Annotated in this window: 43 protein-coding genes and 3 pseudogenes (1 of these 46 only partly in view); 20 read left to right on the forward strand and 26 right to left on the reverse strand. The window is 71.5% G+C overall.

The window, feature by feature from the left end; all coding sequences use genetic code 11:
- A pseudogene (gene hemG, locus IEZ17_RS41990) lies at positions 1-673 on the reverse strand (protoporphyrinogen oxidase); the annotation flags it as partial.
- Between the two features lie 761 nt (positions 674-1,434).
- Between hemG and IEZ17_RS04210 the strand changes: the two are divergent.
- The 4 genes and pseudogenes from IEZ17_RS04210 to IEZ17_RS43765 form a co-directional block, all read left to right on the forward strand.
- Positions 1,435-2,631 (forward strand): thiolase family protein, encoded by a 1,197-nt coding sequence (locus IEZ17_RS04210; protein ID WP_189296495.1) that lies wholly within the window; start codon positions 1,435-1,437, stop codon positions 2,629-2,631.
- A 187-nt stretch (positions 2,632-2,818) separates the two neighbouring features.
- The gene (locus IEZ17_RS04215) at positions 2,819-4,279 is read left to right on the forward strand and encodes an aldehyde dehydrogenase family protein (RefSeq protein WP_189296497.1); all 1,461 of its coding nucleotides are present in this window, start codon (positions 2,819-2,821) and stop codon (positions 4,277-4,279) included.
- Between the two features lie 121 nt (positions 4,280-4,400).
- A pseudogene (locus IEZ17_RS04220) lies at positions 4,401-4,583 on the forward strand (FAD-dependent oxidoreductase); the annotation flags it as partial.
- A gap of 23 nt (positions 4,584-4,606) precedes the next feature.
- Positions 4,607-4,765: pseudogene (locus tag IEZ17_RS43765) on the forward strand (FAD-dependent oxidoreductase); the annotation flags it as partial.
- A gap of 25 nt (positions 4,766-4,790) precedes the next feature.
- On the opposite strand, the gene hemE reads toward IEZ17_RS43765, so the two are convergent.
- On the reverse strand, positions 4,791-5,837 hold the full coding sequence (gene hemE / locus IEZ17_RS04230) for a uroporphyrinogen decarboxylase (protein WP_189296983.1): 1,047 nt from the start codon (positions 5,835-5,837) through the stop codon (positions 4,791-4,793).
- A gap of 162 nt (positions 5,838-5,999) precedes the next feature.
- Between hemE and IEZ17_RS04235 the strand changes: the two genes are divergently transcribed.
- From IEZ17_RS04235 to IEZ17_RS04260, 6 genes are all read left to right on the forward strand, one after another.
- Positions 6,000-6,656 carry a DUF3000 domain-containing protein gene (locus IEZ17_RS04235; RefSeq protein WP_189296499.1) on the forward strand — a complete coding sequence of 219 codons (657 nt, stop codon included), beginning with the start codon at positions 6,000-6,002 and terminating at the stop codon, positions 6,654-6,656.
- Positions 6,657-7,019: 363 nt separating this feature from the next.
- Entirely contained in the window at positions 7,020-7,682 is a 663-nt protein-coding gene (locus IEZ17_RS04240; protein ID WP_016573641.1) for a response regulator transcription factor, read from the forward strand.
- Positions 7,683-7,761: 79 nt separating this feature from the next.
- Positions 7,762-9,036: a ribonuclease D gene (locus tag IEZ17_RS04245; protein ID WP_189296501.1), complete on the forward strand. Its 1,275-nt coding sequence runs from the start codon at positions 7,762-7,764 to the stop codon at positions 9,034-9,036.
- A 241-nt stretch (positions 9,037-9,277) separates the two neighbouring features.
- Complete coding sequence (locus tag IEZ17_RS04250; protein ID WP_189296504.1) at positions 9,278-10,498, forward strand: thiolase family protein; 1,221 nt, start codon at positions 9,278-9,280, stop codon at positions 10,496-10,498.
- On the forward strand, positions 10,495-12,624 hold the full coding sequence (locus IEZ17_RS04255) for a 3-hydroxyacyl-CoA dehydrogenase NAD-binding domain-containing protein (RefSeq protein ID WP_189296506.1): 2,130 nt from the start codon (positions 10,495-10,497) through the stop codon (positions 12,622-12,624). Before IEZ17_RS04250 ends, IEZ17_RS04255 begins: the two co-directional genes overlap by 4 nt.
- A gap of 130 nt (positions 12,625-12,754) precedes the next feature.
- Positions 12,755-13,153 carry a PIN domain-containing protein gene (locus tag IEZ17_RS04260; protein WP_189296508.1) on the forward strand — a complete coding sequence of 133 codons (399 nt, stop codon included), beginning with the start codon at positions 12,755-12,757 and terminating at the stop codon, positions 13,151-13,153.
- A gap of 150 nt (positions 13,154-13,303) precedes the next feature.
- Here the strand turns inward: IEZ17_RS04260 and IEZ17_RS04265 are convergent, their stop codons facing one another.
- The 9 genes from IEZ17_RS04265 to ngcE form a co-directional block, all read right to left on the reverse strand.
- Positions 13,304-14,866 carry an amino acid permease gene (locus IEZ17_RS04265; RefSeq protein WP_373299721.1) on the reverse strand — a complete coding sequence of 521 codons (1,563 nt, stop codon included), beginning with the start codon at positions 14,864-14,866 and terminating at the stop codon, positions 13,304-13,306.
- A gap of 207 nt (positions 14,867-15,073) precedes the next feature.
- A complete protein-coding gene (gene dxs / locus IEZ17_RS04270) occupies positions 15,074-17,038 on the reverse strand; it encodes a 1-deoxy-D-xylulose-5-phosphate synthase (protein ID WP_189296512.1) in 1,965 nt (654 codons plus the stop codon).
- Between the two features lie 221 nt (positions 17,039-17,259).
- The gene (locus IEZ17_RS04275; protein ID WP_189296514.1) at positions 17,260-18,531 is read right to left on the reverse strand and encodes a sugar ABC transporter permease; all 1,272 of its coding nucleotides are present in this window, start codon (positions 18,529-18,531) and stop codon (positions 17,260-17,262) included.
- On the reverse strand, positions 18,528-19,328 hold the full coding sequence (locus IEZ17_RS04280; protein WP_189296516.1) for an ATP-binding cassette domain-containing protein: 801 nt from the start codon (positions 19,326-19,328) through the stop codon (positions 18,528-18,530). The genes IEZ17_RS04275 and IEZ17_RS04280 overlap by 4 nt, the downstream gene beginning before the upstream one ends.
- A gap of 100 nt (positions 19,329-19,428) precedes the next feature.
- Complete coding sequence (locus IEZ17_RS04285; RefSeq protein WP_229851833.1) at positions 19,429-20,523, reverse strand: substrate-binding domain-containing protein; 1,095 nt, start codon at positions 20,521-20,523, stop codon at positions 19,429-19,431.
- A gap of 140 nt (positions 20,524-20,663) precedes the next feature.
- The gene (locus tag IEZ17_RS04290; RefSeq protein WP_189296518.1) at positions 20,664-21,863 is read right to left on the reverse strand and encodes an ROK family transcriptional regulator; all 1,200 of its coding nucleotides are present in this window, start codon (positions 21,861-21,863) and stop codon (positions 20,664-20,666) included.
- Between the two features lie 313 nt (positions 21,864-22,176).
- Positions 22,177-23,106, reverse strand: a complete 930-nt coding sequence (locus IEZ17_RS04295; protein WP_189296520.1) for a carbohydrate ABC transporter permease — start codon at positions 23,104-23,106, stop codon at positions 22,177-22,179.
- Positions 23,107-23,117: 11 nt separating this feature from the next.
- Positions 23,118-24,041, reverse strand: coding sequence for a carbohydrate ABC transporter permease (locus IEZ17_RS04300; RefSeq protein ID WP_189296522.1), 924 nt, complete (start codon positions 24,039-24,041; stop codon positions 23,118-23,120).
- A 51-nt stretch (positions 24,042-24,092) separates the two neighbouring features.
- Positions 24,093-25,526: an N-acetylglucosamine/diacetylchitobiose ABC transporter substrate-binding protein gene (gene ngcE, locus IEZ17_RS04305; protein ID WP_189296524.1), complete on the reverse strand. Its 1,434-nt coding sequence runs from the start codon at positions 25,524-25,526 to the stop codon at positions 24,093-24,095.
- 421 nt (positions 25,527-25,947) lie between these two features.
- On the opposite strand from ngcE, the gene IEZ17_RS04310 reads away from it, so the two are divergent.
- Positions 25,948-29,364, forward strand: coding sequence for a GH92 family glycosyl hydrolase (locus tag IEZ17_RS04310; RefSeq protein WP_189296526.1), 3,417 nt, complete (start codon positions 25,948-25,950; stop codon positions 29,362-29,364).
- Between the two features lie 106 nt (positions 29,365-29,470).
- On the opposite strand, the gene acnA is transcribed toward IEZ17_RS04310, so the two are convergent.
- The 3 genes from acnA to IEZ17_RS04325 form a co-directional block, all read right to left on the reverse strand.
- Positions 29,471-32,185 (reverse strand): aconitate hydratase AcnA, encoded by a 2,715-nt coding sequence (gene acnA, locus IEZ17_RS04315; RefSeq protein WP_308427583.1) that lies wholly within the window; start codon positions 32,183-32,185, stop codon positions 29,471-29,473.
- Between the two features lie 248 nt (positions 32,186-32,433).
- Positions 32,434-33,126, reverse strand: coding sequence for a response regulator transcription factor (locus IEZ17_RS04320; RefSeq protein ID WP_189296530.1), 693 nt, complete (start codon positions 33,124-33,126; stop codon positions 32,434-32,436).
- Positions 33,119-34,273 carry a sensor histidine kinase gene (locus IEZ17_RS04325; RefSeq protein ID WP_189296532.1) on the reverse strand — a complete coding sequence of 385 codons (1,155 nt, stop codon included), beginning with the start codon at positions 34,271-34,273 and terminating at the stop codon, positions 33,119-33,121. Before IEZ17_RS04325 ends, IEZ17_RS04320 begins: the two co-directional genes overlap by 8 nt.
- Before the next feature lie 165 nt (positions 34,274-34,438).
- On the opposite strand from IEZ17_RS04325, the gene IEZ17_RS04330 reads away from it, so the two are divergent.
- Together IEZ17_RS04330 and IEZ17_RS04335 are read left to right on the forward strand one after the other, a co-directional pair.
- Positions 34,439-34,897 (forward strand): hypothetical protein, encoded by a 459-nt coding sequence (locus tag IEZ17_RS04330; RefSeq protein ID WP_189296534.1) that lies wholly within the window; start codon positions 34,439-34,441, stop codon positions 34,895-34,897.
- A 145-nt stretch (positions 34,898-35,042) separates the two neighbouring features.
- Complete coding sequence (locus IEZ17_RS04335) at positions 35,043-35,399, forward strand: YciI family protein (protein WP_189296536.1); 357 nt, start codon at positions 35,043-35,045, stop codon at positions 35,397-35,399.
- Between the two features lie 50 nt (positions 35,400-35,449).
- Here the strand turns inward: IEZ17_RS04335 and IEZ17_RS04340 are convergent, their stop codons facing one another.
- On the reverse strand, positions 35,450-36,403 hold the full coding sequence (locus IEZ17_RS04340) for a sigma-70 family RNA polymerase sigma factor (RefSeq protein ID WP_189296538.1): 954 nt from the start codon (positions 36,401-36,403) through the stop codon (positions 35,450-35,452).
- A gap of 469 nt (positions 36,404-36,872) precedes the next feature.
- On the opposite strand from IEZ17_RS04340, the gene sigJ reads away from it, so the two are divergent.
- Positions 36,873-37,790, forward strand: a complete 918-nt coding sequence (sigJ, locus tag IEZ17_RS04345) for an RNA polymerase sigma factor SigJ (RefSeq protein ID WP_189296540.1) — start codon at positions 36,873-36,875, stop codon at positions 37,788-37,790.
- Between the two features lie 534 nt (positions 37,791-38,324).
- Here the strand turns inward: sigJ and IEZ17_RS04350 are convergent.
- Positions 38,325-38,672: a hypothetical protein gene (locus IEZ17_RS04350; protein ID WP_189296542.1), complete on the reverse strand. Its 348-nt coding sequence runs from the start codon at positions 38,670-38,672 to the stop codon at positions 38,325-38,327.
- A 19-nt stretch (positions 38,673-38,691) separates the two neighbouring features.
- On the opposite strand from IEZ17_RS04350, the gene IEZ17_RS04355 reads away from it, so the two are divergent.
- On the forward strand, positions 38,692-39,972 hold the full coding sequence (locus IEZ17_RS04355; RefSeq protein ID WP_229851835.1) for an MFS transporter: 1,281 nt from the start codon (positions 38,692-38,694) through the stop codon (positions 39,970-39,972).
- Positions 39,973-40,006: 34 nt separating this feature from the next.
- On the opposite strand, the gene IEZ17_RS04360 is transcribed toward IEZ17_RS04355, so the two are convergent.
- The gene (locus IEZ17_RS04360) at positions 40,007-40,366 is read right to left on the reverse strand and encodes a GntR family transcriptional regulator (RefSeq protein WP_189296543.1); all 360 of its coding nucleotides are present in this window, start codon (positions 40,364-40,366) and stop codon (positions 40,007-40,009) included.
- Between the two features lies 1 nt (position 40,367).
- Entirely contained in the window at positions 40,368-41,354 is a 987-nt protein-coding gene (locus IEZ17_RS04365; RefSeq protein WP_189296545.1) for a DUF1648 domain-containing protein, read from the reverse strand.
- Between the two features lie 89 nt (positions 41,355-41,443).
- Here IEZ17_RS04365 and IEZ17_RS04370 point away from each other — a divergent pair, with 89 nt between their 5' ends.
- Positions 41,444-42,973 (forward strand): helix-turn-helix domain-containing protein, encoded by a 1,530-nt coding sequence (locus IEZ17_RS04370; protein ID WP_189296547.1) that lies wholly within the window; start codon positions 41,444-41,446, stop codon positions 42,971-42,973.
- 188 nt (positions 42,974-43,161) lie between these two features.
- Here IEZ17_RS04370 and IEZ17_RS04375 read toward each other — a convergent pair whose 3' ends face one another.
- Positions 43,162-44,163, reverse strand: coding sequence for an ABC transporter substrate-binding protein (locus tag IEZ17_RS04375; RefSeq protein ID WP_189296548.1), 1,002 nt, complete (start codon positions 44,161-44,163; stop codon positions 43,162-43,164).
- 130 nt (positions 44,164-44,293) lie between these two features.
- On the opposite strand from IEZ17_RS04375, the gene IEZ17_RS04380 reads away from it, so the two are divergent.
- Genes IEZ17_RS04380 through IEZ17_RS04390 form a run of 3 tightly spaced genes read left to right on the forward strand, consistent with a single transcriptional unit; the run spans position 44,294 to position 47,300 of the window.
- Positions 44,294-45,301: a FecCD family ABC transporter permease gene (locus IEZ17_RS04380; RefSeq protein WP_229851837.1), complete on the forward strand. Its 1,008-nt coding sequence runs from the start codon at positions 44,294-44,296 to the stop codon at positions 45,299-45,301.
- The gene (locus IEZ17_RS04385; protein WP_229851839.1) at positions 45,298-46,404 is read left to right on the forward strand and encodes a FecCD family ABC transporter permease; all 1,107 of its coding nucleotides are present in this window, start codon (positions 45,298-45,300) and stop codon (positions 46,402-46,404) included. Before IEZ17_RS04380 ends, IEZ17_RS04385 begins: the two co-directional genes overlap by 4 nt.
- A gap of 35 nt (positions 46,405-46,439) precedes the next feature.
- The gene (locus IEZ17_RS04390) at positions 46,440-47,300 is read left to right on the forward strand and encodes an ABC transporter ATP-binding protein (RefSeq protein WP_189296551.1); all 861 of its coding nucleotides are present in this window, start codon (positions 46,440-46,442) and stop codon (positions 47,298-47,300) included.
- Here IEZ17_RS04390 and IEZ17_RS04395 read toward each other — a convergent pair.
- From IEZ17_RS04395 to IEZ17_RS04420, 6 genes are all read right to left on the reverse strand, one after another.
- The gene (locus IEZ17_RS04395; protein WP_189296553.1) at positions 47,269-48,303 is read right to left on the reverse strand and encodes a UDP-N-acetylmuramate dehydrogenase; all 1,035 of its coding nucleotides are present in this window, start codon (positions 48,301-48,303) and stop codon (positions 47,269-47,271) included. The genes IEZ17_RS04390 and IEZ17_RS04395 overlap by 32 nt on opposite strands.
- Positions 48,304-48,532: 229 nt before the next feature.
- Complete coding sequence (locus IEZ17_RS45660; protein ID WP_506005242.1) at positions 48,533-50,071, reverse strand: NsdA family TPR-like regulatory protein; 1,539 nt, start codon at positions 50,069-50,071, stop codon at positions 48,533-48,535.
- Positions 50,072-50,124: 53 nt separating this feature from the next.
- Positions 50,125-51,420 (reverse strand): MFS transporter, encoded by a 1,296-nt coding sequence (locus IEZ17_RS04405; protein WP_229851842.1) that lies wholly within the window; start codon positions 51,418-51,420, stop codon positions 50,125-50,127.
- Between the two features lie 122 nt (positions 51,421-51,542).
- Complete coding sequence (epsC, locus tag IEZ17_RS04410) at positions 51,543-52,091, reverse strand: serine O-acetyltransferase EpsC (protein WP_189296558.1); 549 nt, start codon at positions 52,089-52,091, stop codon at positions 51,543-51,545.
- A 90-nt stretch (positions 52,092-52,181) separates the two neighbouring features.
- The gene (locus IEZ17_RS04415; RefSeq protein ID WP_189296560.1) at positions 52,182-53,207 is read right to left on the reverse strand and encodes a PLP-dependent cysteine synthase family protein; all 1,026 of its coding nucleotides are present in this window, start codon (positions 53,205-53,207) and stop codon (positions 52,182-52,184) included.
- 278 nt (positions 53,208-53,485) lie between these two features.
- Entirely contained in the window at positions 53,486-54,868 is a 1,383-nt protein-coding gene (locus IEZ17_RS04420) for an MFS transporter (RefSeq protein ID WP_189296562.1), read from the reverse strand.
- 58 nt (positions 54,869-54,926) lie between these two features.
- Between IEZ17_RS04420 and IEZ17_RS04425 the strand changes: the two genes are divergently transcribed.
- Positions 54,927-55,457: a CGNR zinc finger domain-containing protein gene (locus tag IEZ17_RS04425; protein ID WP_189296564.1), complete on the forward strand. Its 531-nt coding sequence runs from the start codon at positions 54,927-54,929 to the stop codon at positions 55,455-55,457.
- 51 nt (positions 55,458-55,508) lie between these two features.
- Here IEZ17_RS04425 and IEZ17_RS04430 read toward each other — a convergent pair whose 3' ends face one another.
- Positions 55,509-57,671: the 3' portion of a type I polyketide synthase gene (locus tag IEZ17_RS04430; protein WP_189296566.1), read on the reverse strand. 897 nt of this gene lie beyond the right edge of the window; 2,163 of the gene's 3,060 nt are visible here — the last part of the coding sequence; the start codon falls outside the window, past its right edge; it ends in the stop codon at positions 55,509-55,511.

The raw sequence follows: 57,671 nt of genomic DNA on the forward strand, positions 1-57,671 counted from the left end.
CCGGGCCGCCGGGGGGCACGAGGGCCGCGGCGCGCGCCTGGACGGCCCGTACGCCCTCGATCAGCGAGCGCTCGGTGCGGGCGGCCTCGAAGAGCTGCGGGACGGCCGCGCGCATCGAGATACGGTACGCGTCGCCCGCGTACACGCCGCCGAGCAGCGGCTCGACGAGGCGGTCGACGACCTCCCGGCCGAGCCGGGCCGCGACGTACTCGCCGACCGCGACATCCGCCCCGGCCTCGGTCCGCGGCAGTGTCTCGTCCTCGGCGATCCGCGCCATGCCCTCCGGGGAGATCACACCGGAGGCGGCGAGCGGCGCCAGGTCCCCGGGGACACCCATGACATGCCCCTTGGGCATCGGGCGCAGCGCCCCGCGGGTCCACAGCGACGCGGTGGCGGTGCCGGGCGGCTGGAGGCGCTCGCCGAGCCCGACGGCCCGCGCCAGTTCGACCGCCTCCGGCCGCCTGGCCAGCATCGACTCGGCGCCGAGGTCGACCGGTACGCCCGCGATCTCGCCGGCGAGCAGCTTGCCGCCGAGCCGGCCCGACGCCTCCAGGAGGGTCACCCTGGCGCCGCCTTCCAGCAGGCGCTGGGCGGCGGCCAGCCCCGAGATGCCCCCGCCGACGACCACGACATGACCGGGCGCCCGGCCCGTACCGGTGTGCGCCGCACTCATGCCGAAACCCCGCTCCGCCCGGCCCCGCATGCGCGCGGCGCGCACCTTTCGACGACGCTCTCCCAGCCTCCGGCCGGGGGGACCCCCATGCTGTGCTCGCTCATGCCTCCACTCTCTCAGAGTCCCTTCCGGGCCCGGACGTGACCTCATAGAGATACGCAGACGGCAACCCGCTTCCGGCGTCCGCCGTCGAACCGGCGCCCAGATCAAGCCAGTTGAAACAGCCGGTGCGGCCGGCACAGCCAGTGCAGCCAGTGCAGCCAGTGGGGAAGGGAACGCGTCATGCGGGGATCACGGAGACATGCCGGGCGGCGACGGGCCGTACGGCCGGGGGCGCGACGGTGCTGCTCGCGGCGGTGCAAGGGGGCGGGCACCGCCGCCCGTGGCCCGCGCGCGACTGCCGGAGGTCTCCGGTAGGCGGTGGCTGACGGGGCTCGCGGTCGGCGCCGGGGACGCGGGCGCCGCGGAAGCGGCAGAAACGGCAGAAACGGCGAACGGAGCGGACGGGGCAGCCGGGGCGGGCGGGGCGGGCGATGCTTCGGACACCGGCGGACCGGACGGCCGGGCCCCGGAGGCGCCCGGCGACGGTGCGACCGGCGGACCGGGCGCGGGTGGTGCGCCCGGCGCCTCCGGTGAAGGTGGCCGAGCCTCCCGTTGACACCGGGCGGTGCCGGGCAAAGACTCAGGTCGGCGAGCGGCGATCTTCGTACCGCCCGCCGGCCGCCGAGCCGGGACCGCGAGTGCAGCGAGGACAGAGCCTGATGACCGAACCACGCCTACGGGATGTCTACATCGTCGATGCGGTCCGCACCCCCATCGGCAAGTACGGCGGCGCACTGGCCCCGGTCCGGCCCGACGACCTCGCGGCCCACGTGGTGCGCGCCCTGGTGGACCGCGCCCCGCAGCTCGATCCGGCGCGGATCGACGATGTGTACTTCGGTGACGCGAACGGCGCGGGCGAGGACAACCGCAACGTGGCGCGGATGGCCGTCCTGCTGGCGGGGCTGCCGGTGACGGTGCCCGGGGTGACCGTCAACCGGCTGTGCGGTTCCGGCCTGGAGGCGGTCATCCAGGCCGCCCGCGCCATCGCGCACGGCGATGCGCAGATCGCGGTGGCGGGCGGGGTGGAGTCGATGAGCCGGGCGCCCTACGTGCTGCGCAAACCGGAACAGGCCTTCCCCGCGGGGCATCAGGAGCTGTTCTCCTCGACGCTGGGCTGGCGGATGGTCAATCCGCGGATGGCGCCGGAGTGGACGGTGGCGCTGGGCGAGGGCGCCGAGCTGATCGCCGAGAAGCAGGGCATCACCCGCGAGCAGCAGGACGTGTTCGCACTGGCCAGCCACCAGAAGGCGGTACGGGCCTGGCAGGCGGGCGCGTACGCCGCGGAGGTGGTGCAGCTGCCGGACGGGGAGCCGGCCCGGGACGAGTCGATCCGGGAGAACTCCTCGCTGGAGTCGCTGTCGAAGCTGAAGCCGGTGTTCCGTACCGCCGGGGGCACCGTGACCGCCGGGAACTCCTCACCGCTGAACGACGGCGCGGCGGCGCTGCTGCTGGTCGGCGAGGAGGGGTTGCGGGCCACCGGTCGGGAGCCGCTGGCCCGTATCCGGGCGAGCGCGGTGACCGGTGTCGAGCCGCAGTTGTTCGGGCTCGGCCCCGTCGAGGCGGTGCGGCGGGCGCTTGCGCGGGCCGGGCGCGGCTTCGGCGATCTGACGACGTTCGAGCTCAACGAGGCGTTCGCAGCCCAGGCGCTGGGCTGCCTCGGCGAGTGGCCGGAACTGGACCCCTCGGTGGTGAATCCGCGCGGCGGCGCGATCGCGATGGGCCACCCGCTGGGCGCGTCCGGCGCCCGGCTCGCGGGCGCGGTGGCCCATCAGCTGGCCGCCGCGGGCTCGGGCACCGGGCTGGCCGCGCTGTGCATCGGCGTGGGGCAGGGGCTCGCGCTGGTGCTGGAGCGCTAGGTCCTGTCGTCACACTCCCGTCGTCCGCCCGAAGGGCGGAGTGCGACGACAGGGCCTATCGCCTGTCCGGTGGGGCGGGGGCCGGGCCGTCCGCGGGTCGGTACGCCCGTCCCGGGGGCGCACGCGGCCTCCGTGGGGCAGACTCGCTCAGCAATCAACTGACTCCCGTTTCCCGGAGGTTGACGCGATGCCCCTGCTCGATCCCAAGGACTGGCTCTCCCTGCACGGCGGCGCGGCCGAGGCGGTGGAGCCCGCGACGGGCGAGGTGCTGGGCGCGCTGACGCTCGCCGCCGGCCGGGACGTCGAGGAGGCCACCACCGCAGCCGCCGGGGCGCAGCGCGGCTGGGCCCGCAGACCGTACACGGAACGGGCCGCGGTGCTGCGCCGCGCCGGCGACCTGATCCACCGGCACGCGGCGGAGATCGGCGAGTGGATCGTCCGGGAGGCCGGCAGCATCCAGGGCAAGGCCGACTTCGAGATCCGCACCGCGGCCGAGGAGTGCTACGAGGCCGCCGCCCTGGCCCACCGCCCGCTCGGCCGGGTGCTGCCCTCCGGCGCGCCCCGGCTGTCGTACACCACGCGGGTGCCGGCCGGGGTCGTCGGCGTGATCGCGCCGTTCAACGCCCCGCTGATCCTCGCCGTCCGCTCCGTGGCGCCGGCCCTGGCCCTCGGCAACGCCGTGGTCCTCAAGCCCGATCCGCGCACCGCGGTGTGCGGCGGGCTGGTGCTCGCGGCGGTGTTCGCCGAGGCCGGGCTCCCCGAGGGGCTGCTGCACATCCTCCCTGGCGGTGCGGACACCGGTCGGGCGCTGGTCGAGGACCCGCGGGTGAGGGTCGTCTCGTTCACCGGCTCGACCGCGGCGGGCCGCAGCGTCGGCGCCCTGGCCGCGCAGCACCTCAAGCGCGCCCATCTGGAACTGGGCGGCAACAGCGCCTTCCTGGTCCTTGAGGACGCCGATCTGGACGCCGCGATGTCCACCGCCGCCTGGGCGTCGTTCTTCCACCAGGGCCAGGTGTGCATGACGGCCGGGCGGCATCTCGTCCACGCCTCGCTCCACGACGCGTACGTCGAGCGGCTGGTGGCGAAGGCGGACGCGCTGGCCGTCGGCGACCCGTTCCGCGAGCGGGTGCACCTCGGGCCGGTGATCGACCGCGGCCAGCTCGACAAGATCGACGCGCTGGTCCGCGAGAGCGCGGCGGCCGGGGTGCGGATCGCGGCCGGCGGCACCCACCGCGGCCTCTTCTACCGCCCGACGGTCCTCGCCGACGCGGATCCCGGTGCGGGCGGCGGGCCGGGCTCGGTGGGCGCCTGCCCCGCCTACGGCCAGGAGGTCTTCGGGCCGGTGGCCCCGGTCCGCGCCTTCCGCACGCTCGACGAGGCGGTGGCGCTGGCCAACGAGTCCTCCTATGGGCTCGCGCTGGGCATCGTCACCCGCGACGCGGCCCGCGCCCTGGACCTCGCCGACCGCATCCCGACCGGCCTGCTCCACATCAACGACCAGACCGTCAACGACGAGCCGGTCGCGGCCTTCGGCGGGCTGGCCGACTCCGGTACCGGCTCCCGCTTCGGCGGCGAGGCCAATCTCGACGCGTTCACCGAGACCCGCTGGACCACGGTGCGCGCCACGCCCGCCGCGTACCCGTTCTGAGTCCGCGCGGCCCCTCCGGACACACCGGAACCGCCGGTACCGGCCGGCGGGGCGACGTAACGCGGCGGAATCGATCACCGTCGATCGCCGGCGGTCGGACCCGAGCGAAAGGACGCACGTCATGGCGGCGGAGCGGCTGGTGGTCGTCGGTGGCGACGCGGCGGGGATGGCCGCCGCATCCCAGGCCCGCCGGCTCGAAGGGCCGGACGAGCTGGCCATCACCGCGTTCGAGCGCGGCCACTTCACCTCGTACTCGGCCTGCGGCATCCCGTACTGGGTGGGCGGCGAGGTGGCCGGCCCGGACGCTCCCCCAGCCAACGCCGGGGGAGGGTGGACATCCCGGCGGTGGCGCTCACCGCCGGGATGACGGTGGAGCAGACGACCGCTCTGGACCTGGGTTACGCCTCGCCCTTCTCGCCGGTCTGGGACCCGGTGCTGGTGGCGGCCCGCACGGCGACGGCGGCGGTGCGGGCGGCCGGGTCCTGACCCCGCCGCCCGCGGTGCGGTCCGCTCAGCGAGCGGTCTGCGCGTGGACGTACTCGACGAGCCGGGTCAGCGCCTCCGGGTCGGTGTCCGGCAGCACGCCGTGGCCGAGGTTGAAGACATGGCCCTCCAGGCCCGCCGCGGCGTCCAGGACCTCGCGGGCCTTGGCCTCGACGGCCTCGCGCGGGGCGAAGAGGACGGCCGGGTCGAGGTTGCCCTGGAGCGCCTTGCCGGGGCCGACCCGGCGCGCCGCCTCGTCCAGCGGGATCCGCCAGTCGGCGCCGACCACATCGGCGCCCGCCTCGCCGAACAGGCCGAGGAGTTCGCCGGTGCCGACGCCGAAGTGGATCCGGGGGACGCCGTAGGAGGCGACCGCGTCGAAGACCTTGCGGGACGCGGGCATGACGGAGCGCCGGTAGTCGGCGGGGGCGAGCGCGCCGACCCAGGAGTCGAAGAGCTGCACGGCGCTCGCGCCGGCCTCGATCTGGACCTTGAGGAACGCCGCGGTGATGTCCGCGAGCCGGTCGAGCAGGTCGGCCCACAGCTGCGGGTCGCCGTACATCAGGGCCTTGGTGTGCTCGTGGTTGCGGGACGGGCCGCCCTCGATGAGGTAGCTGGCCAGGGTGAACGGCGCGCCCGCGAAGCCGATCAGGGGGGTGCCGCCCAGTTCGCGGGTGAGCATGCCGATGGCCTCGGTGACGTACGGGACGTCGCCGGGCTCCAGGGCGCGCAGCCCCTCCAGGTCGGCGCGGGTGCGGATCGGGTTCTCGACGACCGGGCCGATGCCGGGCTTGATGTCGAGGTCGATGCCGATGGCCTTGAGGGGGACGACGATGTCGCTGTAGTAGATGGCGGCGTCGACGCCGTGCCGGCGCACGGGCTGGAGCGTGATCTCGGTGGCGAGCTCGGGCTGCATGCAGGAGTCGAGCATCGCGATGCCCTCGCGTACCTTGCGGTACTCGGGCAGCGAGCGCCCGGCCTGGCGCATGAACCACACCGGCGTGTGCGGCACCGGCTCACGCCGGCACGCCTTGAGGAATGCCGAGTCGTACGTAGCGGTCTGCTGCTGGCCCACAGTTGGGGTCTCCCCTGCTCGATCGGAGTTGAGAGCTCGGGGAATGTCGTTGGCGCTCACGACCAGAATCTTCGCATGCGCCCGACGACACCTCCGAACGGGCGACGCGCGCACCGGGTGTCCTCCCCGTATGAGCGCCGTCTTCCGCCTAATCTTCCGGGCATGGCTGCGGCTCACGAACACCTCGCGGACAGCGCGGACGAGACCCCGATCCCCTTCCGTCAGGCGGTCGAGGCGCTCCGAGCGGCACGGCTGCGGCCGGAGATCGAGATCGACCCGACCCCCGCGCCGAAACGGCTCGCCCCTTTTGCGTACGCGCTGGAGGCTGCGGTGGTCGAGCGCGGGGCGGGGCCGGACGGGGAGGACAAGGACCTGGCGGACGGGCGGCTGGTGCTGCTGCACCAGCCGGCCGGCGACGACACCTGGCAGGGCACCTTCCGCGTGGTGACGCTGGCGCGCGCGGAGCTGGAGCCGGAGATGGGCGCCGATCCGCTGCTGCCCGAGGTGTCGTGGTCCTGGCTCACCGGCGCGCTGGAAGCGCGCGGCGTGCGTTACGGGGCGCCCAGCGGCACGGTCACGCGGGCCGGGTCGTACTACTTCGGCGGGCTGGCGGAGCGGGAGCCGGCGACCCAGATCGAGATCCGGGCGTCCTGGACTCCGGCCGAGGGACCCGGCGGGGTGCCGGATCTGGCCGCGCATCTGTCGGCGTGGTGCGATCTGCTGTGCCAGGTGGGCGGGCTGCCGCCGGCCCCGCTCGAACCGGCGCCGCGCGGCGGTGTCGTACCGCTGCCCCAGCGGCGCGGTCCGCAGCCCCGCTGAGCTGCGGCGCTTCCGGTTCCGTACGGCCCGCGGGCGGCGGGCCGCCGGATGCCGCCCCGCCGCCCCGCCGTCCCGCCGCGGCGCCGCTGCTCCTCCCGGCCCCGGCGGTCGCGTGATCACCTGGGCGCCGACTCGTGAAGGGTCCGGGCGGCATCGCGTACACCTGTGATCACCTCGGTGTGCACTCCATGCTCACCTTGATCGCTCACGCATCCGATTTGCCCGAATTGCCCCTAACTAAATCGTGATCAAAGTCTAAAGTCCCGCCGGTTTGCTGCCGAAGAGGTCAGTGACCCTTCAAACACGGATCATTCCGGCTCTCCCCAGCCGGCTTCCGTCCCCGCCACTCCCCCAGGAGGCCCGGTGTCAGTTCTCCTTGAGCAACCTTCGAGCCTGGTCGCCTACCGCCCGAACAAGCCGACCGCCATGGTCGTCGTGGCCGACCCTCGTGTCCGCTCCACCGTCACCCGCCACCTGTGGGCCCTCGGAGTACGTGACGTGATCGAGGCGTCGTCCATCGCGGAGGCCCGTCCCCGCGTCGGCAACCCGCGCGACATCTGCGTTGCCGACGTCCACCTTCCCGACGGCTCCGGCCTCACGCTGCTGTCCGAGACGCGGGCGGCCGGCTGGCCCAACGGTCTCGCGCTGTCCGCCGCGGACGACATCGGCGCCGTACGCAACGCCCTCGCCGGCGGCGTCAAGGGCTATGTCGTCACCGGTACCCGCACCAACCTCGGCCTGCCGGGACGGCCGGGCGCCGCGCCCATCGGCGCCAACGCCGCCCGGATGCAGCGCCGCCCTCCGGGCGCGCCCGGGCACCCCGGCGGCTACCGCGAGCTGTCGGGGCGTGAGGTCGAGGTGTTGCGGCTGGTGGCGGAGGGCCAGTCCAACAAGGCCATCGGCGTCTCGATGGGGCTGTCGGCGCTCACCGTCAAGAGCCACCTCGCCCGCATCGCGCGCAAGCTCGGAACCGGCGACCGGGCCGGAATGGTGGCGGTGGCCCTGCGCACCGGCATCATCCACTGACCCCCGCTTCCGACCCGTCTCGCCCGTCGAGGGAACATTCCCCCGACGGGCGACGTGCATACACAGATACCCTTGACTGGTGACCGACGCCCAAAAGACCGCAGCAGACACGACACTGCGAGCACCCGGAGACTCGCCTCCGGATTCCCGACCGGCGCCGGTACCCCTACTGGAACCCCGCGAAGGCATCCCCCCGGTGACCGCCACCCCCGAGGCGCTCGCCGAGGTCGTGGCCGCCTTCGCCGCCGGCCGCGGCCCCGTCGCCGTCGATGCCGAGCGCGCCTCGGGATACCGCTACGGCCAGCGCGCCTACCTCGTCCAGCTGCGCCGCGAGGGCGCCGGCAGCGTCCTGATCGACCCGGTCGGCTGCACCGACCTCTCCGCCCTCGGCGAAGCGGTCCGCGACGCCGAGTGGGTGCTGCACGCCGCCACCCAGGATCTGCCCTGCCTGCGTGACATAGGGATGGTCCCCACCCGGCTGTTCGACACCGAGCTGGCCGGGCGGCTGGCCGGCTTCTCCCGGGTGGGCCTCGGCGCCATGGTCGAGAACGTCCTCGGCTACGCGCTGGAGAAGGGCCACTCCGCCGTCGACTGGTCCACCCGCCCGCTGCCCGATCCCTGGCTGCGCTACGCCGCGCTCGACGTCGAGCTGCTGGTGGATCTGCGCGACGCGCTGGAGGAGGAGCTGGAACGGCAGGGGAAGCTGGAGTGGGCGCGGCAGGAGTTCGCGGCCATCGCCGCCGCTCCCCCGCCGCCGCCCCGGAAGGACCCCTGGCGCCGTACGTCCGGGATGCACAAGGTGCGCCGGCGCCGGCAGATGGCGGTGGTACGGGAGCTGTGGACCACCCGCGACCTGGTCGCCCAGCGGCGCGACGTGTCGCCCGGCAAGGTGCTCGGCGACGGTGCGATCGTGGAGGCGGCGCTGAATCTGCCGCCGAACAGCCATGCGCTGGCCGCGCTGCCCGGCTTCGGACACCGGATGGGCCGGCGCCAGCTGGAGCAGTGGCAGGCCGCCGTCGACCGCGCCCGGGCGCTGCCGGACAGCGAGCTGCCGCAGCCCGGCCAGCCGCTCAACGGCCCGCCGCCGCCCCGCTCGTGGGCCGACAAGGACCCCGCGGCGGCGGCCCGGCTGTCGGCCGCGCGGGCCGCGGTGACGGCGCTCGCCGAGCGCCTGAGCCTCCCGCAGGAGAACCTGATCACCCCGGACACGGTGCGCCGGCTGTGCTGGGAGCCGCCGGCCCGCCCCACCGAGGAGTCGGTCGCCGAGATCCTGGCCGGGCACGGCGCCCGCCTCTGGCAGATCGAGCAGGTCGCACCGATCCTCACCGAGGCACTGCTGACGAACGGCGAGTGAGCCGGCTCCTCCCCTTTCCGGTGGCATACGGCTTTCCCGGTGGCATACGGCCCCGGCCGCGCGAGACAGCGCGGCCGGGGCCGTATGCGTGCGGCCGTCGCGGCCGGGGTTCGATGTGACGTTCGCCGCTCCGGGCGTGAGGGGTGTGCAGCTTGGTTACCCGTAAGTAGCATGTGGGTGAGACGCGTCCTCCGGGGCGCGCCCCGCAGCAGTGCCACCCCGCACCTGGAGGAGAGCCAACGTGCCTCGTACCGCTAGGGACGTCGTCTTCGTCGACGGCGTCCGCACCCCGTTCGGCAAGGCGGGCCCGAAGGGCATTTACCACGAGACCCGCGCCGACGACCTGGTCGTCAAGTGCATCCGGGAGCTGCTGCGCCGCAACCCGGACCTGGACCCGGCCCGGATCGACGAGGTCGCCCTCGCCGCCACCACCCAGATCGGTGACCAGGGCCTGACCCTGGGCCGTACCGCCGCCATCCTGGCGGGCCTGCCGCAGTCCGTGCCCGGCTTCTCCGTCGACCGCATGTGCGCCGGCGCGATGACCGCCGTGACCAGCGTCGCCGGCGGGGTGTCCTTCGGCGCGTACGACATCGCCGTCGCCGGCGGTGTCGAGCACATGGGCCGCCACCCCATGGGCGAGGGCGTGGACCCCAACCCGCGCTTCGTGTCGGAGAAGCTGGTCGACCAGTCCGCGCTCTTCATGGGCATGACGGCGGAGAACCTCCACGACCGGCTGCCGCACATCACCAAGCAGCGCGCCGACGAGTACGCGGTGCGCAGCCAGGAGAAGGCCGCGAAGGCGTACGCCGACGGCAAGATCCAGGCCGACCTGGTGCCGATCTCGGTGCGCCGCACCAACGCCGAGGCCGGCGAGACCGGTTGGGGCCTGGCCACCACCGACGAGCCGATGCGTCCGGGCACGACGCTGGACAACCTCGCCGGCCTGAAGACCCCGTTCCGGCCGCACGGCCGGGTGACCGCGGGCAACGCCGCCGGCCTCAACGACGGCGCCACCGCCTCGCTGATCGCCGCCGAGGACGTGGCCCGCGAGCTGGGCCTGCCGGTCAAGATGCGCCTCGTCGACTACGCCTTCGCGGGTGTCGAGCCCGAGGTCATGGGCATCGGCCCGGTCCCCGCGACCGAGAAGGCGCTGGCCAAGGCCGGTCTGACGATCGATGACATCGGCCTGTTCGAGATCAACGAGGCGTTCGCCGTCCAGGTGCTCTCGCTGCTCGACCACTACGGCATCGCCGACGACGACCCGCGGGTCAACCAGTACGGCGGCGCCATCGCCTTCGGCCACCCGCTGGCGTCGTCCGGTGTGCGTCTGATGACGCAGCTGGCGCGGCAGTTCGAGGAGCAGCCGGAGGTCCGCTACGGCATCACCACCATGTGCGTCGGCTTCGGTATGGGCGGCACGGTCATCTGGGAGAACCCGCACTTCGAGGGGGCAGGCAAGTGAGTACCACCGCTGAGCTGTTGAAGGGTGCGGCCGAGCTGTTCCCGGACGAGGTCGTCACGCAGGCGCACGTGCGCCACCTCGACCTCCCGCAGGGCGCCGGCCGGTTCGCCCTGATCACGCTGGACAACGGCCTGGACCACACCAAGCCGACCACCTTCGGCCCGCAGTCGCTGGCGAACCTCAACACCGCCATCGACCAGGTCGAGAAGGAGGCCGCGGACGGCGCGATCGTCGCCGCGGGCATCACCGGCAAGCCGTTCATCTTCGCCGTGGGCGCCGACCTCAAGGGCGTCGAGCTGCTCAAGCGCCACGAGGACGCGCTGGCCATCGGCAAGGGCGGCCACGACGTCTTCAAGCGGCTTTCGTCGCTGGCCGTGCCCACCTTCGCGTACTACAACGGCGCGGCGATGGGCGGCGGTGTCGAGGTCGGTCTGCACTGCACCTACCGCACCGTCTCCAAGGCGCTGCCCGCCTTCTCGCTCCCCGAGGTCTTCCTCGGCCTGGTGCCCGGCTGGGGCGGCTGCGCGCTGCTGCCGAACCTGATCGGCGCGGACCGCGCGGTGAGCGTGATCATCGAGAACTCGCTCAACCAGAACAAGCAGCTCAAGGGCCAGCAGGTCTTCGACCTCGGCATCGCGGACGCGCTCTTCGAGGGCGCGGACTTCCTGGAGCAGTCGCTGCACTGGACCGCCGCGGTGCTCAAGGGCGACACCGAGGTCGTACGGCCCGAGGTCGACCGCGGTGAGGCGTGGGACGCCGCCGTGGCGCGCGGCAAGGCGATCGCGGACGGCAAGGTGCACGGTGCGGCCCCGGCCGCCTACCGGGCGCTGGACATCATCGCGGCGGCCAAGAACGGCGACCTGCGGCAGGGCTTCGACGCCGAGGACCAGGCGCTCGCCGACCTGATCATGGGCGGCGAACTGCGGTCCGGCATCTACTCGTTCAACCTGGTGCAGAAGCGCGCCAAGCGGCCCGCCGGTGCTCCGGACAAGTCGCTGGCCCGCCCCGTCACCAAGGTCGGCGTGGTCGGCGCGGGCCTGATGGCCTCCCAGCTGGCGCTGCTGTTCGCCCGCCGCCTGGAGGTCCCGGTCGTCCTCACGGACATCGACCAGGCCCGGATCGACAAGGGCGTGGCGTACGTCCACGGCGAGATCGACAAGCTGCTGCTCAAGGGCCGCGTCAACCAGGACAAGGCGAACCGCCTCAAGGGCCTGGTCAGCGGTCACCTCGACAAGGCCGCCGCCTTCGGCGACGCGGACTTCGTCATCGAGGCCGTCTTCGAGGAGATGGGCGTCAAGCAGAAGGTGTTCGCGGAGGTCGAGGCCGTGGTGCCGGAGCACGCCGTGCTCGCCACCAACACCTCCTCCCTCTCGGTCACCGAGATGGCGTCGAAGCTCAAGCACCCCGAGCGGGTCGTGGGCTTCCACTTCTTCAACCCGGTCGCGATCCTGCCGCTGCTGGAGATCGTCCGGGCCGAGAAGACCGACGACGCGTCGCTGGCCACCGCCTTCTCCGTCGCCAAGTCGCTGAAGAAGACGGCCGTGCTGGTGAAGGACGCCCCGGCGTTCGTCGTCAACCGCATCCTGACCCGCTTCATGGGCGAGATCCAGAACGTCATCGACGAGGGCACCCCGGTCGCCGTCGCCGAGAAGGCGGTCGAGCCGCTCGGCCTGCCGATGTCGCCGCTCGTCCTCCTGGAGCTGGTCGGCCCGGCGATCGGCCTGCACGTCTCCGAGACGCTGCACGGCGCCTTCCCGGAGCGCTTCACGGTCTCCCCCAACCTGAAGGCGGTCGTCGAGGCCGGCAAGCGCGGCTTCTACGTCTACGACAGCGGGAAGCCGGAGCTGGACCCGGAGGTCGCCGCGCTGCTGAAGCAGGGCGACTCGGTGCTGACCGAGGAGCAGGTCCGCGACCGCGTGCTGGACGCCGTGGCGCAGGAGATCGGCCTGATGCTGGACGAGGGCGTGGTCGCCGAGGCGCAGGACATCGACCTGTGCCTGATCACCGGCGCCGGCTGGCCCTTCCACCTGGGCGGCATCACGCCGTACCTGGACCGCGAGGGCGTCTCCGAGCGGGTGACCGGCAAGAAGTTCCTGGCCCCGGGCATCGCGAGCGTTCCCGTCTAAGGGGACCGCGCGCAGGGGTGGTTGGCGCGCGGACCGGCTCGGTGGAGCCGGTCCGCGCGCCGTCGCGTTCCCGGGCTCCGCCTCCCGGGCGCGGCCCGTGCCGAGCCGTCGGCCGTGGCAGGGTGGCCGTATGGATTCCTTGGTCATTGTCGACGCCGCGAACGTGGTGGGCTCGGTGCCCGACGGCTGGTGGCGGGACCGGCGCGGGGCGGCGCAGCGGCTGCGGGACGCGCTGGCGCAGTACGCCGGCACGGGGCTGCCGGAACTGGTCGCGCCGCCGCTGGAGATGGTCCTCGTGGTGGAGGGCGCGGCGCGCGGTGTGGCGTCCGCCGGCGGCGTGCGGGTGGTGTCCGCGGAGGGCAGCGGCGACGACCGCATCGTGCAGCTGGTGGCCGAGGAGGGCCGGGGGCGGGACTGCCTGGTGGTCACCGCGGACCGTGGGCTGCGGGAGCGCGTACAGGCGCTGGGCGCCCGCGTGACGGGTCCGCGGACGGTGCGGGGTGGCCGGGGCCGCGGCGGGGCGTCGTAACGCCGCAGGGCAGCGCACAGGGCGGTGTGCGGATCCCGTGGAACCGTTCCGCACGGCGGCCCGGAGGCGACGCCCCCGCCCCGTACGGCCACGAAGGGGCCCGTACGACCGCAAGAGCCGTACGGGCCGGGGTGGTTGGCGGGCGGGCCGTTACGCCCGGGCGCCGGCCGGGCCGCTGTCCTCGGTGCGGGCGCCGAGGCGGCTGTGGCCGCGGCCGTACGCGAAGTAGACGGCGAAGCCGACCGCCATCCAGATTGCGAAGCGGATCCAGGTCTCGGCGGGCAGGTTGAGCATCAGCCAGAGCGAGGCGAGGACGGAGAGGATCGGGACGAGGGGGACCAGGGGGGTCCGGAAGGCGCGCGGCAGATCGGGGCGGGAGCGGCGGAGCAGGATCACGCCGATGGCGACGACCACGAAGGCGAAGAGCGTGCCGATGTTGACGAGTTCGGCCAGGACGTCGATGGAGGTGAAGCCGGAGACGACCGCGACGACGATGCCGAGCAGGATGGTGGAGCGGTGCGGGGTGCCGAACGTCGGGTGGACGCGGGAGAAGACCTGGGGCAGCAGCCCGTCGCGGCTCATCGCGAAGAACACCCGGCTCTGGCCGAGCAGCAGGATCATGCAGACCGAGGTGAGGCCGACGGCGGCGCCGAAGCTGATCAGGCCCGCGTAGAAGGGGTGCCCGACGTGCTTGAAGGCGTCGGCGAGCGGGGCGTCCACGGAGAGCCGGTCGTACTTCTCCATGCCGGTGACGACGACGGACACCGCGACGTAGAGCAGCGTGCAGATGGCCAGCGAGCCGAGGATGCCGCGCGGCACGTCGCGCTGCGGGTTCCGGGTCTCCTCGGCGGCGGTGGCCACGATGTCGAAGCCGATGAAGGCGAAGAAGACCACCGCGGCTGCGGCGAAGATGCCCATCGTGCCGAAGTCGGACGGGGTGAAGCCGAACATCAGCTGGGAGAGCGGCGCGGCCAGTCCGCCGCCGCCCACGGCGGGCCGGCTCGGCGGGACGAACGGCTGGTAGTTGGCGCCGGAGATGAAGAACGCGCCGGCGATGACGACCAGCAGGACGACGGTGACCTTGATGCCGACGACCACCGCCGTCACCCGGGAGGACAGCTTCATGCCGAGCACCAGGATGGCGGTCAGCACCAGGACGAGGACGCAGGCGAGCAGGTCGAAGCCGAACCGCCCGTCATGGGTGCCGGACAGCACGGCCGGCAGGTGCAGCCCCGCGCTGTCCAGCAGCGAGCGCACATAGCCGGACCAGCCGACGGCGACCACCGCGCAGCCCAGGGCGAGTTCGAGGATCAGGTCCCAGCCGATGATCCAGGCGGGCAGTTCGCCCAGTGACGCGTAGGAGAAGGTGTAGGCCGAGCCGGCGACCGGCACGGTGGAGGCGAACTCCGCGTAGCACAGCGCCGCCAGCGCGCAGACCACGCCGGCGACGACGAAGGACACCGCGACCGCGGGTCCGGCCTGCTCCTTGGCGATCTTTCCGGTGAGGACGAAGATGCCGGTGCCGATGACGACACCGACGCCGAAAACGGTGAGATCGAGCGCCGAGAGGGACTTCTTGAGCGCGTGCTCCGGCTCCTCGGTGTCCCGGATCGACTGCTCGACGGTCTTCGTCCGGAACATGCCGCGATCGCGGGGGGAGTCCTGGTGCGGTCCTTGTGGTCCGAGTCCTTGTGGTCCGTGCTGTGTGCTCATGGGCGAACCTCCGCCTGGATGGCCCTGACGCAACTGTCCTGAACTGACCGAGTCTCCGCAATGTCAGGAAACAGTGTGCTTCGGCGGGCCTTCCTGGCGCGGGGATTCACCCGATGGAGTGCGACCGCGGACATGCCGATGGGCCGACCGGAACACCCGTACGGATGTCCGGCCGGCCCATCGGGGGTGACGGCTGCGGGCGCCGCCTCAGTCGCGGGCCACCTCGGCGGGCTCGGCCGCCTCACCGGCGGCGCCGGTCTCCGAGGCCGCCTCGGCGTCCGCGGCGGCGTCGCCGCGGTTGTCGATCTTGGCGACCAGGCCGGTCACCTGGCGCGCGATGTCCGGCGCGGTGAGCCCGATCTCCGCCAGCACCTCCTTGCGGGAGGCGTGGTCCAGGAACCGCTCGGGGATGCCGAAGTCGCGCAGCGGGATGTCCACCCCGGCGTCCCGGAGGGCCTGGGCGACGGCCGAACCGACGCCGCCGGAGCGGATGTTGTCCTCGACGGTGACCACGACGCGGTGGCGCGCGGCCAGGCCCGGCAGCGCCGCGTCGACCGGCTTGACCCAGCGCGGGTCGACGACGGTGGTGGAGATGCCCTGCTTGTCGAGGAGGTCGGCGACCTCCAGGCACATGGGGGCGAGCGCGCCGACCGAGACCAGCAGCACGTCGGGGCGGTCCGCGGCGGGCTCGCGGAGCACGTCCATGCCGCCGACCCGTCCGACCGCCTCGACGGCCGGGCCGACCGCGCCCTTGGAGTAGCGCACCACGGTCGGCGCGTCATCGACCTCGACGGCCTCGCGCAGCTGGGCGCGCACCTGGTCGGCGTCGCGCGGGGCGGCGATCCGCAGGCCGGGGACGACCTGGAGGATCGACATGTCCCACATGCCGTTGTGCGACGCGCCGTCGGTGCCGGTGACGCCGGCGCGGTCCAGGACGAAGGTGACGCCGCACTTGTGCAGCGCGACGTCCATCAGGACCTGGTCGAAGGCGCGGTTGAGGAACGTGGCGTACACCGCGAAGACGGGGTGCAGGCCGCCGGTGGCCATACCGGCGGCGGAGACCGCGGCGTGCTGCTCGGCGATGCCGACGTCGTAGACCCGGTCCGGGAACCGCTTGGCGAACTTCTCCAGGCCGACCGGCTGGAGCATCGCCGCCGTGATGGCGACGATGTCCTCGCGCTCCTTGCCGAGCGCGACCATCTCGTCACCGAAGACGGAGGTCCAGTCCTTGCCGCCGGAGGAGACGGGCAGGCCGGTGTCGGGGTGGATCGGGCCGATGCCGTGGAAGCGGTCGGCCTCGTCCTGCTCGGCGGGCCGGTAGCCGCGGCCCTTCTCGGTGAGGCAGTGGACGATCACCGGGCCGCCGAAGCGCTTGGCGCGGGCCAGCGCGGATTCCAGCGCCTCGATGTCGTGGCCGTCGATCGGGCCGACGTACTTCAGGCCCAGGTCCTCGAACATGCCCTGCGGCGCGATGAAGTCCTTCAGGCCCTTCTTGGCGCCGTGCAGGGTCTCGTAGAGCGGCTTGCCGACGACCGGGGTGCGCTCCAGGAGGTCCTTGCCGCGGGCCAGGAAGCGCTCGTAGCCGTCGGTGGTGCGCAGGGTGGCCAGGTGGTTGGCCAGGCCGCCGATGGTCGGGGCGTAGGAGCGCTCGTTGTCGTTGACGACGATGACGAGGGGGCGGTCCTTGGCGGCGGCGATGTTGTTCAGCGCCTCCCAGGCCATACCGCCGGTGAGCGCGCCGTCGCCGATGACGGCCACCACCCGGTCGTCCGTGCCGCGTACCTCGTTGGCTTTGGCAAGGCCCTCGGCCCAGCCCAGGACCGTGGAGGCGTGGCTGTTCTCGATGATGTCGTGCGGGGACTCGGCGCGGGAGGGGTAGCCGGAGAGCCCGCCCTTGGCCTTGAGCCGGGAGAAGTCCTGGCGGCCGGTCAGCATCTTGTGGACGTAGGACTGGTGTCCCGTGTCGAAGAGGACCTTGTCCTTCGGGGAGTGGAAGACGCGGTGCAGGGCGATGGTCAGCTCGACCACGCCGAGGTTCGGGCCGAGGTGTCCGCCGGTCTTGGAGACCGCGTCGACGAGGAAGCTACGGATCTCCCCCGCCAGCTGCGTCAGCTGGTCCGGACTCAGGCGGTCCAGGTCGCGCGGCCCCTTGATACGGGTCAGCAATGCCACCCCATGCCTCCTTGCTGCCGTGGTCGTGCTTGCCGATCAGATGAGTCTAATGTTGCGTCCGCCGTGGGCGCGGCCGGGTGCGGCGATGTATGTCACTCGGGTGACAGCGGCCTGAAACGGCGCTTTTCGGCCGCCGTGGCGCGGGGCACCGCACAGAAACCGGCCCCCACCGGGACGCGCCCGGTAGAGGCCGGTTTCTGCCGTTGTGCGACAGATGCGGATCAGGTCCGGCCGGCGGTCTTCTGCGTCCGCCGCGACACCGAGTCGATCACGACGGCGGCCAGCAGCACCGCGCCGGTGATCATGTACTGGATCTCGCTGGCCATGCCGAGCAGGTTCAGGCCCTGCTGGATGGACTGGATGACCAGCATGCCCAGCAGCGCGGACCAGATCTTGCCGCGACCGCCGAAGAGGCTGGTGCCGCCGATGACCGCCGCCGCGATGACGTTCATCAGGGTGTTGCCGGAGCCCAGGTTCTTGGTGGCGCCGCCGGAGAGGCTGGCGATGAACAGTCCGCCGAAGGCGGCCAGCATGCCGGAGATGGCGAAGACGCTGATCCTGACCCGGTTGACGTTGATACCGGCCCGGCGGGCCGCCTCCGCGTTGCCGCCGACCGCGAAGATCTGCCGGCCGTAGGAGGTGCGGCGCACCACGAAGTCGGCGAGGACCAGGACGGCGAGGAACAGCACCAGGGCCAGCGGCAGGCCGCGGGCGCCGCTCGGCTCGTTGAGTTCGTAGGCGACGGCGAAGGCGATCACCGTGACGACGCCGGTGCGCAGCAGGATCTCGCTCATCGGCCGGGACGGCAGGGCGGCGGTCCGGCGGCGCTTGCTGTCCAGGAGGAGCGAGCCGGCGTAGGCGAGGACCGCGATCGCGGCGAGGCTGTAGGCGGCGGCCTTGTTCTCGAAGTAGTAGCCGGTGAGGTTCTCCACCAGGCTGCCACTGGGGGTGTTGATGGAGCCTTCCTTGCCCATCATCCAGATCTGGAGGCCGCTCCAGCCGAGGAACCCGGCCAGGGTGACGACGAAGGCGGGCACCCCGACCTTGGCGAAAAAGAACCCGTGCAGGGCGCCGATGGCGGTGCCCGCGACGATGGCCAGCAGGACCGCGAGCCAGTCGTTGAGGCCGTGTGTGACGCTCAGCACGGCCCAGACCGCAGCGCCGACACCGGCCACCGAGCCGACCGACAGGTCGATCTCGCCGAGCAGCAGCACGAACACGATGCCGACGGCCATGATGCCCATGCCGGAGGTGTAGACACCGATGTTGGCGATGCTGTCCGCGGACAGGAAGCTGCTGTTCTTCAGCTGGAAGACGACCGCGATGACGAGCAGGCCGATGATGACCGGCAGCGAGCCCAGCTCACCGCCGCGCACCCGGCGCGCGAACTCGTCGAGGTAGCCGGAAAAGCCCTTCTCCCGGACCAGCAGGCGGGGGTCGACGGCGGCGGGCTGCGGCGTCTCGGGCGCCGCTTCGGTGGTCTGCTCGCTCATGCCCCGGCCTCCTTCTTCACCTGGTCCGTACGCGCCTTGCGGCGGGTGACGGCGTTGTCCGAGGCGCCGGTGATGGCGGCGATGATCTCTTCGTGGGAGGTGTCCGCGACGTCGAAGACACCGTTGTTGCGGCCCAGCCGCAGCACCGCGACGCGGTCCGCGACGGCCTGGACGTCGGCCATGTTGTGGCTGATGAGGATGACGCCGAGGTCGCGTTCGCGCAGCCGCTCGACGAGGTCGAGGACCTGCGCGGTCTGCTCGACGCCGAGGGCGGCGGTCGGCTCGTCGAGGATGACGACCTTCGGCTCGCCGATCAGCGCACGGGCGATGGCGACGACCTGCCGCTGGCCGCCGGAGAGCGCGGCGACCGGGATGCGGACGCTGGGGATGCGGATGGACAGGGTGTCCAGGAGCTCCTTGGCGCGCTTCTCCATGGCGATCTCGTTGAGGACGCCCGCGGAGCGGAGTTCGCTGCCGAGGTAGAGGTTGGCGACGACATCGAGGTTGTCGCAGAGCGCGAGGTCCTGGTAGACGGTCGCGACACCGAGTTCCTGGGCGTCGTGCGGCTTGCCGATACGGACCGCCTTGCCCTCCCACTCGATGACGCCGTCGTCGACCGGGTGGACGCCCGAAATGGTCTTGACGAGCGTGGACTTGCCGGCGCCGTTGTCGCCTACGAGGGCGACCACCTCACCGGGGCGGATCTCCAGGGTGACGTCCGTGAGGGCTTGGACGGCGCCGAAACGCTTGGAGACTCCGCGCAACGCCAGCACAGGCGTAGCGGACACGTGAATCATCTCCTTCACCGCCGTCGCAGCGGCGGGAATGGTGGTGCGAAGAGCGGGGGGTGTACGGGCCCCCGGCCGGTGCGGGGCCGGGGGCCGGGGGCGTGGCGCGTTACTTGATGCCCGCTGCCTCGCAGGCCGCCTTGACGTCGCCGGTGCAGATCTGGCTCGCCTGGTAGACCTTGTCCTTGATGATCGTGTCCTCGATGTTGTCCTTAGTCACGATCTGCGCGTCGTAGAGCTTCGCCGGGATGCCCTTGACCTCGCCGCTGAGGCTGTCGACCTTGGTGGGCGTCAGGGAGTCGATCTTCTCGCCCTTGAGCAGGTTGACCGCGATCTCGGCGGTGGAGTCGGCCTGCGGCTTGATCTGCTTGTAGATCGTGAACGCCTGGTCGCCCTTGAGGATCCGCTGGAGACCCGCGAGCTCGGAGTCCTGGCCGCCGACCGGGACCTGGATGCCCTGCTGCTTGAGGGCGGTGATGATGCCGCCGGCCATGCCGTCGTTCGCGGAGTAGACGCCCTGGAAGCCGTCCTTGCCGAGCGAGTCGATGGCCGCGCTCATCTTCTTGTTGGCCTCGTCCGGCGACCAGTCGGGGATGTCCTGCTCGTAGACGACCTTCTTGACCTGCTTGTCGAGGACGCTGTGGGCGCCCTTCTTGAAGAACGGCGCGTTGGGGTCGGTCGGCGAGCCGTTGATCATGACGACATTGCTGTCCTTGGCCTTGTCGCCGAGCGCCTTGACCAGCGCCTGGCCCTGAAGGCGGCCGATCTTCTCGTTGTCGTAGGAGACGTAGGCGGAGATGTTGCCCTCGGCCAGCCGGTCGTACGCGACGACCTTGACGCCCTTCTTGGCGGCCTCGTTCACCCAGGACTTGGTGGCCTTGTAGTCGACCGAGTCCAGGATGATCACCTTCACGCCCTGGGTGATCAGGGCGTCGAACTGCTTCTTCTGGTTCTGGGTGTCCTGGTCCGCGTTGTTGTACTTGACCGTGCAGTCGGCGCACAGCGCCTTGATCTTCGCCTCGATCAGCGGGCGGTCGAAGGTCTCGTACCGCGTGGTCTTGTTCTCCGGCAGCAGCAGACCGATGGTCTTGTTGTCGCCGCCACCGCTCTTGCCGCCGTCGCCGGCCTTGCCGCAGGCGGCCACGGAGAGAGCCATCGAGACAGCGGCGGTACCTATGACGACGCGGCGCGTCCAAACGTTCATGGGGGTTGCCTCCCTGACATGGCCGCGTCGTTGCGGCCGAGGTGGCTGGAAGTCAACTCGGCCGCCGCCCGACCGTCAAGGAGTAAATCCTTAACGAGATGACAACGGTGCCATGCGTTAGGGGTGTGAACTCAGCGCGGTCACGCTATGGCGGGCGCGTCCGCACCCTGCACCCCGTCGAGCAGGCTCGAATCGCCCATCTCGCTCAGCACGAGCGCCAGCGCGCCCAGGACTTCCGCCCGGCCGCCCAGCGTGCCCGGCACGATGCCCAACTGGCGTGCCGCGCTGGGGATCGCGTACCGCGACACCGACTCCCGGATCGGCGCGAGCACCAGCTCACCGGCATCCGCGAGGTCGCCGCCGAGCACCACTCGGCTGGGATTGAGCAGATTGCACAGATTCGCCACACCGCTCCCGATATGACGGCCCACGTCCGCAATGACCCGGCGGCAGCCCGGGTCGCCCTCGCGCGCCAGCTGCACCACCCGCGCCATGGTCAGATCGGGGCCGTGGCTCGGCTGGAGCAGCGGCAGCACATAGCGGGCGGCGGTGAAGGTCTCCAGACAGCCACGGTTGCCGCAGCGGCAGACCGGCCCGGACTCGTCCAGGGTGATGTGCCCGATCTCGCCGGCCGTGCCGCCCGGCCCGCGGTAGATCTGCCCGCTGATCACCAGCCCGGCGCCGACGCCGCTGGCCACCTTGATGTACGCCAGGTCCGCGGCGCCGCGACCGCCGCCCCACACCAGCTCGCCCAGCGCGCCCAGATTGGCATCGTTGTCCACGTACACGGGCACGCCGAGGCGCCCGGACAGCTCCTGGCCGGGGTTCGTGCCGGACCAGCCCGGCAGGATCGCCGTGGACCCCAGCGTGCCGGATTCCACGTCGATGGGGCCGGGCACGCCGAGGCCGACCCCGATGACCTTGCCGGCGTCGATGCCGGTCTCCGCGATCAGGCGGCTGACCAGCTGCTCGGCCCGGTCGAAGCCCTCCGCGGCCGAGGCGTCCACGTCGATCGGCTCGGCCTCCTCGGCCAGCACCACGTGGGCCAGGTTGCCGACCGCGACCCGCAGATGGGAGTGGCCGAAATCGACGCCCACCACGATCCCGGCGTCCCCGGAGAGCGAGACGCTGCGGGCCCGCCGGCCGCCCGCGGAGGTGGGCGTCACCTCGACGGTCCCGCCGTCCTTGAGTTCACGAACGATGTTCGAGACGGTGGCCGCCGACAGCCCCGTGGTCCGGGCGATCTCCGCCTGCGTGAGCGAGCCCGCCATGCGTACCGCGCGCACGACCCGCTCCAGATTGGCCCGGTGCAGCGAGGACTGCGACCCCGGAGTCTCCATCGACTCATCCACTCCCGCCTGGGTCGGGCAGTGCGACGACTGCCCGCCTGCCGCGCCCACACCATCGGGGGGCGGCTTCCGATTTCAACATGTGAACTCTAAGCAGAACGCCGACGGGGAAGTCTCGTCAAGGTGTTGAGCCCTGGGCGATCGGCGGGGCAGGGGCGCAGAGGGCAGGTACCGCAAGGGCGGCCCCGCCGCTGCGGAACCGCCCGATGTGGCGCAGAACATTCGCCGCGCCGGAAACGGATCCGTCGACGTACGGGGCGTCGCGACACCCGTACGCGGCGCGAGCCCCCGCCCCGCTCGCTCTCTACTTGAGCGCCCCCGCCGTCAGTCCGGCCTGCACCTGGCGCTGGAAGATGAAGTAGACGAGGAGCACCGGGAGCATCGCGATCATCATGCCGGCCATCAGTCCGCCCCAGTCGCCCTCGTAGCCCTGCTGGAGGGCGATATTGGCGAGGCCCTGGGTCAGCACGTATTTGTCCTCGTCCTGGTTGAGGACCATCGGCAGCAGGTACTGATTCCACTGCCCGAGGAAGTTGAAGATCCCGATACTGATCAGGCCCGGTTTGGCCATCGGCAGCATGACCTGGAAGAACGTCCGGGCGTGCGAGGCGCCGTCGATCATCGCCGCCTCCGCCACCGAGGTCGGCAGGGTGCGGAAGAACGACGTCATGAAGAAGACGGTGAACGGCAGCGAGTAGGCGATATAGACCGCGATCAGGCCCTGGTAGGTCGCCAGCAGCGGGATCCCGGGAAAGTCCCGCATCACGAAGAACAGCGGGATGACCAGCATGAAGACCGGGAAGGACATACCGGCGACGAAGAGGTAGTAGATGATCCGGTTCCCGGGGAACTGGAAGCGCGCCAGGACATAGCCCGCCATGGAACCGAGCACCATCGTCCCGGCGACCGAACCGCCCACCACAACAAGGGTGTTGAGGAACATCTTGCCGATGTTCGCCTTGTCCCAGGCGTTGACCCAGTTCTCGAAGTGCAGCTTGCCCGGGAGCGACCAGGGGGTGGTGAGGATGTCACCGCTGCTCTTGAAGGAACTCCAGAGCACCCACAGCAGCGGCATGCCCACCATCAGCGCCCAGACGAACAGGATGCCGTGCGAGAAGACATTGAGCGTGCCGCCCTCGGAGCTCCGGCGCCCCGTCCGGGCGCTCTTCCGGCCGCCCGGTCGCTGCCCGCCGATCACCGGCCGCTGTTCCGCCGCGTTGGTTTCCGTCGTCATGCGCCCTGCCCCTAGAACTCGATCCGGTCACGGCGCGCGAAACGCATCGTGAGGACGGCGAACAACAGCGTCACGACGAGCATGGCCACACCCATCGCCGCCGCATAGCCGAACTGACTGTCGCGGAAGGCGGTTTGGTACAGCCGGAGCGGGACGACATCCGTCGCGCCGTCCGGACCGCCCATGTTGACGGACATGATCTGCACCAGCGCGAAGGCATCCATCGCGATGATGCCCATATAGACCCAGCCGGTCTGCACGGTGTCCCACAGCAGCGGCAGGGTGATCCGGAAGAAGGTGTGGAAGCGGTTGGCGCCGTCCAGCAGCGAGGCTTCGTAGATCTCCCGCGGAATGGAGGCCATGGCGGCGGAGAACAGCACGACGTAGAAGCCGACGTTCGCCCACACCATCACCACCATGATGCAGGCCAGCGCGATGCTTTTGACCCCCAGCCAGGAACTCTGGAGGGAATGCAGACCGACCGCGCCGAGCAGCGAGTTGAGCATTCCGTCGTGCGGATCCGGATTGTAGATGTTGAACCAGATCACCGAGATGATGGTGATCGAGATGACCTGCGGGAAGAAGTAGACGAACTTGTAGAACGACGCGCCGCGGACGCCGGTGATGACCGCTCCGCGGCGGGCCTTGCCGCCGACGTTCAGCATGAAGGCGAAGAACAGCCCCAGCGTCAGCGTCGCGATCGGCACCAGCACCAGCATGATGACGTTGTGCCGGAGCGCGTTCCAGAATTCGTCGCTGTGCAGCAGCTTGGCGTAGTTGTCCAGACCGACGCTCTTCGCGGTGCCGCGCAGTCCGCTCCACTCCGTCGTCGAGATCTGGAACGCCTGGACGAACGGGGAGATCACAAAGATCCCGTAGAACAGCAGAGGCAGGGCCAGGAACCCCACGATGAATCGGTACTTGCCGTGTCGCATGGCGCTCCCCGGCCCTCCCTCGTCAGCGGTGGTACGTGGTCGAAGCCCCGGTCAGGACCCGCGGTGGAACTTGGTGACCGAGCTGTCCTTGGCGGTCTCGTCCGCGTACTGCTGGGCCTTCTTTATCCAGTCGGCGGCCTTCATGTCGCCGGTCAGCAGCTGACTGGTGAGCCCGCCCAGCTTTTCGTCGGTCAGCTTCGGGTACCACTCCTGAAGCTGGATCATCAGCAGGTTCCGACCGCCCGCCTTGACGGCCTTCGCCGCGGAGGAGAGGCCCGGGGAGAGCTGCATTCCGTCGGTCGCGCCCTGCACGGAGGTGAGCGACTTGACCTTGGTCGCGAAATTCTGCGCGTGCTTCTTGGACAGCAGGATTCTCAGCAGTTCCATGCCGCCGATGGGGTTCTTGCCGCCCTTGGCCACGATGAACGGCTCACTGGGCTCGGCGCGCAGGGTGCCGTGCGGCATCTTGTCGCCGCTGCCGCCGTCGAAGAGCGGGCCGACGGCCATGCCGAAGTCGGCAGGGGTGGTCGGCGCGGCCTCGTTCTCCACCCACGAGCCGTTCGGGATGAAGGCCGCCTTGCCGCGGGTCCAGGCGGTCTGCGCCTGAATGTGCGTCAGGCCCTGGCTGCCTTCCAGGAAACAGCCCTTGGCGGCCAGTTCCTCGTAGTGCCCGATGACCTGCTTGACCGCGTCGTTCGAGGTCCAGGCATTCGGTTCCAGGTTGTCGATGGCGATCCACTTGTCGAGGCCGCCGATCTTGGCGATCTGCGCGAAGATGTTGAAGTGGACGTAGTACGGGTACTTCCCCGGATACGTCCAGGGCGCGATCCCCGCCTTCTTGATCTCGGCACAGAGCTTGATCATGTCGTCGAAGGACGTGGGATAGGTCCAGCCCTTGTCCTTCAGCAGCTTGTCGGAGTACCAGGTGCCGTAGACCGTGAAGGCGTAGTAGAAGACGTCGAAGGTGTCCTTGTGCTTGCCCTTTTCGATGGTGCTGGGGTAGAGCGTGTCCCGGACCTTCTTCTTCGGGTCGTCCATCGACGGGGCGTCGAGCAGCGGCGTGAGGTCCTGCAACTGCCCCTGTGCGGACAGCTTGTTCATATCGAGGTGGTCGGCCCCGGAGTTGTCGATCAGATCCGGCGGATTGCCGCCGGCGAAACGCGGCTGGAGTTTGGGGCCGACCTGCTGGGTGCCGGTGTGCTTGACGGTGATGCCGTACGTCTTGTTGTAGTCGGCCTCGGCGTCCTTTGCGTACTGGTCGCCCAGTCCGCCCTTGAAGATGAACGCTTCCAGGGGCGCCCCGTTCTTGACCCCGAGGGGATTCCTGGCGGAGGTGGCGCCCTTGTTCCTGGTGCCGTCGTCCGAGCCCCCACCGCCGCCGGTCGCACACGACGACAGTGCGCCCATGGCCGGTACGGCGAGAATTCCCAGGGCCGCGGCCCGCTTGACCAGATCGCGACGATTGACTTCTGAGGTGGATCCCATGCTCAAGTCCTCGCCTTCTTCAGGACTCAGGCGGTGTACCGGAGCCACCCCGGCACCGCAGGTCAGATGAAGCTGAGTTGTACGGGATGTGCACCGGGCTCGCCAGGGATATGCGGGGAATTGCTCCGGCCCGCTGTTTCCCCCGACTCGCCCCCGGTATCCACGGCCGCCGGTCGTACGGCCGCTCGGACGCCGATAGGTATAGTCCACTTCCGGCCGAAGGGGCAAGATCGGATACCGGGTCGGCCGGGCTTCTTTCCCTAGTTGAGACCTCACCGGTATGCACGCACCGGCCCCCGGCTCTCCGCGACACGGTCGCCCCCGGATCACCCGGAGCCCTTGACACCAAAGTCCCCACGCACCTTACTTATCTCTGCAATACGCAACTGACAACGATGTCAATCTCGTTGAGAGGGCTCGCGTGCGGCACAGACACCGGCACAGTCCACCGCGGGGGATCGCCCGCACCGTCGCCCTCGCGGCGGCGGCTCTGCTCCTCGTCACCGCGCAGGGCGCAACCGGCGCGGCCCAGGCCGCGCCGCCGCAACCGCCCCAGGGTCCGGCGGAGTTCAGCTCCTCCTTCGAACCGGGCCAGCCGCAGCCGGACTGGACCGACGCCGCCGAGACCGGGCCGGACGGCCGGCCGAAGACCTCCGGCGTCGGCCGCGAGGGCACCGGGGCGCCCGGTATGAGCACCCGGTCCGACACCGGCCCGGCCGACTCCCCCACCGCCAAGGCGCACGCCGGCTTCACCGGCGGCCACGCGCTGCGGTACGCCGGTACCCACACCGCCGCCGGCCGCGGGTACGCGTACAACAAGATCTTCCGGGTCAACACTCCTGTCACCACGGCGACTTCGCTCTCGTACAAGATCTTCCCGGAGATGTCCACCACCGATCCGGACTACCCCGCCACCCACGTCGCCGTCGACCTGGCCTTCACCGACGGGACGTATCTGAGCCGGCTGCACCCCGTCGACCAGTACGGCGCCCCACTGACGCCGCAGGGGCAGGCCGCCGCCAAGACGCTCTACGCCAACCAGTGGAACAACCGGGAGTCCCGGATCGGCGCGGTCGCCGCCGGCAAGACCATCGCGCGGATCCTGCTCGCCTACGACGCGCCCGCCGCGCCGCGCACCGCGCCGGCCTTCCGGGGCTGGGTCGACGACATCGCCATCGGCCCCAAGGCCCCGGAGAAGCCACTCGCCCACCTCTCCGACCACGCCGTCACCACCCGCGGCACGCTCTCCAGCGGCAGCTTCTCGCGCGGCAACACCTTCCCCGCCACCGCCGTCCCCAACGGCTTCAACTTCTGGACCCCGGTGACCAACGCGGGCTCCGCCGACTGGCTCTACGAATACGCGCGGAAGAACAACGCCGACAACCTCCCCACCCTCCAGGCGTTCAGCGCCAGCCATGAGCCGAGCCCCTGGATGGGCGACCGGCAGACCTTCCAGGTGATGCCGACGGTGGCCGCCGGCACCCCGGACGCCTCGCGGACCGGCCGGGCGCTGCCCTTCCACCACGCCAACGAGACGGCCCACCCGCACTACTACGGCGTGACCTTCGACAACGGCCTGAAGGCGGAGATCGCCCCGGCCGACCATGCCGCGATGATGCGCTTCACCTTCCCCGGCGACCACGCGGGCCTGATCTTCGACAACGTCAACAACAAGGGCGGCCTGAACCTGGACCTCGCGCACGGGGTCGTCAGCGGCTACTCGGACGTCAAGAGCGGGCTGTCGATCGGCGCCGGCCGGCTGTTCGTCTACGGCGTCTTCGACAAGCCGGTGACCGGCGGCGGCCGGCTCGGAGGGGGCGGCGGCAAGGACGTCACCGGCTATCTGCGCTTCGCGCCCGGCGCGGACCGCACCGTGACCATGCGGATCGCCACCTCGCTGATCGGCGTCGACCAGGCGAAGGCGAACCTCGCCCGGGAGATCCCCGCCGACGCCGCCTTCGCCGCCGTCCGGGACCGCGCGCAGGCGCAGTGGGACGCGCTCCTCGGCCGTATCGAGGTGCAGGGCGCCTCGCGCGACCAGCTGACCACCCTCTACTCCAGCCTCTACCGGCTCTACCTCTACCCCAACTCCGGTTCCGAGCAGGTCGGTTCGCGGGTCCGCTACGCCAGCCCGTTCTCCCCGCCGGCCGGGCCGGACACCCCCACCCGCACCGGCTCGAAGATCGTCGACGGCTCGATGTACGTCAACAACGGCTTCTGGGACACCTACCGCACCACCTGGCCCGCCTATTCGCTGCTCACCCCGGCCCGGGCCGGGAAGATGGTCGACGGATTCGTCCAGCAGTACAAGGACGGCGGCTGGATCTCGCGCTGGTCGTCACCGGGCTATGCGGATCTGATGACCGGGACCAGTTCCGATGTCGCCTTTGCCGACGCCTATGTCAAGGGCGTGAAGTTCGACGCCGCCGCGGCCTATGACGCGGCCGTCAAGAACGCCACCGTCGCCCCGCCGTTCTCCGGCGTCGGCCGCAAGGGCATGGGCACCGCGCCGTTCCTCGGCTATACGAGCACCGACACCCGCGAGGGCGCGTCCTGGGCGCTGGAGGGCTATCTCAACGACTTCGGTATCGCCCGCATGGGACAGGCGCTCTACGCGAAGACCCACAATCCCCGCTACAAGGAGGAATCCGACTACTTCCTGGGCCGGGCCCGGAACTACGTCCAGCTCTTCGACCGCCGGACCGGTTTCTTCCAGGGCAGGGACGCGCAGGGCACCTGGCGGCTGCCCCCGGAGAAGTTCGACCCGCGCGTCTGGGGCTACGACTACACCGAGACCAACGCCTGGACCTACGCCTTCACCACCCCGCAGGACACCCGGGGGCTGGCCAACCTCTACGGCGGCCGGGCCGGTCTGGCGAAGAAGCTGGACGCGTATTTCGCCACCCCGGAGACCGCGGCCAGGCAGTTCGCCGGCTCGTACGGCGAGGTCATCCACGAGATGACCGAGGCCCGCGATGTCCGGATGGGCATGTACGGCCACAGCAATCAGCCCGCCCACCACATCGCCTATCTCTACGACGCGGCGGGGCAGCCGTACAAGACCCAGCAGAAGGTCCGGGAAGTGCTCGGCCGGCTCTATCTCGGCAGCGAGATCGGCCAGGGGTATCCGGGCGACGAGGACAACGGCGAGATGTCCGCGTGGTACGTCTTCAGTTCGCTCGGCTTCTATCCGCTGGTGATGGGCCAGGGCGAGTACGCGGTGGGCTCCCCGCTGTTCGCCAAGGCCACCATCCATCTGGAGAACGGCCGCGACCTCACCGTCAACGCCCCCGGCAACAGCGCCCGGAACGTCTACGTCCAGAGCCTCCGGGTGAACGGAAAGCCGTGGAATTCCACCGCCCTGCCGCATGCGCCGCTGGCCCGCGGCGGCACCCTGGACTTCGCCATGGGCCCCCGCCCCTCCCGCTGGGCCACCGGTCCGGACGCCGCGCCCACCTCGATCACCCGGGACGACCGGGTGCCGGCGCCACCGCGGGACGTGACGATCCCTTCGGGCCCGCTCTTCGACAACTCCTCGGCCACGTCCCAGGAGTTCACGTCGGTGGAACTGCCGGTGGCGCGGCCGGTCCGGGCCGTGCAGTACACGCTCACCTCGGCGGATCGCGCGCGGGCGCCCGGCGACTGGGCGCTGGAAGGATCACCGGACGGGACGGCCTGGACGGAACTGGACCGACGGTCCGGCGAATCCTTCGCCTGGGACCGCCAGACCCGCGCCTTCTCGATCGCTTCGCCGGGTGCGTACCGGCACTACCGCATCGTCTGCCCGAAAAAGGTGGTACTGGCGGAACTGGAGCTTCTCGCGCCGCCGCAAGGGTAGTCGGCGGCTGAAGCGGCCGTGCGAAGGCCCCGATCCGGGAAGGCCGAGGGCCGCACCCCCCTTCCGGGGAGTGCGGCCCTTGTGCTCAAGCGCCCTCGGGCGCCGCTTACTTGCGGATCAGGCTCCGCAGCACGTACTGCATGATGCCGCCGTTGCGGTAGTAGTCCGCCTCACCGGGGGTGTCGATGCGGACCACCGCGTCGAACTCCACACCGCTGTCGGTGGTGACCTTGACCGTGCGCGGCGTGCTGCCGTCGTTCAGCTCGGTCACGCCGGAGATCGCGAAGGTCTCCTCGCCGGTCAGCCCCAGCGACTGGGCGGACTCGCCCTCCGGGAACTGGAGCGGCAGGACGCCCATGCCGATGAGGTTCGAGCGGTGGATGCGCTCGTAGGACTCGGCGACGACGGCCTTGACGCCGAGCAGCGCGGTGCCCTTGGCGGCCCAGTCGCGGGACGATCCGGAGCCGTACTCCTTGCCGGCCAGGACGACCAGCGGGATGCCGGCGGCCTGGTAGTTCTGCGACGCGTCGTAGATGAAGGAGACCGGGGCGCCGTCCTTCGTGAAGTCGCGGGTGAAGCCGCCCTCGGTGCCCGGCGCGATCTGGTTGCGCAGGCGGATGTTGGCGAACGTACCGCGGATCATGACCTCGTGGTTGCCGCGGCGCGAGCCGTAGGAGTTGAAGTCGCGGCGCTCCACACCGTGCTCGGTGAGGTACTGGCCGGCCGGGGTGTCGGCCTTGATCGCACCGGCCGGGGAGATGTGGTCGGTGGTGACCGAGTCGCCCAGCTTGGCGAGGACCCGCGCACCGGCGATGTCGGTGACCGGGGTGGTCTCCATCGTCATGCCCTCGAAGTACGGGGGCTTGCGGACGTAGGTGGACTCGGCGTCCCACTCGAAGGTGTTGCCGGTCGGGATCGGCAGCGCCTGCCACTGGGCGTCGCCCGCGAAGACGTCGCTGTAGGACTTGTTGAACATGTCCTCGCCGATGGCGTTGGCCACGACGTCGTTGACCTCGGCCTCGGCGGGCCAGATGTCCTTGAGGAAGACCGGGTTGCCCTCGGTGTCGGTGCCCAGCGCCTCGCGGGTGATGTCCACCTTCATGGAGCCGGCGATGGCGTACGCGACGACCAGCGGCGGGGACGCCAGGTAGTTCATCTTGACGTCGGGGTTGATCCGGCCCTCGAAGTTGCGGTTGCCGGAGAGGACCGAGGTCACGGCCAGGTCGTGGTCGTTGACGGCCTTGGAGACCTCCTCCGGCAGCGGGCCGGAGTTGCCGATGCAGGTGGTGCAGCCGTAGCCGACGAGGTTGAAGCCGACCTTGTCCAGGTACGGGGTCAGGCCCGCCTTGTCGAAGTAGTCGGTGACGACCTTGGAGCCGGGCGCCAGGGTGGTCTTGACCCACGGCTTGCGGGTCAGGCCCTTCTCCACGGCCTTCTTCGCGACCAGCGCGGCGGCGACCATGACGTAGGGGTTGGAGGTGTTGGTGCAGGAGGTGATGGCCGCGACCGTCACCGCACCATGGTCGATCTGGTAGGTCGAGCCGTCGGGGGCGGTGACGGTGACCGGGTTGGTCGGGACGCCGTCGGCGGTGGCCGGGGAGTCGGAGGCCGGGAAGGACTCCTTGCCGGCCTCGTCGGCGGTGTCGACGTAGTTGCGGACGTCCTGGGCGAACTGCTGGGCGGCCTCGGCGAGGACGATGCGGTCCTGCGGGCGCTTCGGGCCGGCGATCGACGGGACGACCGTCGAGAGGTCCAGCTCCAGCTTCTCGGAGAAGTCCGGCTCGGCGGCCGGGTCGAGCCAGAGGCCCTGCTCCTTGGCGTACGCCTCGACCAGCGCGACCTGCTGGTCGCTGCGGCCCGTCAGTCGCAGGTAGTTGAGGGTCTCGCCGTCGATCGGGAAGATGGCGGCGGTGGAGCCGAACTCCGGCGACATGTTGCCGATGGTGGCGCGGTTGGCCAGCGAGGTGGCGGCGACGCCCTCGCCGTAGAACTCGACGAACTTGCCGACGACGCCGTGCTTGCGCAGCATCTCGGTGATGGTCAGCACCAGGTCGGTGGCGGTGGTGCCCGGCTTGAGCTCACCGGTCAGCTTGAAGCCTACGACGCGCGGGATGAGCATGGAGACCGGCTGGCCGAGCATCGCGGCCTCGGCCTCGATGCCGCCGACGCCCCAGCCCAGCACACCGAGGCCGTTGACCATGGTGGTGTGCGAGTCGGTGCCGACGAGGGTGTCGGGGTAGGCCTGGCCGTTGCGGACCATGACCGTGCGCGCCAGGTGCTCGATGTTGACCTGGTGGACGATGCCGGTGCCCGGGGGGACGACCTTGAACTCGTCGAACGCGGTCTGGCCCCAGCGCAGGAACTGGTAGCGCTCCTTGTTGCGGCCGTACTCCAGCTCGACGTTCTGCGCGAACGCGTCGTGGGTGCCGAACTTGTCGGCGATGACGGAGTGGTCGATGACCAGCTCGGCCGGCGCCAGCGGGTTGATCTTCGCGGGGTCGCCGCCCAGCTCCTTGACGGCCTCGCGCATGGTCGCGAGGTCCACGACGCAGGGCACGCCGGTGAAGTCCTGCATGATCACGCGGGCCGGCGTGAACTGGATCTCCTGGCTCGGCTGCGCCTGGGAGTCCCAGTTGCCGAGCGCGCGGATGTGGTCGGCGGTGATGTTCGCGCCGTCCTCGGTGCGGAGCAGGTTCTCCAGCAGCACCTTCAGGCTGTACGGCAGGCGGGCTGCGCCCTCGACCTTGTCCAGCCGGAAGATCTCGTAAGACTCGTCGCCCACCTTCAGGGTGCTGCGGGCGTCGAAGCTGTTCGCCGACACGACAGTCTCCTTCATGCATGAATTCGCGCGTACCACCTGCATCCTGCCGTCACAGGTCCCAGCCGATCCGCTAAGGTACGCCTTAGTTAGGTATGCCTAACTAGCGCGGCAGCGGTACGCCTCTCGCCAGATATCTCGATGTCGAGATAACTCTAGTACATCGCCGCCGCGGGGTCATGCCCTGCCCACGCAATCCGGCGCGCTCCTCTCGTCGCCGGCCCCGCACGGCGGTACGCGCCGCCGGCACCTCACGCCCGCTCGTCGCGCACCCGCTCCACCAGTTCCGCCGCCTGCGCCCGGTTGCCGACCTGGAGCTTGCCGAAGAGGTTGTTGATGTGGGTCTTGACGGTGGCGACCGAGACGAACAGCTCCTCGGCGATGGCCCGGTTGCTCCGCCGCTCGGTGAGCAGCTGGAGGACCCGGGTCTCCTGGACGGTCAGCGCATGCGCCGCCGCGATCCGCTCCAGCGCCGTCCGGTGGCTCAGGCCGCGCACCATGACCGAGGCGACCTCCGGGGCGAAGGTGCGGTGCCCGTCGGCGGTCGCGGTGATCGCGGAGACGATCTGGGCGCGCCCGGCGCTCTTGGTGAGATAGCCGGCCGCGCCCGCCTGGAGCGCCCGGACCACCGACTCGTCGTCGGCGTAGGTGGTCAGCACCAGCACCGCGGGCCCCGGGCCGGGCGCGGTGATCGCGCGGGTCGCCGCGACGCCGTCGACACCGGGCATCCGGAGGTCCATCAGCACCACGGCCGGGGCCAGGCGCCGGGCCAGCTCGACGGCCTCGGCGCCGTCCGCCGCGGTCCCCACCACCTCGATCTCCGGCTCGTGGTCGAGGATGGTCACCAGGCCGTCGCGCACCGCGGCCTGGTCGTCGGCGACAACCACCCGGACCGGCCGGTCACTTCGGCCGCCGCGGTCGCCGCGACCGCTGCCGTCACTCATACGGAACCCGGCATTCCACCGTCCACACCCCGTCCTTCCCGCCCGCGTCGAGTGTGCCGCCGACGATCTGTGCCCGCTCCCGCATACCGGCCACACCGTGCCCGCCCGAGGGCAGCGGCACCGCCGGGCCGCCCGGCGCCGCGAGCCGGTTGGCGACCCGCAGCAGTACGGCGTCCCGGCCGGTCTCCAGCACCACGGCGACCGGCGCGCCCGGCGCATGCTTGCGGGCGTTGGTCAGCGCCTCGACGGTGACGGACGCGGCGACCTCGGCGACCGGCGCGGGCACCCGGCCCGCCTCGCCGCGCAGCTCGACGTCCACCGTCATGCCGAGCGCGCGGGCGCCGGCGACGATCTCGCCGAGCGCGGCGTCGATGCCGGCCGGCAGCCGGCGCAGCGCGTCGACCGCGCGCTTGGCCGCCACCAGGCCGTCCGCCGCCATCTCCCGCGCCCCGCGCACCCGGACGAGCACCTCCTCGTCCGCGCCGCGCGCCGCGGAGACCGCCTCCAGCGCGTCCAGCTGGAGCACCAGACCGCCGAGCGAATGGGCCAGCACGTCATGGATGTCCCGGGCGATCCTGGCGCGCTCCTCCAGCACCGCCTTCTCCGCGCGCCGTTCGGCCGCGCTGCGCTCGGTACGGCGGTCGAGGCCGTTCAGCCGGGCGAGGAGGCCGAAGCCGCCGCCCGTGACGGCCGAGATCAGCGACGGGACGGCCGCGTCCGGGCTCCCGCCGACGGCGGTGTGGGCCAGCGCGAAGCCGGCGATCCCGGCCGCGGTGGCGGCGGCGATCCAGCGGACGCCGTTGTCGACGGCCGAGGTCAGCAGGAACAGGCCCGCCGACGCCACGAACGCCGGGCCGGACGGCTGCGGGCTCATTCCGGCGCAGACCGCGCCGCCGACCAGCAGCACGCTCCACGCCACGCCCGGCCAGGGCGGCGCCAGCAGGTGCCGGATCACCGTGGTCACCGCCCACAGCGCGATCAGTGCGTGGAACAGCACGGTGACGACCGGCACTTGGGGGGTGTCGCGCGGCAGGACGACCGCGACGGTGATGGCGAGCCCGTTCAGCGCGATCCGGCGCAGCCGGGACGCGTCGAGGCCGTCCCGGAACCGGCCGGGCCGCAGCCGTCGTATCCCCTCGTTCCGCACCCGTCCATCATGGCGGCACGCACCGCCGGTCCCGTATCGGGCCGGCGTGATCTCCACCCCTTTCTCCACCCCGGCGGCTGATCCCTCCGCCCGCGCCCGGCCGCACCGTGGGAGGCACGCGGCGCAGACCGCGCACACCCACCTCGCAGAGAAGGCCCAGGGGTCATGGACCACACCACCAACACCAACCTCGTCATCACCGCCGTCGTGCTGGTGTGGCTGCTGTCCCGGCAGCTCACCGAGCGCCCGCTGCGGGAGAAGTCGCCGATCGGCCTGGTCCTGGTCGTCATCGGCGCGGTGGAGACCGCCGGGTACGCCACGTCCCGTCCGCTGTCCGGGCACGACGCCGGGATGCTCGCCGCGAGCCTCGCCGTCGGCGTGCTGCTCGCCGCGGTCCGCGCGTTCACCGTGCGGCTGTCCCTGAAGGGCGACACGGTGATGCGGCAGGGCAACCTGGCCACCGCGGCGCTGTGGATCGCCGGCCTCGGGCAGCACTTCCTGATCGACACCACGGTCGCGGCCGGGCTCGGCGCCGTCACCGTCCTGCTGTACTTCGGTGTGGTGCTGCTGGCCCAGCAGCAGGTGCTGGCCGCCCGCGCCCGTGGCGGTGCGCTGGCCCGCTGACCGTACGGCGCGCCGCCGGCCGGCTCCCAGCAGGTCCCGGAGAATTTTTTCCCGAAAGCCGCGGGAGCTGTCGATCCGGCCGCCTCCCGTTCGACGTACAGGTGAGGGCGGGGACGGACCCCGCCCACCCGACCGAGGAGTCACCATGCCGCGCTTTCTGACGCTGATCCGCATCGACGAGCAGCACATCCCCGCCGAGGGCCCCAGCCCCGAGATGGCGCGGCGGATGGGCGAGCTGCTGGAGGAGATCACCAAGGCCGGGGTGATGCTGGACACCGCGGGCCTCACCCCGAGCGCCCAGGGCACCCGGGTCACCTGGTCCGGCGGCGCGGTGTCGTACACCGACGGCCCGTTCGCCGAGGCCAAGGAGGTCATCGGCGGCTACGCCCTCCTCCAGGCCGAGGACAAGGCCGAGGCGCTGGAGTGGACCGAGCGGTTCCTCCGGGTCCACGACGCGCATCTGACCGTCACCGCCGAGGTCCGCGAGATCGCCGGGGGCTGACCCGGGCGCACGGGCCCCCGGTCCCGCCGTCCCGGCGCCGGGGCCCCGCCCTACGCGTCGAGGACGGCCAGGTCGAGCCGGCGCAGCCGCGCGGGGTCGGCGATCACCTCGTACCCGGTGATCCGGGTGCCGTCGGCGGTGGCCGCGAGGGTGAAGGTGAGCACGATCCGCAGCCGGCCGCCCGGGGCCACGACGGCTCCCACGGCGCCGTTCACCAGTGCCGGCGCCGCGAACCGCGCCCGCCTGCCGAGGACCACGGTCTGCTCCACCACGGCCGCCGCCCCGCGGACCTCGGCGGGGACGCCCGCGGGCAGCGCGGCGCGGTCCGCCCGGCGTACGGCATCGGGGTCCAGCACCGCGAGCAGCCCGGCGATGTCGCCGTCGCGGCAGGCCGCCAGGAAGGCGTCGACGACCCGCCGGTGGCGGGTGAGTTCGGCGGCGGGCAGCGCCGGGGTGCCGCGCACTTTGTGGCGGGCGCGGCTGGCCAGCTTCTTCGTGGTGACCGGGGTGCGCTCCACGATGGGCGCGATCCGGTCGAACGGCACGGCGAACATGTCGTGCAGCACGAACGCGATCCGCTCGGCGGGGGCGAGGGTGTCCAGCACCACGAGCAGCGCCCGGCCCACCGAGTCGGCCAGCAGCGCCTCCTGTTCGGGGTCGCCCGCATCCGGCCCGCCGCTTCCGGGACCGGCGAGCCGGTCGGGCAGCTCCTGGCCGAACAGTTCCTCGCGCCGGGCCGTGCGGGAGCGCAGCATGTCGAGGCAGATGCGGGAGACGACGGTGGTCAGCCAGGCGGCCGGGTTCCCGACCCCGCCGGCGCCGGCGCGGCTCAGCCGCAGCCAGGCTTCCTGGACGGCGTCGTCCGCCTCGCCGGAGGAGCCGAGCATGCGGTAGGCGACCGCGTGCAGCCGGCCGCGCTCCGCCTCGAAACGCTCCGCCAGCCGGTCCTGCCCGTCCCGCTCCACCGGCTCGCCCCGCCCGCCCGTACGGTCCTGCTCGCGCATCGGTCACCTTTCCTCACCATGGCTCGTCACCTCCATGACGTACCCGAGCGAGCCGAGGTGACCGGGACGACCGCGACCACGGCGCCGCTCCCGGCCCCGGCCCGTTCGCCCGCTGCCGGCGGCGCTTCCGCGGCCCGCCGACCGCCCGCGAAAGCTTCGAGGCGGCGTCCGGCGACGCCGCCCTCGCGCCGGGGCCCTCCGGCACGGGGTCCCGCGCCCTGCACGTCATCGCCGCGCCGGTCCCGTGGCCCGGTGCGCGATGGGCCACGATCTTGCGGTGGGCGACCGCACCACGTACACCACGGGCCGGGCCCGGAGGGATGTGGACCGTCCGGTGAGCGGGTGGCCGGACGGGGAACGGGGGCGGGACGGGCACGGCGGCTGCCCGCCGGCTCGTGTCACATCTGCATCATGGCGTCCGTCATTGCTGTGACGGGCCGCGACGGAGGAAAGGGAGCGGAAGCGAGCGATGGACGAGAACGACGAGACGGGCACCCCGGGCCGGGACGACCGCGAGTGGCTGGCCGAGCGGTTCGAGGAGCACCGCGGCCATCTGCGGGCGGTCGCCTACCGCATGCTCGGCTCGCTGAGCGAGGCGGACGACGCCGTCCAGGAAGCGTGGCTGCGGCTGAGCCGGTCCGGGGTGAGCGGGGTGGCGAACCTGGGCGGCTGGATGACCACCATCGTCGGACGGGTCTGCCTGGACCAGCTCCGTACCCGCCGGGCGCGGCGCGAGGACCCCCTCGGCGTCCATGTCCCGGAGCCGATCGTGAGCCGCGAGGACGGCCCCGACCCCGAACAGGAGGTGCTGCTGGCCGACTCGGTGGGGCTCGCGCTGCTCGTCGTCCTGGAGACCCTGGCGCCGGCCGAACGGCTCGCCTTCGTGCTGCACGACATGTTCGCCGTCCCCTTCGACGAGATCGCCCCGATCGTCGACCGCACCCCCGCCGCCGCCCGCCAGCTCGCCAGCCGGGCCCGCCGCCGGGTCCAGGGCACCGCCCCGGCCCCCGACACCGACCCGGCCCGGCAGCGCGAGGTCGTCGACGCCTTCCTCGCCGCCTCGCGCAGCGGCGACTTCGATGCGCTGCTGGCGGTCCTCGACCCGGACGTCGTACTGCGGGCGGACAGCGGCCCCGGGGCCCCGGGTGCCTCGCGGCTGGTCCGCGGCGCCGCCGCCGTGGTCGAACAGGCGCTGTTCTACTCCCGGTTCGTCCCGTTCGCGCGCCCGGCGCTGGTCAACGGGGCGCCGGGGCTGGTCACCGCGCGCGGCGGGCGGCCGTTCTCCGTCATGGGCTTCACCATCGCGCACGGGAAGATCGTGGAGATCAACATCCTGGCCGACCTGGCCCGGCTCGAACGGCTGGACCTGACGATCCTGGACGAGTGAGGGCCCGGGCAACGGCCGTCGGGACAGGCCTGCGCGGTGCGCCGGGCCCCGTACGACTCGGCCGCCCCCGTACGCGTCCGGCGTCCGGTCGATCGCCGGGCCGAGGAACCCGCGGGTGAGGCCGGCCCGCTCCGTGTGCCACGCCGTGGGGTACGGCGCCGGAGCGGCCGGGCCCGGGTCGCCGGGCGCGGCCCGGGGGCCGTACCGCCGCTGCCCGATGTCCTGGACCACCGGTGCCGGAGCCCCCGGTTCCGCCAGGACGTCCAGGGCCTCGGCCTTGCCGACCAGCGCGCCGCTGCGCAGCGTCACCGTCGCCTGTGCCAGGGGTCGGCAGGCCGAGGTCCACCCCGATGTCCCGCAGCCGGTACTCGGGGGGCGAGCGCGGGCCGGCAGAAGCCGCGCAGGTCGGCGAGGGCGAAGGCGCGCGGCTCCGCACCGTCCCCGGCGGGAGCAGCGCCGCGGGCGGCTCGCCGTACAGGACGCGGCCGACGGCATGGAGTGCGCGGCGGGTGACGGGGGTGACCGGACGGTGCGTCAACTCCCTTTAAATCCAGGCCGGATGAGGGGTCCGGGGCTGACCGCCGCGCCCACGGCGAGGTAGCCGCAGTGCGGCCCGGCGGCCAACGGGACGGCGTCCTGGAGCCGTTGGCGGAGGGCGCCCGGCCGCCGCTCGTCGTCCGGTGCGCACGGGCGGCCGGGGACCGCGATCAGATCGGGGTCGCCGCGCCCCTCCTGACAGTCGCCGCCGGCCAGTGAGCCGCGTGCCCGGAGCGCCCGCGGCGGAACTCCGGTTCCCTCAAGGCCCGTCAGCAATCTGCCGAGGAGGTCGGTGGTCGCCGCCGTCCCGTCCGTCGCCCCGAAACCCGTACCACCCGCGCCCACGCCCCCTACCCTGGCCGCCGTGACGGCCACCCCGGAATCCGCGCCCCCTTCCCCCCTGCCCTCGCAGCCCCCGCCCGAACCCGCCACCCCCGCCCCGCCGCTCCGGCGCGACCGCCGCTTCGTGCTGCTCGCCGCCGCCCGCACCGTCTCCGTCCTCGGCAACGGCTTCGCGCGCGTCGCGCTGGCCTTCGCGGTGCTCGCGCTGCCGGGCGCGGGGGCGGGCCGGCTGTCACTGGTACTGGCCTGCCAGGCCGTGCCTCAACTTGCGTTCGTCCTTGTCGGCGGGGTGATCGCGGACCGGTTCTCGCGCTCCCGGTTGATGGTCGTCTCGGACGCGGTGGGCGCCGCCGCGTACGCGGGCCTGGCCGCGATGGTGCTGACCGGGCACGCGCCGCTGATCGCGCTGTGCGCACTCGCCGTCCTGGCCGGCACCGCCACCGCCCTCTTCTCCCCCGCCATGGACGGCGTGCTGCCGCTCCTCGTCCCGGCCACGCGGCTCCAACGAGCCAACGGGCTGCTCCGGGTCGCCACCAACAGCTCGATGCTGCTGGGGCTGGCGCTGTCCGGCGTGACCGTCGCCCTGGTCGGCGCCGGCTGGGCACTGGCGCTGAACGCCGCGTCCTTCCTCGTCAGCGCGCTGCTCGTCCGCGGCCTGCGGCTGGCCGCGGTGCCGCGGACCGCCGCCACGTCCGGCTGGGCCGATCTCCGCGACGGCTGGCGGGAGTTCGCGGGCCGCCAGTGGCTGTGGGTGGTCGTCGCGCAGTACTCGGTCGTGGTCGCCGCGCTCAACGCCAACGCCGGGGTGCTGGGGCCGCTGGTGGCCGAGCGCGATCTTGGCGGTGCGCGCGCCTGGTCGGTGCTCGTCGCCGCGCAGGCGCTGGGCACCGTCGCGGGCGCGGGGCTGACCGCGCGCCTGCGGGTGCGCCGCCCGGTGCTCGCCGCCGTACTGGCCACCTTCCCGCTCGCGCTGCCGCTCGCCCTGCTCGCCGTACGGGCGCCGGTGGCGGTCATCGCCCCGGCGATGTTCTGCGCCGGGGTCGCCGCCGATGTCTTCGGCGTCCTCTGGGCCACCACCATCCAGCAGGAGGTCCCCGAGGAGGCGCTCTCCCGGGTCAGCTCCTACGACTGGTTCGGCTCGCTGGCGTTCGCCCCGCTGGGGCTCCTGGCCGCCGGCCCGCTGGCGACGCGGATCGGCGCCGGCCACGCCCTGGCGGGCTGCGCCGCCCTGGTCGTCCTGGCCACCGCGGCGGCGCTGCTCGCCCCGCAGGTACGCGGCCTGCGGAGCGCGACCGCGGCGTGAGCGCCCGGCAGGGGCGGCAACGGCGCCGCCGCCCTCACCTCCCCGCCAGCCCCACCCGCACGACCCGCACGATCTCCTCGTCGGACAGGCCCAGTTTGCGCGCCTCGGCGATCAGCCGCTCGGCGGTCTCGCCCAGGCGGGCGCGGGCCGGGGAGGCGGTGCCGGTGACCACCGCGCCGCGCCCGCGGCGGAGTTCGATCAGCCCCTCCTCCTTGAGGCGCTGATAGCCGCGCAGCACCGTGTGGACGTTGACGCCGAGCGACCCGGCGAGTTCCCGGGCGGCGGGCAGGCGCTCACCGGCCGCCACCGTGCCGTCGGCGATCGCACCGCGGACCGAGGCCGCGATCTGGTCGCCGAGGGGGACGGACGAACCGGGGTCGACTCGGAAGAGCACATCAGCCTCCTTGCGGCGAACGGGCGCGGTCGAGATAGGTGTTGAGCACCGCGGCGGCGGTGGCCGCGTCGTCGACGGTCACCACGAACTCCCGTCCGCTGACCAGCCGCAGCACGATGCCGTCGCCGGAGCGGAGCACCAGGCCGCTGCCGCCCGGACGGAAACGGTAGCCCCAGCCGCCGAACTCCTTCCCGGCCGAGATCCGGCGGCTGGTCACCTCCGCCAGCCGGCCGAGCGGTATGCGGTGGAGCCGGAAGGGCAGCAGCGTCGGGGAGAGGGTCAGGCCGCGCCGGTCGACGGTCACCCGGACGGAGGCAGGGAGGATGATCAATATCGCGCCGAGCACCAGGACCGCGCCGGCGATCACGTCGGCGAGCGCTCCGATGGCAACGCCCGCGCACAGCGTGAGGACGCCCAGGACGGCCAACGGCGTCGAGCTGACGGTGCGGGACCAGCCGGCGGTCATTCCGGCGGGCAGGTCGAGCCGGGGAGCGGCGCCGGGCGCCGGGCGGTCCCCGGGCGGTTCGGCGCCGGCCAGCAGCCAGCCGAGCCCGCCGGCCGCGGCGGCCACGGCGAAGGTCACGGCGAGCTGCCAGAGCGACAGCCGGACGGCGGACGCGTCGGTGGCGTCGACGTTGCCGAGCAGGGTCAGCACGCCCGGATAGCCGGTCGCGGCGGCGGTGGCGTACCCGGCGGCGGTCAGCCACCGGCCGCCCTGGGCGGGCACCCGCAGCTGGACGCACACGACGACCGCGGAGCCGAACACGAGCAGCAGGACGAGGCACACCGTCAGAAAGCCCTGGGCCGAGTCGTAGCCGTCGGCCCGGCCGTCGTCGCCGAAATGGGTGGCGAGCCGGGTGGGCAGCCGGCCGGCCGTCGCTGCGTAGACACCTCCGAGCGCCGCAATGGCGGCGACGAAGGGGAATGCGGCAATCCAGCCCCGCGGGCGGTTGTTCGCGGGCAGGGCTGAACGCGTGGATCGCTTCATGGCAACCTCCAGTTGTTCGTATTCTAGTAGAACAACCAGTGATAGCCGGCGACAGGGCATCCATCTCATATCTGAGATACGGTCACCCCATGGCAGACGACTACCTCGTACGCATCGGCAGGCTCATCCGTGACGCCCGGCAGCACCGGGGCTGGACGCAGACGCAGCTCGCCGAGGCCCTCGGCACAAGCCAGAGTGCGGTCAACCGCATTGAACGCGGCAACCAGAACATCAGCCTTGAGATGATTGCCCGCATCGGCGAGGCCCTGGACAGTGAAATCGTCTCGCTCGGCTACGCCGGGCCGATGCATCTCCGGGTCGTCGGCGGGCGCCGGCTGTCCGGCAGCATCGACGTCAAGACGAGCAAGAACGCCTGTGTCGCGCTGCTGTGCGCGACCCTCCTCAACGCGGGCCGGACAACTCTGCGCCGGGTGGCCCGCATTGAGGAGGTCTACCGCATCCTGGAAGTGCTGGGCAGCATCGGCGTCCGCACCCGCTGGATCAACGACGGCAACGACCTGGAGATCGTGCCGCCCGCCGAACTCGACCTCGGCGCCATGGACACGGAGGCGGCCCGCCGCACCCGCAGCGTGATCATGTTCCTCGGTCCGCTGCTGCACCGGATGGACCACTTCAAGCTGCCGTACGCGGGCGGCTGCGACCTCGGCACCCGCACCGTCACACCCCATATGACCGCACTGCGGCACTTCGGCCTGGAGATCACCGCGACCGACGGCACCTATCTCGCCGAGGTGGACCGCAGCGTCGCCCCCAAGCGCGCCATCGTCCTGACCGAACGCGGCGACACCGTCACCGAGAACGCGCTGCTGGCCGCCGCCCGGCACGACGGCGTCACGGTCATCCGCAACGCCTCGTCCAACTACATGGTCCAGGACCTCTGCTTCTTCCTGGAGGAGCTGGGCGTCCGGGTCGACGGCATCGGCACCACCACGCTCACCGTCCACGGTGTGGCGAAGATCGACCGCGATGTGGACTTCTCGCCCTCCGAGGACCCGGTCGAGGCAATGAGCCTGCTGGCCGCGGCAGTTGTCACCGAGTCGGAGCTGACGATCCGCCGGGTCCCGGTGGAGTTCCTGGAGATCGAGCTGGCGGTCCTGGAGGAGATGGGCCTGGACCACGAGCGCAGCACGGAGTACCACGCCGACAACGGTCGCACCCGGCTCGTCGACCTGACGGTCCGCCCCTCCAAACTCCAGGCGCCGCTGGACAAGATCCACCCCATGCCCTTCCCCGGGCTCAACATCGACAACGTCCCGTTCTTCGCCGCCATCGCCGCCAGCGCCCAGGGCCAGACCCTGATCCACGACTGGGTCTACGACAACCGCGCGATCTACCTCACGGACCTCAACCGCCTCGGCGCCCAGGTCAAACTGCTCGACCCGCACCGCGTCCTGGTCGACGGCACCACCCGCTGGCGCTCCGCGGAGATGATGTGCCCGCCGGCCCTGCGCCCGGCCGTCGTCGTCCTCCTGGCCATGATGGCCGCCGAGGGCACCTCCGTTCTGCGCAACGTCTATGTCATCAACCGCGGTTACGAGGACCTGGCGGAACGCCTCAACTCCGTCGGCGCGCAGATCGAGACGTTCCGGGACATCTGAACCGGGGAGTGTCGCCGCACCCCGCCAGACGCCCGTGGATGCGGGCGTGGAGGGGTGCGGCGGCACCGGTGGGACTTCCCTGAGACGTCAGGCACGGACGCAGGTGCCGATCCCGGCACCCCGGCGACATCAGGTCCCTCCGCTCGGCCGGAGAGGTTCCGACGGGGATGCGGCGCGCACCCCCGCTGTCAGGCGATGTGCGGCCGGGCACCGGCGAGTGACCTGGCGAGCGAGGCGTAGGCCTTTGCCATGCCGTGGTGACTGAGGCTGGGCTCAGGGTTCCACGGGCCGAGTTGCCCGGCACGGACGGCGGGGAGGTTTCGCCACAGGCCGTTGCTGCTCAGGTCCGCAGGCTGAAGGCTGCTGGAGCGCACGTCGAGGAGGATGAGGTCGGCCGGATAGCGGTCGGCGAGTTCCCACGAGAGCTTTTCCATGTAGCGGTTGCCGCCGATGGGTTTGACGATGTCGAGGCCGAGGTCCTCGAAGTCGCCGAGGGAGGGGAATCCCGCTTTGCCGACCCTCATGCCGTCCTGGTCGGCGGAGGCGAACAGGACCCGCAATCCGGGTTTGCCGCTGATGGTCCGGCGCAACCTGTCGCGAGCGGCGGAGTAGGCCGCTTCCCCGCGCCGCAGCTCCGGTGCGGTGAAGTCGGCCCCGAGGGCGGCGGCCAAGTCGACGTAGCGCCGCACGGCGGTGTCGACCTTGGCTCCGTACACCTCTATGGACACCCTGGGGACCAGCTCTTCGACGAGCTTCAGGCTGCTCCGGTCGATCTGCGGCGCGCCGTACTGGAGGGGGTCGACGACGAGGTCCGGGTGCAGCCTCCCCATCCGCTCGACACTGATATGGCCCCAGGTGCCGCCGACCACGGCCACGCGGCTGAGGTTCACGTCGCCGGCCACGGTGACGTCCTTGCCGCCGCCCCGCCTCTGCAAGGCGCCGTACACGCCGATCGGGCGGATTCCGTAGTCCCACAGGGCCGCGGCCGAGGTGGCGTACGCCACGATGCGTTGCGGTCGCCTGTCCAGCCGTACCGTGCGCCCGGCGTCATCGGTGAAGCGCCAGACGGCCCGCCCGCGGACGGCTTGTCTGCGACCGGCCTCGGGGGGTGAGCAGCCCGCCGCACCAAGGGCGAGGAGTCCTTGGGCAGCAGTGGTCAGAAACCGTCGACGGTCGGGCAGCGGCGGCATGCAACTCCTCATGTTCACCGGGGCGTTCGAGGATTCGAACGTCGACACCAAAGTCAACTTAGGTTAGCCTCACGAAAGTTGGAACCCGGCACGTCGTGTTGAACAGTCATCGGGAACGGGGAAATCCAGGGTGAGAAGCAGCCGCGGGAAGCTGCTGTCCGGCTTAGGTGCCACGTTGTGCGCCCTCGTCGTGGCGATAGCCGTCAGCATGGGCGTGGGCACGCGCTCCATCCCTCTGAGCACGGTCGTCGGCTCGCTGTTCCCCTTCCCTCCGCACGACATGGACCACTTGGCCGTACGGGAGTCACGGCTCCCGCGCACCGCCCTTGGAGTGCTGGCAGGGGCAGCGCTGGGGCTGGCCGGTGCGGTGATGCAGGGGGTGTCCCGTAATCCGCTGGCCGATCCCGGGATTCTGGGGGTGAACGCCGGCGCCGCGCTCTTCATCGTCGTCGGCATCGACGTCTTCGGCATCAATGCACTGAACGGCTATGTGTGGTTCGGATTCGTCGGCGCCGCACTGGCGGCCTTCCTTGTCCTCGCGGTGAGTTCGCTGGGCCGCGGCGGTGCCACACCCGTGAGGCTGGCGCTCTCCGGAGCCGCCGTAGCTGCCGCCCTGACTTCGCTGACCACCGCGATCCTGCTGATCAACGTGGACGCCTTCGACCAGTTCCGGTTCTGGCGGGTGGGCTCGCTGGCCGGCCGGGACGGGTCGGTCATCGGAGAGGCATTGCCCTTCCTGGCTGTCGGCGCCGTGCTGGCGCTCGCCTCCGGGCGGATGCTCAACGCGCTCGCGCTCGGGGAGGACACCGCGCGTTCCCTGGGCCGGCACGTCCATCGTGACCGCATGTGGGCGGCGCTGTCAGTGGTCCTCCTGTGCGGAGCCGCCACCGCGATGTGTGGTCCCCTCGCCTTCGTCGGCCTGGCCGTGCCGCACCTGGCCCGCCTGGTCACCGGCCCGGACTACCGCTGGATACTGCCCTATTCGATGCTGCTGGCACCCCTTCTGCTGCTTGCGGCCGACATCGTGGGCCGGTTGGCGGTGCGGCCCTCCGAGCTCCAGGTCGGGCTCATGACCCCGGTCCTGGGAGCCCCGGTGTTCGTGCTGTTGGTACGCCGACGCAGGTTGGCGGAGCTGTGACGCACAGCCACGGCGCGACCGGACGGGTCGCGGCGGCCGGGCCGGAGACGGTGGCGGGGCACGCCGCACGGCAGACCGTGGCCGCGGCTCGCCGGCGCGGCAGACGACGCACCAGCGCCGTGACCGCAGCCCTGGTACTCGTCGCGCTCGGGGCGTTCACCGCCACGCTGGCGCTGGGCGAGTTCGACCTGCCGCTGCCGGAGGTGATCCGGTCGCTCACCGGACCGCTCTTCGCCAAGGCCACCTGGGAGAGCGACTTCTTCGTCCTCGACGTACGGCTGCCGCGGGTGCTGACGGCCTTGCTGGCCGGAGCGGCGTTCGGGCTGTCCGGCGCACTCTTCCAGAGCCTGATCCGCAACCCGCTGGCCAGCCCGGACGTCATCGGCATCACCTCGGGCGCGAGCGCCGCGGCCGTCGTGTGCGTGCTGGTCCTCGGGCTGGGCGGAATGGCGGTCTCGTTCGGGGCACTGGTGGGTGCGCTGGTCACGGCCACCCTCATCTACCTGCTCGCGTGGCGGAGCGGGGTGAGTGGATACCGCCTCGTCCTCGTCGGGATCGGGATCGCGGCGGTACTGTCCAGCCTGATCTCCTACCTGATGACCACCACGCAGGTCAGCGATGCCCAGCGGGCGCTGGAGTGGCTGACGGGGAGCCTGGACGGCCGCAGTTGGCCGCACGCCGGCACGCTCGCGCTGTGTCTGGTGCCGTTGCTGCCCGCCACCGCGGTGCTGGCACGTTCGCTGGCGGCGCTGGAGTTCGGCGACGACACCGCGACCGGGCTCGGGGTGCGGGTGGCCTCCCGCCGGCTCGCGCTGCTGGCGGTGGCGGTGGCGCTGGCCGCGGTGGCGACCGCGGCGGTCGGCCCGGTCCCGTTCGTGGCCCTGGTCAGTGCGCCGATCGCGCGCGCGGTGCTGCGCGGTCGCGGACCCGCGTTGACCGGGGCGGCACTGGCGGGCGCGGCCCTGATGCCCGTGTCCGACTTCGTCGGTCAACACCTCGTCGGCTCCACGGAGTTACCGGTGGGTGTGGTGACCGGTGTCGTGGGAGCCCCGTATCTCCTGCTCATGCTGGCCACTACCAACCGCTCGGGACGCGGCGGATGACCATGACCGGACGAAGGGACGGAGGACGGGACCGGATGACCGAACCGCATGTGCTGCGCGCGGAGGAGGTCCGGCTGGGCTACGACGGGCGGGAGGTCCTGTGCGGTCTGTCGTTCGAGGTCCCACCGGGCGAGGTCACGATGATCGTGGGCCCGAACGGCTGCGGCAAGTCCACCTTGCTGCGTGCGCTGGCGCGGCTCCAGCGCCCGGCTTCCGGCGCGGTGTGCCTGGACGGCCGGAACATCCGCACGATGTCGACGCGGCAGGTCGCCGCCGTCCTCGGCATCCTGCCGCAGACGCCCGTCGCACCGCCCGGGATCCGGGTCGTCGAGTTGGTGGGACAGGGACGTCAGCCGCACCAGGGGTGGCTGCGGCGGTGGGGGGACGAGGACGAGAGCGCGGTGGCGCAGGCACTGCTCGCCACGGACACCCTGGAGCTTGCCGAGCGCCTGGTGGACGAGCTCTCGGGCGGGCAGCGGCAGCGGGTGTGGATCGCGATGGCGCTCGCCCAGCGCACCGGGCTGCTCCTGCTCGACGAGCCGACGACCTATCTCGACGTACCGCACCAGGTCGAGGTGCTGGACCTGCTGACCGACCTCAACCGCGGGGACGGCACCACCGTCGTCGCGGTGCTGCACGATCTCAACCTCGCCTGCCGCTACGCCGACCACATCGTGGTGATGGCCGGCGGCGCGATCGTCGCCGAGGGCCCGCCCTCGCGGATCGTGACCGAGGACCTGATGCGGACGGTCTTCGGCATGGACTGCCGGGTCATTGCCGACCCGGTCTCGGACACTCCGCTGATCGTGCCCATCGGGCGCCACTACTGCACGTCCGCGAGCACCGGGCCGGCGACCGGGGCGGTCAGTCCCCGACGAAGTCGATCTCCGGTGTGAGGAGGACACCGGTGCGGTCGAGCACCTGCCGCAACACGATGTCGACGGCTTCGCGGAAGCCCGCCGCACTGGCCCCGTCGTCGGCAACGAGGGTGTAGTGCACGGAGGAGATCCGGACGCCGGGTGTGAGGGGGTGGTTCAGATCGAAGCCCGCCTGCCGGATGAGCCAGCTCGCACTCACCCGCGTGGAGCCGTCGGGGAAGCGGCTCACCGGCGCGCCGAGGTCTCGCAGCCCCGCGGCCGTCGCACCGCCGACCTCCGGGCTGAAGAAGACGCTGCCGATGGAACGCCGGTCCCGCTCACGGGAGTTCAGCACCATTCCCTTCCTGCGGCGCACCGCCACCACCGCCCGGGCGGCCTGAGCCGGGGGCACACTGCTGCCCAGTGGTACGTCCAACTCCTCGGCCACGCTGCGGTACGTCACCGGGCAGCTCAACTCGGCCCGGCGCAGCGCGAAGAGGAGGGACAGTACGGTCCAGCGCCGGGTTCTCTTGAACATGCTGCTTCGGTGACCCAGCGCGCACTCGGAAGCGTCCAGGCTGACCCGGCGGCCCAGTTCCCAGTCCCACGCCTCCACGCTGCGCAGCGTGTCGGACACTTCCTGCCCGTACGCCCCGACGTTCTGGACGGGCGTCGCGCCGACGGTGCCGGGAATGCCCGCCAGCATCTCCATCCCGACCAGCCCCTCGGCGATCAGCGTCTCCACGAGGTCCCACAGCGGGTGCCCGGCCTGCACCTCCACCAGCACCTGGTTGCGGTCGTCCGTTCCCACTACGCGTAATCCCCGGGTGGCGATCCGGAGGACCGGGAGAGTGCACCCCTGGTCGCCTACGAGGACGTTGCTGCCCTCTCCGAGGCATACGGGAGGGGCGGGGCAGTGGCGCACCTCCTCGACGATGTCGGGGAATTCGGCGAGTTCGCGGAGTTCTACCAAGGACGTGGCGGGTCCGCCGATGCCGAGGGTCGTCAACGGGGCGAGCGGCACCCCGTAACTGACGCGCATAGTGGGCTCCTCAGTCATGAGTATCAGGAATCGCGGAACAGGTTCGTTCCGCCTCGAAGAGCCCGTTTCCATCCCTGTGGCAGCAGACTCCCGACGCGGCAGCCAGTATCGTCTGCCCGCTCATTGTTCAGCGACGGGACCGGGAGGGTTCTCCCGGCCTGTGCCTCGAAGTCTCCGCCTGCTTGATGCGTTCAGGCGCCGGACCGCCCCACATCAACCCGGCCACAGCTCAACGGCGGGCACAGCCCAGTACGTCGTCGGTTCGCTGGACGATCCGCCGGGCGTCGGCGGCGTCATGACGCTGAAGCTGCCTGCGCAGACCGGCCAGACGCGTACGGCCGCGCGCCGAGGCGACCTGACCGGCGAGATCCAGTGCCGCCCCGGCGGCCTGGGCCGCACCGTCGACCTCGCCCAGCAACAACCGCGCCTCGGCCAGCGAGGTCTGGTGCAGCAGGCGGTTGCGCGGCTGGCTGCCGTCGAACAGTTCCAGTCCGCGGGCCAGATCGAAGGCGGCGCGGCCGGGCCTGCCGACCTCCAGCCAGGCTCGACCGGCGTCGCCGACCAGCACCGCGGGGGTGACCCAGTAGGCCCAAGGCTCGTGGCCCAGAGGCTCGGCCGTCCCCTGCGCATCACCCATGGCCTCCTGGATGGCGGCGGTTTCCTCCAGTGCACGTGTGCAGCCCTCCAGGTCTCCGAGGCTGGCGTGGGCCCTGGCCTGACGGCTGGCCAGCAGTGCCTGTCCGGGACTCGGGGCCTGGCCGTCGGTGCCCTTGCGGGCGATCTGGATCAGCCGCAGCGCTTCCTCGCCACGGCCGTGCCACATGGCCAGGTAGCTCAGGCAGGAGATGATGTGCGCAGCCAGCGCACGGTCGCCCGCCAGGCGTGCGGAACGCAGGGCATGGAGCAAGTAGTGCCTGCCATGGGCTTCGTCACCGAGGTCGGCGGCCACCCAGCCGACGATCTGGGCGAGTTCGGCGACGAGCCGGTGCAGCAGGATGCCGGTCTCCTGGTCGTACGAGCAGGTGTCGACGAGCGTCATGGCCCACCGCAGGTCCTGGGCCGCCCAGTCCCGGAGCATGCTGCCCCCGCGGTCGTCGTCGAGCAGGCGGAACTGGTTGATGCGCTCGCTGATCAGGCTCAGTACCACGGCATCGATGCCCTCGCCGCGCCGCTGCCCAGGGGGCGGGGTATCGGTGTTGAGCAGCCAGTCCACGGCCGCGATGGTCAGATCCTGTTCGCCCGTCGCGATGACGGGCGGGGCCGGCCGCCGCTGTTCCGACGGTACCGGGCATGTGGAGCAGAAGGGCGTCGGCGGTGTCCCTGGTAATCGCCCCTGGACGGTTTCCGCTTCCGTGGGAGGGAATTTGTCGGGCCACAGCGAGTGGAGCGGCACCGGCTCCCCCAACCGTTCGGCGAGGATGTCGGATACCACGCGAGGCAGGTCGTCACGCGGACACGACCCCTTGAGCCAATTGTACGGCGCCTTGGCACTTATGGTGCCTGCACCACAAACCCTGTTGATCTCCCGGGCCAGCCGGTCCGGGGACCAGGACAGCCGGCGCAGGCACTCGGCCAGAATCGAGGTGTTGTTCATCCGCTTACGACGCCCCATCTCGCTTTGAACAGCCTTCGATGCTAATGAACTCCAGCCCATCGTCCCATCGAGCGGGCCGATACCCAAACGCAATATGACCGGACCGCATTGCCGATACGCGATATGGCCGGACCACATTGCCGAAGTGGCACGAGTCACACCTCGGGCCGGCATGTGAAGACCTCAAAACGTTGTGATGGCCAGTTGGCCGAGAACTGCCGCAGCTTTCAGCTGAATGCTTTCTCCGTTTCGGTGGTAACGGCATCGGGCGCGCGATCCGTCCGCAGTGCCGGCCAGTAGAGCAAGCCGCCAACGGCCAGCACCACAACGGCGAACACAAAGGGCGCGTCGAACGACCTGGTGATTTCGGCCAACCAGCCGGTCAACAACACCCCGCCGGTGGTGGCCGCCGAATTGGCGAAATTCATCAGTCCGCCGACCGCACCCACCGCACCCGGTGGGGCCAGGAGCCCCGGCAGGCTCCACGCCACGGGCGCGGCCACGGCAAGACCGCCGAGGGACAGGGACATCCAGAAGACCGCGTCGAGGGGTGAGGCCGCCCACCGCACGCAGCCGATGGTCGCGCCCAGAGCGAGCCCGCCCAGCAGCACCGGCCTGCGGCCGGCCACGGCGTCCCGGCCACCGCGCACCATGCGGTCGACCAGCCATCCTCCGCAGACGAGTTCGGCCACGGTCGCCACCAGCCACGGCACCATGGCATACAGGCCGGCAGAGCCCAGTGCCACGCCGAACTCCCGCTGGAAGTACACGGGCATCCAGGTGAGCACCACATTGATGGTGTAGCCGTAGCAGGCGAAGCCGAGTGAGATCGCCCAGATCCGGCGGGAGCCCAGTACGCCGCGCCATTCGCCCGTCGTGCCGCCTCTCCCGCAGGCGTGCTCCGCATCGGGAGGCCGGAGGTGCCCGGCCGGGTCGCGATAGCCCCACCACCATGCCACCGCGAACAGCAGGCTGAGCACAGTGGTGAACAAGAATCCGGCCCGCCAGCCCCACGCACTGATCACCCACGCCAGCACCGGGAAGGCCAGCACGTTGGCGAACTTCGTCGCACCGTCGAACAGCGCGGTGGCCCGGCCCCGTTCAACGGTGGGGAACCACGCCGCGGTCGCCTTCGAGGCGCCGACCATCGAGGGCCCCTCGGCCAGGCCGAGCAGCACCCGGGCCATTATGACGAGCCCGAGTCCGGAAGCCACGGCCGTCAGCAGACTCGCCGCGGCCCATAACGGGATGGCGATTCGATTCAGCCACTTCACACCGAGCCGGTCGACCAACAGGCCGCAGGGCAGCTGTACCAGGCAGTAGGACCAGCTGAACGCGGCAAGTACCACGCCGAGTTCGCTCAGGTTCAACCCGAATTCCTCGGCGAGTGGAACGCTCGCCACAGAGAAGACCGTACGGTCAAAAAAGTTCACGAGGATACTGCCGGCCAGAAGCGAGCCGATGGCCCAGCGGGCGCGGCCAGGGGGTGTCATGGAACTTGGTCGATCCTTCATCGAGGCCATGGATTTCACCGTGTTATCCGGTGACTCCGACAAAGATCCACACTAACCACATCCCGGCCGCACCCGCGGTTGACGGGCTTTTACCGGCCAACCGCCAACCGGCCCTGGCAGGCGGTAATTGCTCAGGCGCTGTCGGCCCGGGAATCCGCCTTCCTCCGGGGTCGGGCGACGGAGGGCTCTCCCATGATGCGGCGTCCCGGCGCCACATCGTCGAGCACCAGGGCGTGCGCACCGATGAGGGCGTCGTCGCCGATGGCCAGTGGCCCGAGGACGGTGGCATTCACACCGAGCGTGACACGGTCGCCGACTTCGGGGTGCCGCCGATCGCCGCTCGACCGCAGATTGTCCCGCCACCACCCCACGGCGCCCAGTGTCACCTGCTGATAGATGGTGACGTCGTCCCCCAGCACGGCCGTCTCACCGATGACCACGCCGGTGCCGTGGTCGATGAACAGCCGGCGGCCGATCCGCGCCCCCGGGTGGATCTCGATTCCGGTCAACACCCGTGCGCAGCTGGTCAGTACGCGGGCGGCTATCCGGTGCCGCCGGCCGTACAGCCGGTGCGCAACGCGGTGGATCCACACCGCGGGCAGCGTGGAGTGGAACACCGCTTCCGCCCGGGAGGCGATCGAGGGGTCGCGGGCCAACGTCGTGTCGATGTCTTCGAGCATCCGGGACAGTGGGCCGTCCCCGGTGCGCCGGCGGCCGAACGGAACAGTGGCCGATTTCGGAGTCCGGTCGGACTGCGACGGAAGCACGGCTCAGTTCCCCATGCTTTCTGCCTTCGCCCAGTCCTCCTTCGATCCGGAGTCCGCGAAGACCGTGACCACCGTGTCGTCGGGGCCGAGGTTCTTCGCCTTCTCGCGCGCGATCAGCCAGCTCGCGCCGGCCGAGGAACCGATCCTGGTGCCGGTCTCCTTCCAGAAGTCGTACATCGCCGTGAGCGCCTCGCCATGCGAGACCTGGGCGCTCTCGAACTCCGGGAGCAGCTTGTCCACGAAGGGCTGGCGCATTCCATAGGTCATCCCGCCGGCACCGGCGAACTTCGGCTTCGCGTTGGGGGGTTCGGGCGTCGCGTAGGGCAGTTCGGCCGGGGTTACGCCGATGACGGCGAGCCCGGGTGCCATGCCCCGCAGCGCCCGGGCCACGCCGGCGAGCATGCCGCCGCTGCCCACCGCCGCCACCACGGCACTGGGGCGGACACCGTCGAGCTGGCCTACGATCTCCCGGCCGGTGAAGAACTGGTGCGCGGCGACGTTCGCCATGTTCCGGTGCTGCGCGAGCAGCGTCCAGCTGGGGTCCTCCTCGGCGATCTCCGAGGCGCGCCGCATGATGGCGAGCGGAAACTCGGAGGCCGGCACCAGGTCGATGCCGGTTCCCCCCTCGGACAGATGGGTCAGCAGGCTCTGCGGTACGGAATCCGGCATCACGGCCCGTACGGGGATTCCGGTGACCTTGTTGAGACCCGTCAGCGCGCGGGCCATGTTGCCACCCGAGCAGTCCAAGACCTTTAACGGGCCGTCGCTGTCCACGTGTTCGTTGATGGCGCGGCAGAGCATGGAGTACGCGGGGCGGTCTTTGGCCGAGCCGGACGGGTTACGGAACTCGTACTTGGCCATGATCTTCGCCCCGCCGGGCGGACCCGGCACCTCGACGAGCGGCGTACCGCCCAGGGTGGCCCGGAATTCACGCAGCCCGGGATACTGCGCCAGCGCGGTGGTCTCGTCGACTGCCGCATCCAGCGGCTCGGTTACGGAAAGGTCGATCTGAGGCGGTTGTGTCGCCATCGGACTCACGGTCCCTTCGCTGATTGGCGGCCTGCGCGGCCGGTTCCGCGCTGTCTTCGCGCGATGCGCGCAATTGCTCGGCCGAGTCGATCGTCAGCGAGCCCGTGAGGAGTGTCAACGAAACCCGGGTGTTCAAGCACGCGACCCCAACGACCGTACGGAGAAGGCGAATCGGCGCCCGGAGCTCCGGTCCTGGGTACGGTTCGGCGGCGGTTCGGACGGTCTCCGGGTGAGGAGGTCCGGCCTCCCTTCGCCGGAGGGAGACCGGACCTCCTCGCCTAGGCCGGCTGGACGGCCGGGCGCCGTGTCTTGAGCAGCCACAGGGCCAGCAGTCCGCTCCCCAGCCCGACCGCGGCGGCGACCGCGAACACCGCGGACAGCCCGTTGGCGTACTCCGCATGCAGGTCGGCGCCCCCCTTGCCGGACGAGAACCGGTGGAACACGGAGCCGAGTACGGCGATGCCCAGCGCCAGGCCGAGCTGGCGCGCGCAGTTGGCCGCGGCGGAGGCCACTCCGCTCTGCGACTCGGGCGCGGCGGACATGGCGATGGCGGGCAACACGGGCGAGACGATTCCGGCCCCGATGCCGGTGAGGAGCAGTCCCGGTACCAGTGCCGGCCAGGAGGAGCCTGCGTCCACCGTCAGCATGAGGACGTTGCCCACGCCCACGGCCACCGTTCCGCCGCCGAGCGTCCAGTGCGAGGGGAGCCGGTGCAGTGCGCTGCCGACCACTGCGGAGGTGGCGAAGAACGCCACCGGCTGCACCGTGATGACCAGGGCCGTGGGCAGCGAGGTGAGCCCCACGCTGTCCTGCAACCAGATCGACATGACCGGCAGTGCCCCGAATCCGGCGAGGTAGTACCCCATGGCCGCGACCAGCGTTCCGTTGAACTCCCGCTTGCGGAACAGGTCCAGCGAGATCATCGGGTTGCTGCCGGCCCGCTCGACGAGGATGAACGCGATGAGCATCGCCAGGCCGAGGGCGAAGCCGAGCACCGCCGAGGTGGCCCCCCACCCCTGCTCTCCGCCGCGGATGATGCCGAAGGTGATGCCGATCGCCGCCAGGGTGAAGGTGACGATGCCCAGGTAGTCGATGCGGGTCGAGGTGCTGGTGTCGTCGATCAGCACCGCGGCGGACAGTGCCACCGTGATCAGGCAGACCGGCACGCCTCCGAGGAAGATCCACTGCCAGGACAGGAACTGCGTCAGGATCCCGCCGGCCACGTTGCCGATACCGGCGGCGGCACCGGCCACCGCGCCCCAGACAGCGAAGGCCACGCCCTTGTCGCGTCCGGTGTAGGTAAGCCCGATCAAGGGCAGCAGGGTCGAGAACATCGCGGCACCGGCCAGGCCCTGGACCGCTCGCGCGGCGATCAGCACCTCGACGTTGCCGGCCAGGCCGCAGGCGAGCGTGGAGAGACCGAAAATCCCGAGGCCGACCAGGTAGAGGCGTTTGCGCCCCAGGTTGTCGCCGAGTGAGCCCATGCCGAGCAACAGCCCTGCGAGGGCGAGGGTGTAGACGTCGACGATCCATTGCAGGGAGCCGAAGCTCGCGTGCAGGTCGTGGGCCATGCTGGGGAGTGCCACCGTCACGATCGTCGAGTAGACGAGCAGCATGAACGTTCCCAAGCAGGTGGCGGCTAACGGCAGCCATTTGCGCATGGATGTGCTTCCTTCCGGGGCCTGGAGCCTTCCGGGATCATGTTGCTGTAATACCCTTATGCATCAGAACCCTTACGGAGAAGATCCGGTCAGGCTCGTCCTGGACCTCGCTGCGAGGCCGCCGCGCTCCCCCGGGGAATTCGCCGAACGCTGTGTCGCCGCGGGCATGGTCATCGACCGCCCGGTGGGCGACGAGGACCTGGCGGAGATCCTGGAATTCATCCCGCGCTGGCTCGCGGTGGTCGATGCGGACACCCCCGAGCGGCGAGCGGCCCTGCTCAACGAGTTGCTGACGGCCTCGTCCGAGCACCCCCGGCTGACCGACCACGCCGACGGCGGCTGGCACATCCACTACCGCGCCGACGGCTTGGGCCTGGCCGGTGTGGTGCGGGCAGTGGTCAGTGTGGGTACCGCCCTGCATTTGACCGGCCGCGGCATGGAACGCCTCGGCCGTTGTGCCCTGACCGAGTGCGGCCGGGCGTACGGCGATTTCACACGGGGCGGTCAGCAGCGCTACTGCTCCCACGCCTGCGCGAACCGCGACGCCGTGCGCCGCTTCCGCGCCCGCCGGGCAGCGCGGAACCCATGAGGCCGGCGGCGAGGGGGGGACCGCCGGCCCCACGGTCCATCACAGTGGCAGTTACGGGGACTCGGCCGCTCCGTCCGCCCGGTCGGCCGTGACGACCGCGGCGAGCTTCGCCGGTGTCGGGTGCGACAGCAGTTCCCGCAGGGACACCGTCACGCCCCGCCCGTCCCGCATGCGGTTCACCATCTGGGTACCCAGCAGGGAGTGCCCGCCCAGTTCGAAGAAGTCGTCGTCGACCCCGATGCCTTCGAACCCGAGGAACTCCTCCCACAGCGCCACGATCCACTTCTCGGTGTCGTCGCGCGGAGCCGTGTAAGCGGACCTCAGTCCGGCGGGCCGCGTCGGGGGCTCCCCCGCTGCGCCTCCCTTCGCCTCCGCGGGCACCGGCCGTCCGTCGGCGGCCTGCGCGAGCGTGCCGGGCGCCCCGGCGCTCTGCTCCCCACTCGGCCCGATCCAGTGGCGCTCCCGCTGGAACGGGTAGCCGGGCAGCGCGGCCCTGCGCCGCGGCCCGTCGTGCAGCGCGGGCCAGCGCACCTCGCCGCCCGCCAGCCACAGGTCCCCGATCCCGAGGAGCAGCGTCTCCATGTCGTCGCCCGCCTCGCCGGGGCGGCGCATCGTGCGAACGGTGGAGATCCCCCGCCGTCCGGCCAGGGTCGCCCTGGCCAAGGTGGACAACGTGGTGCCGGGCCCTACCTCGACCAGCGCGGTACGGCCCTTGGACGCCGCGGTACGGACCGCATCCGCGAAGCGCACCGGTCGGCGGGCGTGACCGCCCCAGTACGCGGGGTCCGTGGCCTGCTCGGAGGTGATCGGCTCCCCCGTCACCCCGGAGACGAAGGGCCGCTCGCACGGAGCGAGGGCGACGCCGCGCACCGCCTCGGTCAGCGGGCCGACCACCGGGTCCATCATCGCCGAGTGGAAGGCGTGCGACGTGTGCAGACGCCGCGCGGCCACCCCTGCCCCGGCCAGTGCCCGCTCCAGCGTGGCCACGCGCTCCTCGGGTCCGGCGGCCACGCACAGGGCCGGGGCATTGACCGCGGCGACGGAGACTCCTGGTGGCAGCAGCGGTGCCACCGCCTCCTCGGAGGCCTCGATCGACAGCATCGTGCCCGGCGGCTGCTCCCGCATCAGGCGTCCGCGCAGCGCGACCAGGTGCAGCGCGTCCTCCAGCGGCAACACCCCGGCCACGCATGCGGCGGTGAACTCGCCGACGCTGTGGCCCACCATGTCGTCCGGCTCCACGCCCCAGCGCAACAGCAGCCGCGCGAGCGCGTACTCGGTGGCGAACAGCGCGGGCTGCGCCACCTCCGTCGACGTGAGCCGCGCGGCCTGGGCGGCCGTGCCGTACAGCACGTCGCGAAGGTCGAGGCCGAGATCGGCACGGAGCAGCCGGGCCGAGCGGTCGATGTCGGCTGCGAAGCCCGGGTCCGCCGTGTACAGGCCGTGGCTCATCCCGGGGAACTGTGTCCCCTGCCCCGGGAACAGGAACACCGTGCGCGGCCGGCCGGTGCCCGCGTCCCCCTGGCGTGTGCGGTCGGGCTCCGCGCCGGCAAGGAGCGACGCCGCTCGCGCCGGGTCGGCCGGCACCAGGACCGCGCGGCGATGGCGCATCGGCCGCCGGCCGGTCTGAAGGGTGTACGCGGCATCGGCGACGTCCGGGGCGTCCGGCCCGGCGAACCGCCCGGCCAGCCGGTCGGTCGCCGCCTCCAGTGCTTGCGGCGTCTTGGCGGAGAGCAGGAGGAGCTGCGGCCGGTCCGTGGTCCTGCCGTCGCCCGCCGGCCCCGCGGCCGGGGCCTCTTCGAGGACCACATGGGCGTTGGTGCCACCGATGCCGAAGGAGCTGACGCCGATGCGGCGCGGGGCATCGCCCGGCTCCCACGCGACCCGTCGGGTGTTCACACGAAACGGCGTCGTGTCGAAGTCGATCCGCGGGTTGGGCGTGCGGAAGTGCAGACTGGGCGCCAATTCGCGGTGCTGCAGCTGAAGTACGGCCTTGATCAGACTCGCTATGCCGGCCGCGGACTCCAGGTGACCGATGTTGGACTTCACCGAGCCGAGTGCGCAGTAGCCGGTGTCCTCGGTGAAGTGCCGGTGGGCGCGGGTCAGCGCGTTGACCTCGATGGGGTCGCCTATGGGGGTGGCGGTGCCGTGCGCCTCGACGGCGGTGACGGTCCGGGCGTCCACGCCGCCGGTGCGCAGCGCCTGGAGGATCACCTG

The organism is Streptomyces albospinus, from assembly GCF_014648695.1.
Classification (GTDB): Bacteria; Actinomycetota; Actinomycetes; order Streptomycetales; family Streptomycetaceae; genus Streptomyces; species Streptomyces albospinus.

Excerpts from the sequence above, each read along its gene's own strand:
- IEZ17_RS04300 (WP_189296522.1), bottom strand. The coding sequence starts at position 24,041 with ATGCGACACGGCAAGTACCGATTCATCGTGGGGTTCCTGGCCCTGCCT.
- IEZ17_RS04405 (WP_229851842.1), bottom strand. The coding sequence starts at position 51,420 with ATGGCCTCGATGAAGGATCGACCAAGTTCCATGACACCCCCTGGCCGC.
- IEZ17_RS04290 (WP_189296518.1), bottom strand. The coding sequence starts at position 21,863 with ATGGAGACTCCGGGGTCGCAGTCCTCGCTGCACCGGGCCAATCTGGAG.
- IEZ17_RS04295 (WP_189296520.1), bottom strand. The coding sequence starts at position 23,106 with ATGACGACGGAAACCAACGCGGCGGAACAGCGGCCGGTGATCGGCGGG.
- IEZ17_RS04280 (WP_189296516.1), bottom strand. The coding sequence starts at position 19,328 with ATGATTCACGTGTCCGCTACGCCTGTGCTGGCGTTGCGCGGAGTCTCC.
- IEZ17_RS04285 (WP_229851833.1), bottom strand. The coding sequence starts at position 20,523 with ATGAACGTTTGGACGCGCCGCGTCGTCATAGGTACCGCCGCTGTCTCG.
- IEZ17_RS04415 (WP_189296560.1), bottom strand. The coding sequence starts at position 53,207 with ATGGCGACACAACCGCCTCAGATCGACCTTTCCGTAACCGAGCCGCTG.
- IEZ17_RS04320 (WP_189296530.1), bottom strand. The coding sequence starts at position 33,126 with ATGAGTGACGGCAGCGGTCGCGGCGACCGCGGCGGCCGAAGTGACCGG.
- IEZ17_RS04265 (WP_373299721.1), bottom strand. The coding sequence starts at position 14,866 with ATGAGCACACAGCACGGACCACAAGGACTCGGACCACAAGGACCGCAC.
- IEZ17_RS04365 (WP_189296545.1), bottom strand. The coding sequence starts at position 41,354 with ATGAAGCGATCCACGCGTTCAGCCCTGCCCGCGAACAACCGCCCGCGG.
- IEZ17_RS04395 (WP_189296553.1), bottom strand. The coding sequence starts at position 48,303 with ATGCGCGTCAGTTACGGGGTGCCGCTCGCCCCGTTGACGACCCTCGGC.
- IEZ17_RS04370 (WP_189296547.1), top strand. The coding sequence starts at position 41,444 with ATGGCAGACGACTACCTCGTACGCATCGGCAGGCTCATCCGTGACGCC.
- IEZ17_RS04425 (WP_189296564.1), top strand. The coding sequence starts at position 54,927 with ATGCATCAGAACCCTTACGGAGAAGATCCGGTCAGGCTCGTCCTGGAC.
- IEZ17_RS04375 (WP_189296548.1), bottom strand. The coding sequence starts at position 44,163 with ATGCCGCCGCTGCCCGACCGTCGACGGTTTCTGACCACTGCTGCCCAA.
- ngcE (WP_189296524.1), bottom strand. The coding sequence starts at position 25,526 with ATGGGATCCACCTCAGAAGTCAATCGTCGCGATCTGGTCAAGCGGGCC.
- IEZ17_RS04335 (WP_189296536.1), top strand. The coding sequence starts at position 35,043 with ATGCCGCGCTTTCTGACGCTGATCCGCATCGACGAGCAGCACATCCCC.
- IEZ17_RS04235 (WP_189296499.1), top strand. The coding sequence starts at position 6,000 with ATGGCTGCGGCTCACGAACACCTCGCGGACAGCGCGGACGAGACCCCG.
- IEZ17_RS04340 (WP_189296538.1), bottom strand. The coding sequence starts at position 36,403 with ATGCGCGAGCAGGACCGTACGGGCGGGCGGGGCGAGCCGGTGGAGCGG.
- epsC (WP_189296558.1), bottom strand. The coding sequence starts at position 52,091 with ATGCTCGAAGACATCGACACGACGTTGGCCCGCGACCCCTCGATCGCC.
- IEZ17_RS04330 (WP_189296534.1), top strand. The coding sequence starts at position 34,439 with ATGGACCACACCACCAACACCAACCTCGTCATCACCGCCGTCGTGCTG.
- IEZ17_RS04260 (WP_189296508.1), top strand. The coding sequence starts at position 12,755 with ATGGATTCCTTGGTCATTGTCGACGCCGCGAACGTGGTGGGCTCGGTG.
- IEZ17_RS04420 (WP_189296562.1), bottom strand. The coding sequence starts at position 54,868 with ATGCGCAAATGGCTGCCGTTAGCCGCCACCTGCTTGGGAACGTTCATG.
- sigJ (WP_189296540.1), top strand. The coding sequence starts at position 36,873 with ATGGACGAGAACGACGAGACGGGCACCCCGGGCCGGGACGACCGCGAG.
- IEZ17_RS04215 (WP_189296497.1), top strand. The coding sequence starts at position 2,819 with ATGCCCCTGCTCGATCCCAAGGACTGGCTCTCCCTGCACGGCGGCGCG.
- IEZ17_RS04275 (WP_189296514.1), bottom strand. The coding sequence starts at position 18,531 with ATGAGCGAGCAGACCACCGAAGCGGCGCCCGAGACGCCGCAGCCCGCC.
- IEZ17_RS04390 (WP_189296551.1), top strand. The coding sequence starts at position 46,440 with ATGACCGAACCGCATGTGCTGCGCGCGGAGGAGGTCCGGCTGGGCTAC.
- IEZ17_RS04210 (WP_189296495.1), top strand. The coding sequence starts at position 1,435 with ATGACCGAACCACGCCTACGGGATGTCTACATCGTCGATGCGGTCCGC.
- IEZ17_RS45660 (WP_506005242.1), bottom strand. The coding sequence starts at position 50,071 with ATGCCGGCCCGAGGTGTGACTCGTGCCACTTCGGCAATGTGGTCCGGC.